Raw genomic sequence first — 57671 nt, forward strand, 5'->3', positions numbered from 1 at the left:
TCCTCCTAGTCATAACACGATGCTTTTTCCCGAAACGTTTCGGATTTAGGGGATAAACCGTCCTCTTTTGAGAGCTCACGGTTTATATCCGTCATCCCATTCTTACTTTTTTCCTGTTGTTTCCCGGATGGCGATTTCTGTATCCAGAATACAAGCACGGGATTGTGTTTTTTCCTCCAGCATATCAATCAAAAGATTGGCAGATTGATAGCCAAGCTGGTAAATGTTTTGGGCGACTGTGGTTAAAGCCGGATGCGTGTAGGACGCCAATAAAATATCATCATATCCCATCACTGAAAGCTCTGTCGGAATGTCAATGTCCAATTCCTTAGCTGCCTTCATGACTCCCAGCGCCATTAAGTCGCTCGCGCAGAAGATTGCTGAAATGTCAGGATGCTGAGTCAATAATTTGACCGCCTCTTCCTGTGCCTTTTCTTCAGAAAATCCTCCATCCACAATCCAATCCTTCTTCAATGGCAGTCCGGCTTCTGATAGTGCCTCCGCATACCCTTCTAGTCTCTTGATGCTGACATAGGCCCTGTCATGTCCATTCATCATGGCAATATTGGTATGTCCCTGATCGATTAAAAACTGGACGGCTTTTTTGGCTCCAAGGGCATTATCGGTTGAAACATAGCCGACGGTTTCCGTTTCTATCGGAATATCGATGAGCACACAGGGAATATCACTGTCGATGACTTCCTTTAAATAAGGATCGTCCATCTTAATTCCATGAAGAATCGCACCGTCCACACGGCGTTCCCTGCACAGCTGGGAATATGTCTTTTCACGCTGCTTGGTTGTGGTTGTACTGAATAAAACAAGATCATAATCACGTTCGGATATGACGTCATTCACTCCAGAGAGAACTTCCAGGGTGAAATTGTCCTTTCTGCTGGCTTCCGTCAATCCCGACACAATGATGCCAATCGACTTAGACCTCTTCATAACGAGTCCCCTGGCAAGCGTATTGGGGCTGTAATTCAGCTCCCTGGCAATATCCGAAATTTTCTTCCGCGTTTTTTCATTCACATCGGAATATCCATTCAACGCCCTGGAAACCGTTGTTACCGATACTCCGGCAGCCTTTGCAATATCCTTGATGGTGACCACAGGCATTTCCTCCGAAACGTTTTGGATAACTTAATAAATTCATAATAAAACAGAATGGAAACGATTGCAAATAAAATATTAACTCAATATTGTACTCCATCTGAATTAATGCTTCACATAAATAAGACTTAATCCCTCACTACTCTTTCAGCTTTCATCCACTTTTCCAAATGTAGTGCCATCGGTGTCCATAATGACGATGTTTTTCTGCACCCTTTTTAAGCCTATTATGATCACTGGATTTCTTTCTTCAGATTTGTTATAGAAGGTTTTGATCAACATCTTTGTTGTATCCCCTTCTTCTTTAACTCTTAATATTTCGATGTTATCCCCTGCCATCTTCCCTCCTAAGGATACTACTACTCCTGGGCGGCCCTCTGACATGGTAAATACTTTATATCCTTTGATAGAGGGATCATCTTGCAAGTGCTGAATATAGGAATCTACATCATGATCTTCATTAGTCTTTTCACCAACCATATAATCTACCTCATTGTACTTCTCATAGGCAGCCACACTAAGAACAAGTAATAGAATACCCGTAAACACGACTTTTTTCCACAAGGTGCTTTTCCCGAAGAATGCTAACAAAAGGGCAGTGGTCATCGCCCCCGCACCCACTACTCCAAAGGGCATTCCCTCAAATCCACCAATGACCGTGATACTCCAAATAATCATCAGGATGCTGATCAAAAAAACAGCTAACACCCTTTTAAAATTACTTGTCGATTTTGTAAAAAAATACGTTAATGCGTAAACGAGAAACCCTATAACCAAACCGATTAGATACATAGTGACAAACAAGATTTGAACCTCCTTGACCATCTTATTCACAAAGCGAATTATACCACTTATACCTATAAATGTAATATTATTACTTTATTTGGCAGTGATCGCAAACTTTAACAAGAATAATTCCCTTGATTTTTGTGCACAAAAAAAGGGGGTGTTTCAAAAGACTGCGCTTTTGAAACACCCTCATCTTATAAACTTCTTCTTGTTTTAACTTGCATTGTGCATCAGAGACTTCTGGATATCTCCCATTTTCGTATACTTATGGATAAGTACTTCTGGATCCAGCAGCGTGATTAAACCCGTTTCTGTCGAAGCGAAACCTTGTATGAAACGGGCCAGCAGGCTGATCATTCCAGAAGCTTTTTTGATTGCCTGCTGCTGAATGTCCAGTATTTCCGTAACTTCCTCTATCAGCAGTCCAATTACCTGATTGCGATAAGTGGTTATGATGAGTCTGCGGCTTTCTGTTCTTCTATTAAATCTATTATTGTATAGCAGGTTAGGGTTTCTTCTTTGTCAGCTGAAGCTGTTACAGGCTGATCTAGTCCATAGAGTGGATCTAATGTATAGGCTGCTTCGGCCTAGGTATTTCTCTTGGTTTCCCACATAGTTTGCTGCTACTGTATTGGCCTGTGTCCCGATGGCTACCGCATTCCAAGTGACCATGGAGCCATCCGGATAAGGATTGGCGGAAAGCTTTTTATTGATTTCCATTTCACCGCCGTACTGGCCGTTCCAGGCAGAAGGGATGGCAATCACATCTGCACGCTTCACAGCCAAAACTCCGGCTGATTCTGGATAAGCAGCAGCTTCTCCTATTAAAATACCAACTGTACCAAGTGAATCTGTCTTAAAAACTGGCAGTGAAGATCCTTCAGAAGCCCATGTCTTATCACTCTTGTTCAGGTGGGTCTTTTGATAGGTTCCAGCAATTTTTCCGTCTTCAGAAATCAATAGGGCTGTATTAAACAACAACAATCTTTATTCCCCTACTCCTTTACAAGTGAGGGTTCTTTGTTCACAAAAAAAGAAATGCAGACTCCATATAAGAGCCCGCCTTCCCTGTTTTGTAAAATTAAGCAGCTTTACGTACGGTTTGAAGCTTGAGGTCCACGCTTCTCCATTGCCTGCCCTACTACTTCCATATCATTTTCTAAGCTAAGCAAAATCCAATCGCTCCTAACAGCATTTACTGGTCCTCAACAATAACAATTTCCAATCATTTACATAGCTCCTTTTAGGGTAGTGCTATTAAAGGCCACCCTCCACTTAACATAGGTTTTATTAAGGGGAGACCGAATAGTGATGTTATAGTTCAGGTTTTGCCTGTACAGAGGCACGTTTTTTTGTTAAATGTTTAATCTCTTTAAAGCTGACAAAGTTTTTGTGCTGCTCGTCCCATAGGCGGAAACGGATTGACTTTAAGCTTGTTGCAAGAGTGATGGTAGGTACGTTTTTTAATGGCTCGGTTTTTTCATGCGCCTCTTCCAGTTTATAGTTAGGCACCCTTGGACTTAGATGGTGAACATGGTGGAAGCCAATATTCCCCGTAAGAAATTGCAGAACTTTTGGCAGCTTGTAAAATGAACTTCCTTCTACTGCTGCCTTTACATATTCCCATTTTTTATCTTCTTCAAAATAAGAATCCTCAAAGGTATGCTGTACATAAAATAGCCAGATGCCTGCTGCACCGGATATCCAGAATATCGAACCCTGTACTAGAAGGAACTCCTGCCATCCAACGACCCAGCTAATCAATCCTGCTAATAGAAGGATTAGAACATTCGTCAAGTATGTGTTCATGCGTTCTTTTTTTCTGGCTCCTTTTCGGTTAAATCTATTTTTAATAAGGATAACCCATATAGGACCTAATCCAAGCATAACTACTGGATTGCGATAAATATGATAAGCTATACGAAGCTTAAGCGGTGCTGCCAAGTACTCCTCTACCGTCAGCGTCCAGATATCGCCTGTACCCCTTTTATCCAGATTGCCGCTTGTAGCGTGATGAACGGAATGTTCATGCCCCCATTGATCAAACGGGAACAAAGTTAAAACACCCATAGCAGTACCAACCACTCTGTTGGCTTTACGATATTTAAAGAAAGAATGATGTGTACAGTCATGAAAAATAATAAAAACTCGTGTCAAAAATCCTGCTGCGATCACTGCGGGAACTAATGATAACCAAAAGGAAACGGACAGGCTTATATAAGCAAGGTACCATAAGATAATAAATGGCCCGATCGTATTAATAATCTGCCAGACACTTTCCTTCGTAGTTGATTTTTCAAAAGGAGCAACTTGTTTTTTTAATATTTTCGTATTTTCTGTAGTCACTAGTGAAATTCACTTCCTTGTGTGTTGATATACCGAGTATAGAGGAATAAAAATCATCGTGTAAGTTCTGTCATGGGCAGGGTTGACAATGTCAAATACAGCTTGTTTTCACACCCTTTTTTAAAATTTCTAAATGATTCCTGCTCTCTTATGACCTGATTATATATATGAATTACCCACTTTTTTTTAGTGCGATACCAGCTAATTTAATTTTTTTATATTTATTAAATTAAGAGTCGATTTATCTAGCATATCAAGTATAATCAAGCCTATTCAGATTATGGATATGATATTTCCAATAGAGAGTCCTATATATAAATCGGATAATACTAAAAAACGAGATCTAGTACATGAGTGAAAAAAGTCACTCTTTAGACTAAACCAATTGGTTCAAAATTCTCATCAGAAAATTTACTCTGCTAGGGTAAATTGATTACACTTTCAGGATTGGAGGCAAATAAAAGGGGATATAAGAAGAAGGAGGAAGAATTAGATTAACCAAGAAAAAGGGTGTAAGAACATGCCATTATATCACCTGTAGTATTAGCAGAAATTGAAACATTTCAGGCAAGGCCAAGATTTGACGGTATTAAAGGTTATTAATACATTCGAATGGGATATTTTGTTGAAAGGGAGTCTTATCATGCGAGTAAAAAAGACAAGTAAAAAGGATGGAAAATCAAAACACCTCTCATTTGAAATGGCAGTTAGGGAGCTTTATAATACTGGTACATGGGAAGGCGACCTTGATAAAATAGCAGAATTGCTTAATGAGCAAGGAAGGCTCATGACTCCATATGCAACCTTTGAAATAGAGGGAAGATATTCGCCAGAGGACTTCACACATTGAAGTCCTTTAATTTTTATCAACGATATTCTTCACATGCTGAAAGATATAAAGGCTTGGATAGCAATGAAATTCCAACGTCGTATTAAAGTTGCGAGCTATTTAACGCTATGTTACAACTAAGGTACCCCTTCAGAATAATACTTTTTAAGGAGTGTTTATAAAGTGAATAAAACAGAATTCGTTAATAAAGTAGCCAAAACTGCAGAACTCTCGCAGAAAGACGCATCCAAAGCAGTAGATGCCATTTTTGATAACATTTCAGAAGCTTTAAAAAATGGTGATAAAGTTCAATTGATCGGATTTGGTAATTTTGAGGTCCGTGAACGTGCAGCTCGTACGGGTAGAAATCCACAAACTGGAGAAGAAATTCAGATAGCAGCTGGAAAAGTTCCCGCTTTTAAGGCTGGTAAAGCACTTAAAGATGCAGTAGCTGGAAAGTAACTTTTACAAGTTGAGAACAAAATATCGATACTAAATAAGGGATTGGCATTTTGTTCTTTCTTGTAAAGCTATCGCACCGTTAGTTAGACTACAGTTATAAGAACTTAACTAATTTTTTTTACACATCAATACTTCGCTTTTCAGTTTTTTCTCTCCCCAACAACAATACATCTACCAAGTACTAGATTTTCCTTTGTAATTCTAATCCTGAAATTCCTGTAATAAGTTTTATTTAGCTTATACAATTGTAAATACGTGGAAATAGTGATAATCTTAATATACATATATTTTTATCCTATTTAAGGGAGATTCCACCTATGGTAAGTGAATTTGAACGCTTACTATTTATTAAGGAAATTGAACGCTTAGTAATGGAACATAATAACTGTAGCGTTAACCAAGTTTGGAATAACATCCGCAAAAATATTCTTTTACTTCGCAAAGCGTTAGTCAGTATGCCTGATTAATGCTTTTTACCCTACTATAACGTTCGAAGGAGGAATAATTTATGCTGAAAGTGTTAAATAAGGTTGGATTATTGAGAAACCTACACAATGCGAGTCGAGGTAATTTGTTTTCATTAGAGATTCCTAAGGCTACAAAAGATGATGGAAATAAGATTGAAGAATGGATTGGAGAATTACAAGTAGACGGAAAAATCAAATTAAGAGAATGCATTCAACGAGAATACTCCGTTTATTTAAATGGAATATTGAAGTATGCCTCCGAATAATGGGGTGCTTTTTCCATTTTGGTGGACCACTCAATGAGACTTGTGTAAGTTGGATTAAATGGAAACTTGAACACATGAATAAGGTATGTTTTCTTGGAAAAAAGCACTCCTGTTTAATCACATTTAAAGCCTCTTTCACTGGAAAATGGCTCTTTAATTCCTTTCTAACGATTGCAATTTCTTGAGTTTCCTGTTATGCTTAGAAAGAATTATTTTTGTTCGGTGTATACGAGTATCGACTTTTCATCTTGAGAGTCACTTTGGGCAGGGATAGTAACACATTGTGTGGGAACACACTAGGAGGCAACAAAAATGGAACAAGGTACAGTTAAATGGTTTAATGCAGAAAAAGGTTTCGGATTCATCGAGCGTGAAGCTGGAGAAGACGTATTCGTGCATTTCTCAGCGATCCAATCTGAAGGTTTCAAATCTTTAGACGAAGGTCAAAAAGTTACTTTTGACGTTGAGCAAGGTCAACGTGGACTACAAGCTTCTAACGTTCAAAAAACAGCTTAATTTCAGATGACTTATACAAACAGGTTCTTTCATTAGAGCCTGTTTTTTTATGTGTATCTGCTTAATAAAAAACCCTACTCAACGTTCGAATAGGGATGGAACAGGTAATATAAAAGGTTTAAGCTTAAAGGTTTGTTTAAAGTATAACATACTTATTACTTATATCCGGTTTGTTCACGGTTATTTATTTGCTCATTGGATCGAGGCAATTTTATTAATTGAAATGTTCTGGCTCAAAATTCTTTTTTTGTAATTTTGTTTCTCGCCTAGCTTTAAGATCTCATACGTATCTCCAACAGAGTTAACTATAACGCTGCTATTTATATCTTCTGTGTTGTGTTTATTGATGGAATAGAATAATTTTTCAATGTACTCTCCTTTTACGCTCTTATATTATATAAGTTTACCCCTTAATTATAAAAAAGAGCCCTTCTCACATAATAGGTCAAATACGACATAGAAGAACAACCTGCTGCTGAAAACTGTTTTTTAGATGGCTTTAAGTAAAGCATCTTTATTGTTTGACAACAGCTAAATCTGCCATTATCATCAACTCGAACTTATTTGTGGAGGAGATAAAGATGAAAATTTATGTTGATGCAGATGCTTGTCCGGTAAAAGATATTATTTCCTCTGAAGGCACGGATGCTAAAATTCCTGTTATCCTTGTTACTAGCTTTTCTCATTTTTCAAATGCGGAACAACCACCAGGAGTGGAAACCATTTACGTTGATTCTGGAGCAGATGCTGCGGATTATCGGATTATAAAGTTAGCAAAAAAGGGTGATATAATCGTTACTCAAGATTATGGTCTTGCTTCGCTAGGTTTAGCAAAAGAGTGTACGGTTCTTCACCATAATGGTTTTAGCTATACAAATGAAAACATTGACCAATTATTACAAACACGCTATTTGAGTGCAATGGCTCGAAAAAGCGGAAAGCGTACAAAGGGGCCAAAACCATTTACATTAGAAGATCAGGAGAAATTCAGGGAGCTTTTTAAAAGAGTGATTTTACGTTAAAAAGGAACGGTTCATTTTTAATAAGAACCTTTATCCATCTGTCAATTAAACTACCTCGTTATGAATCGCACAGATCAGCGATTCACCACAGAGAACGAAAATAGGCTGTGCAGACTATACTGTTTAATGCTGGAGAAGAAGGTCTTTGAACTGAACTATGGTGCCTAGAGCCCAGCCGTTAGTCTGACTCCAACGACCACGGAGTACCACCGACTGTCGCACCCTTCATGGGTAGCACTCATGGGAGATTAATCCTAATTCTGGTTGTTGCTCCAGCTGCACTTATTTTACTCCAACTAGAAAGGCCTGAATCCAAGCCATGTACCACCAATTTTATATCTTTTATAAGGCCCAGCCTCTTTTTAAACACTGGTTTTCTGGGTCTATTTTGTATGCCTTTTTTTAGTTTTTTATTTTCATGGGAGTTGAACAAGATTCTTAATTATTCAACTGGCACCCATATCTCCATTTCATATTCATCTGTTTCTTCTTTCCCAAACATATCAAATTCTACTATTTCGATTTCGTATTATTAGTTATTGCAGATGGTGATGGTGTAGTGGAATTTTTCGCTATTGGTTGTAAAGGTATCCAAAGAAAGTAGATTTCTTTACTTGAGCCGTATGTTGATAACACCAAAAAAGGGAACCCTATTGGTCCCCATATAATCATAATCCCTTCTCCTTAAACAATTAAATATATTTTAGTGCTTCATCATCCGCAATTAGTGTGATTATGATGTTTTTTAGTATAGACGCAGGGAAACTTTCGCTTATATCGGGTAATGATTATTTCAAGTATTCATAACTTGATAGGTTGTATTATTCGAATACAGAACCCATATTTTCTAACACTTGTTTTCTTTTTATAGAAAGGAATATTGTATAAATAATCCCCAGTAAGAACCAACCAACAATGACATAAGGAATATATGTCATCGGTGCCTTCCCACCACCTGCAGGGAGAGTGGACATAATGACACCTTTCATCGGCATATATAACAAGATAGTTGCAACAAGTGGCATGACTCCATGTTTAAACCAATGAAACTCACCAATTTTCCGATAGAAGGCAAAAAGACTTACATTGATGATGACATAGATGATGATCAAGACAAGGCCAAGAATTGTACCTGTCCAACCATATACTGTCATTGGATCCCATGTGTAGCCTAAAACAAGGGTCAAAATGATAGAGACAGCCATATACAAAATGGATGCGTTTACCGGGACCTGATGACTTTTGGAAACTTGTCCAAGAGCTTTTGGGAATACATTTTCTCTTCCCATGGCATATAAAATACGCGTCACTGCATTAAACCCGGATAACAAATTAACAAAAATCGAATTCAAAATTACCAGCATGACAATCACGGAAGCGCCTTTCCCCCAAAATGTTGTGAACAGAGGATCCCATGGATTGGTACCTTTTGCAATAGAAGCAACGACTTCACTTACATGGCTAGGGCCATACCCCACTACCGCCGAAAATGCACCAAGAAGGAAGAATAACCCGATACCAATCACGGAGTAAAATAGTGCTTTCGGAATATTCTTTGTAGCATCTTTCGTTTCTTCCCCTAAAGTGGCTGCGCTCTCAAAACCAACAAACATTAGGATTGACCATAAAACAGCGCTTCCAATTCCGTTCCAATCACCTGGTTTGAGCGTGTTACTTGGATTAAAGGCTGCAAATGTGATGCCCTCTGCTCCACCGTGCATTAAAATGGTCGCGAAAAAAATGACCATGACGACTACTTCAATGATTAACATGACGAGCGCAACGCGAATCGATTCGGATACTCCCGAACAGCTTAGGTACAAAATGGTTGCAGCAATAATAATTGCAAAAATCCCCCATGAAATATTCACATGAAAATACACTTTAAAGAATAGACTCAAAAAATAACTAATTGCCGACAAAAGCATAGGGGAAAGCATGGCATATCCCCCTACCAAAAGCCAGCCGGTTAAGAACCCAGCTTTAGAACCCAGGCCATTGACTGAAAACGTATAGGCGAATCCTGAACTGGGTAGTTTTTTTGCAAACTGCGCAATTACATATGCTACAAAAAGCATAGCAATCATAGCGACTAGGAAGGCAAAACCAAAAGCATTCCCTGCACTTTGAACTCCCATTCCAGTATTAAAATAGATCGAAGTAGCAGGCCCCATGAAGGCGCATGTTGCAGCAACAGCGCCTGTCAAGGTAATGGCCCCCTTTTTTAATCCACTCATTTCCCATCACCCCTTTGTATTGGAAGGCCATTCGCATCATAATATCCAAGTAGCTTTGGATTGTTGCTGTGAATTCCTTCCACGATTGCCACTTGTCCACGTGTGACGAAAATTTGTGGGCGGAAACCGAAGATAACAGGTTCTCCTTCTTTCACACCGCCATCAACATAACCATAGTAATCAATTCCGTCATCAGGGATTAATTCAACCTCTTTTTCTTCCAATTTTTTTCCTACCCGTGCCTTCAAACTATAACGTCCACGAACGCGGTCTACATACAAACCGCCTCCAAATACATGGCCTCTGCCGTTATAAAGGTGTGAGATTTCAGACAGGTATAGTACGGCAGGTATTTCTTGTGTATCTTGTACAGTTGCGAGTGGTGTTGTACCAGTAAAACCATTACCTGGTTCTACATGTGTTGCACCGTAACTAGCCATAATTTCAAATACGTCTGAGGAGGTAGTTCCCGGTGTATTTACTTGTTTCACATCAACGGCCAGTTCTTTCAATTTTTTTACTGCTCTTTGAATGGCCTGGAAATTCTTTGTAGGGCGAACGCTTTTTGCTTCTTCACTAAATAGCATCGCAGGAAAGCTCGTCACACCTATAATCTCAACATTGTTTAGCTTACGAATTTCTGCAACGACTGATTCCAATGAATCTACATGGAATCCGCCTTCATGACCTGGATAAAACGTACAATCCTCATCATATACTCGTAACAGAATTGGTTGGATACGGTTTAATTTTTTCGCAGATTCGTTGACTTGCTGTGCTTTAAATATCGAAAAAACCGTTACCACTTCAGGATTCATTGCCATGATTTGGTCTGTTGTGCCCTTTGGAAGTTGTACCAAATGACCAACATGGCCAATTTTATAGCCTTGATTATGCATCAGCCTAGCACCCATCCAGTCCACTGCAACAAACGACTCAATTCCTGCGTCCACTATTGCCTGATGTAAATGAGGGTTGTACCCAATCTGTTTGGTCATCCCATACACGTTAAGATTGTGTTTATCTGCATTTTTCTTAATAATCTGTGCATTTTCCCTAAATGTGTCCAAGTCAAATACAAACGTATTCGCTTCCAATATCCCCTGTTCGTGTAAAGAAAGTACAGATTCAATAAATCTTGGGTTTCGTTTTACTAAAGGTTTTAAAAACATGTCAAATCTCTCCTTAGTTTGCAGTTCTGTTTTCCTGTTCCATTGCTAGTTCAATTGCCCCATACAGCCCGGCGTCCCGATTAAAGTGTGCAATGGCAAGCTGAGGCGGAAACGGTACAAATTGCTTCGCGTATTTCTCGATAAAAGGCAAAATAACATCACTTGCGCCGATCAGACCACCGCCGAAAACAACTATTTCGGGATCCCAACTTATCATTAGATTGGTAATATGAAATGCGATTTCCTGTAAGATCTCCTCTAGAAATTTTCGGGCCGGCTCTTCTTTACGAGCACGAACAAACAAATCTTTTGCCGTCATTTCTGTTCCGAAATATGCACTAGACCGCTCCCCAATGGCTTTTCCGCCGGCAAACTCTTCGAAAGGTGCTACGTCTTCTTTAAAGCCCTGCTGCTCATCTTTTTTCCGCAGAAGGTATGCTATTTCACCAGCAGCCCCATTATGCCCTTGTAATACTCGGTTATCCATTGTAAACGCAGCAGATATACCTGTTCCGAAATTGACGAAAAGCCCGACCCTTTTTTCTTTCAATGCACCTCTGCGTAACTCGGCTAAAGCAGCTGCTTTTACATCATTGTCAATATGAATAGGAGTACCTGGAAATGCCTCTTTCATCTTCTGTTCGATTTTCAGATTTTCCCATCCAGAAATATTAGGTGCCATTGCAACCCTGTCCGTGAAGGTTACCCCTAGAGAAGCAATTCCGATCCTTTCCAGCATGCCGCCAAAACTTACTTTGGTTTTTTGAACAAGTTCCGCCCCTGCCTGAATTGCCCGGTTCAGTGCTGTTTCTCCGTCTCCACACTCAACTGTGCTCACTTCTATTCGCTCTATTATTTCACGAGAATAAGTAGCTGTTGCGATGGCCATTTTTGTGCCACCGAAGTCAAAGGCAAGAACAAATCCTTCCTGTTGATCATTTGAATAATTGTTATTTGACATTGTTTTATCCTTTCAAGCAAATTTACTAGCTAATTCCAAAAGTTCTTCAGATACTCGACTGAGTGCTATTTTTGTAGCACCATTCAACTGGATATCATCACCGAACTTTGAAATTTCAATAGTAGGTGGATCAATAAGCTGAGATATATGGCTTTTTAGGACTGGCATTAAAAATGATAAATTGCTGCCAATTCCTCCTCCAAGAATGATAGCTTCAGGATTTATGACACAATTAAATATTTCAATTAGATATAAAACTCGCTTTAACAACCAATTGATAAATAACCTATTTTCATTTATGTTTTCGGATACCACTTCAAAGACTGATTTCACATCGTGAAACAAATTTTCTCCATACGGAATAAACCGTTTAGCCGCTTGAACAATTCCATCACTGGATAATTCATATTCGATCGGAACATCATCTGTAAATCCGGGTCTAAGAAAACCAATTTCACCAGCTGAACCCGTGACACCTCTAAACAACTGTCCGTTTATTATAAAACCGCAGCCTAAACCTGAACCGATCCCAAGAAAAACAAAAGTTTTATATTTTGAACCAATTCCCTTCCAGTTTTCCGCTACCGCCGCAACATTGATATCATTTTCAATCCTTATCGACGTTTCGGGAAACAATTTATCTAAGTGATCTCTAAAATGAATACCTTCAAGCTGCGGAAGCGCCAATGTCCTTTTCAGAATACCTTGTTGATCAATAATCCCAGGGGCACTTACACAAACGGACAAGATTTGTTTTTGCTGAATATTTAATTTAGCCATGAGTTCAGTGGTACCAGATAAGATATGACCCATTAAATTTTCTAAGGTTTTAGATGTTGATATATTTCTAGATAGCTTGTTAAGTATTTCCCCATTTAGGTTGGATATAGAAAACCTCACCCAATAACGTCCGATGTCGATTGCAAGAACATAACCAAAAAATGCATTAAACGTAATTTCAACTGCGTTCCTCCCTGCTCCCGAAGAAGAGATAGATCCAGTTTCAAGCACAAGTTTTTCTTTCAAGAGTTCACTCACAAGGGTGGAAACTGTTGTTTTTGATAAATTGAGTTGTGATGCCAGCTTAGTCCGTGATAACGGTCCATTTAGGCTTAATGTTTTCAATATTGTTTTTTTATTAGTGATTTTCATGTCCTGAGCACTGACTGCTTCAGTTGATTTATTTTGAGATAAGGTCATCGCCGACCTCCCATACAATTAATTTATCCATTGGACAAATTAATTATAAGACAGCTTTTTAATGATGTAAACCTTTTCAAAGTACTCATAATCATTTTATTTTTAATCCACAAAGTTTTGATTGTACATATTGTATCTCCGATCAAAATCGGTTCTGCTCTGACACGTACACATAAAGAAAAAAACACCAGATTGATCCTAACAGACAACCTGATGTGTATAAACCTATAAAATATCTATACTTGGGTAAGCATTATTTGGAATATTGTACTTTAATGATTGAAACAGATGCTGCACCTACGACCAATAAAGTACCCGAAACCAAGATCATGGCAGGTATGGATGAACCAAGCACCGGGAACGAGGCGAAACTCAGGCAGGAAGCGATGATCTGCGGCAAGCAAATGCTGCTGTTAAACAGCCCAAGATATGTACCCATATTCTCACCTGACAGCGCATTGGTCAGCATGGTGAACGGGAGGTCATCATCGCTGCCCAGGCAATGCCAATTAATACAAAGGAAATCAGCAGTGCGCCCTGGCTGTGAATGAAGAATATCAATCCAAAGCCGATTCCGCCAAGTAATAAGCTAACTGCATAGCCAAGCTTGTGTCTGCCATTTGGTATGCGCGCGAGCCCTAGTGACCACAGTACAGCTGCGATGGATTGCACAGCGGATAGAATCCCAAACCAGTTGCCTGCTGCTTGATAGGCTGAACTGGATGGTTCAATCGTGTTCCAAACATTTTGAGCTACAGCGCCCGTTCCATACGTCCATAAATATTGAAAGCCCATCCAGCAGAATAATTGAACCAATGAAACGGTCCAGAATACCTTTGGCACTTTTCGGAGCAGTTCCATTTAAGCCAGCTCTTATTATAGCCAGCCACACTTTGGCTGCGAAAACTAAAAAAGTGATAAGCCCAAAACATAGGCTCATCACTTTTTAAAACCTTAATTCCCAGCCAGCGACCTGATCTTCCTCAAGGAAGGGAACAAATACATCCAAAGTCCGGCCACAATGATCGTACCCACTCCCCCAATGAGTGCGGCAGGAACGGCTCCTGTAAACCCGGCGACTGTACCGCTCTCAAATTCGCCCAGCTGATTGGATGTGCCGATAAACAGGGAGTTAACCGCATTGACCCGGCCGCGCATTTCATCTGGCGTTTGCAACTGAACGAGGGAGGAACGAATGACCACACTGATAACATCGGAGCCCCCGATGAGCAGCAAGGCAATGACTGAAACCACGAGATTCGTGGAAACCGCAAATAGCATGGTGGCTAATCCAAATACGGCAAGAGCAGCAAACAGCTTCATGCCAATTGCTTTTTTCAGCGGATAATAAGCTAAAATCAAGGAAACGATCAAGGCCCCGATGGCCGGTGCTGTCCGCAATAATCCTAAGCCCAACGGACCGGCATGCAAGATATCCTTTGCAAAAATCGGCAGCAGGGCCGTAGCTCCGCCCAGCAGCACCGCAAATAAATCAAGCGAAATCGTGCCCAATATGAGCGGATGCCGAATGACAAATTCCAGGCCCAGAAATACGGAACGCAGTGTAACGGGCTCTTTGCTCCGAACAGGCTGCTCCTTCAAGCGGATTAAATACGTCATCACTGCACCGATCAGCAATGCGGCGGATGCTGTTCCATAGACATACCCAGCACCGACGCCATACAATAAGCCCCCAACCATCGGCCCGAGGATTTGGGAGGTCTGGCCTGCGGTTGTACTGATGGAAATCGCCTGCTGCAATAGTTTCTTCTCGATCAGCTGAGGCAATAAGGAGGATGCGGATGTTCCTTCAAAGGAACGGGTCACGCCGAGAATGGCCGCCGCAGCCAGGATTTGTTCACGGCCAATCCATCCTTCTATACTCCCCCAAAGAAGCAGGCCCGCAACAAGGCTGTCAATAATTTGACAGATGTAGACAATCCTGCGCCGTTCGTAACGGTCCGCCACATGTCCTACCACAAAGGTTAGAAGTACCATGGGCAAAAACTGGGCCAGCCCCACCATTCCAAGACTGAACGCGTCCTTCGTCACCTCATACATCTGCCAGCCGATCGCCACCGATAGCATTTGGGAAGATGTAGAAGATAGAATTCGGGATGTCCAAAATTTCGTAAAAGATGACTGTTTAAATAGTGAATCTCCTGATTGACGCACGATGCAGCTCACTTTCCTTCTTAATAGATTACTAATTATTCGAAAGGCGAAGTAGTATTTTTTTTATTATACTATGTAACTGGGATTTGAGAATAGTTTGGGAAGGGATTTTAACAATTGTGTCAGACTAATAGTTAAAAGGAGAATCCATATGTTAGATAGCTTTGGAGTACCCGGGAGTATTATTACTGTCTCTTCTTGTTCAGAAAAATGTTTAATAAAATTAATCAACATTAAAAGAATCATCAACTTAATGTTGATGATTCTTTCGTTTTATTAAATCATTATGAAAGTTCTGCGTTGATTGGCAGTGGTGCATGTGGTGCTATCAGTTTTTGTTCACGCATTTCTTCCCAGAATGCTCTTGGAATAGACGTGTTCAATGCAGCTTTATCTTCAACAACACGCTCAGGACGGCTGGCTCCGGGAATGACGGCAGCCACTGCCGGATTAGCCAATGAAAATTGTAAAGCAGCAGCCTTAATGCTGATTTGGTGACGATCTGCAATGTTTTTGATTTTCTCTACTTTTGCCATGATTTCTGGTGATGCTTTTTGATATTCGAAGTGAGTACCTCCAGCAAGAACACCTGAACTGTAAGGACCACCGACAACAACGTCCATATTATGTTTTACTGCGGCAGGCATTACTCTTTGTAACGCACGCTCATGGTCTAATAGTGTATAACGTCCAGCCAGCAAGGATACATCTGGCTTTGCTTCTTCCAATTCCAGCATGAGTTCAATCGCTTCTACTCGGTTTACTCCGAGTCCCCAACCCTTAATGACTCCTTCTTCACGTAAACGTGTGAGCGCACGGAATGCCCCTGTTCGGGCAGATTCAAATTGCGATATCCACTCATCGCCATAAAAGTCTTGCGCTACGTCGTGAATATAAACAAAGTCTAGATAATCTGTTTTTAAACGTTTCAAGCTATCCTCTATAGAGCGAAGGGTTGCATCCGCGCTATAGTCATTGATGATTTTATTCTTTCGGCCGAATTCAAAGAGTCCCCCCTTTTCTCCCAAATCACGTACAGATGGTTCCTCCAATTCATCCGAAATAATCCGGCCTACTTTAGTACTTAAAATGTAATCTTCACGATTTCTTTTCGACAGTGCATCACCAAGACGAATCTCTGCTAAGCCGGAACCATAAAGCGGGGCAGTGTCAAAGTAACGAATGCCACTCTCCCAAGCTGCGTCCACTGTTGCGATTGCTTCTTCTTCTGGAATATTACGGTACATATTACCTAGTGGGGCCGTACCAAAACCAAGTTTACCCTTCAAAATGTTTCTCATTTGCATATTAATAACTCCTTTTTTAAAAACGATTGATAGTGTGCCTTAGGTGCTATTACTATTCTGATAATCAAGGTCAATACCTTAATACATTTTAACAATTTAATTGTTATTTAAACCATCAAACTGCCTCCCATGGTTTGGATAACCAAAAACCCTCAACATCGTTACAATTTCTATTTAGTCATTACGTGAAATGACGATATGATATTTAAGATAGTTTTACTGTTATGAGAGAATAAAAAACCTTGAAAGGCATACATAGCCAATCAAGGTCAAAGTTTAATGCATGCAGCTTACTGACGCACTTAAAACATTCGGGTTTTTCTCCAATTCTTTGATTTCAAAATCATGATAGATCTTCCTATTCATATAAATCCTCCGCCCACATGTATTACATCTATTGAAACACAAAGAACCCCGGATAGGGGCACTTTTTTATCAGTGTCCGCTATCCGGGGTATCAACAGACGAAGCCTCTTATATTTAGATGGGAAAGCTTGTTATATTTCTCCTATGGCCAGTTATTTCACCGCTTGAATTCCTCTATTTTGTTTAGCCATCCTGATTCGATACCGCTTGGACAGGAAGTATGAGGCAACAACAAATGCAGCAATCAACATTGTTAAATAAAACTGGGAACGCATGGAGTCAATAAATGCCATAGAAACAAGAATCCCAGCCATAGCAAGGATGGTGATGTAGGTTAAATAGGGGAAGAACCACATTTTCATTTTCAGGATTCCAGGGTTCTCTTTTTCAAATTTTCTTCTCAATCGCATATGGGAAACGGCTATAACGATATATACAAGCAGAGCAATCGCACCTGATGCATTCACAAGGAATAGGAATAGTTTGTCTGGTGACACAAAATGAAAGATAGCACAAACATAAGCAGCGATCGTGCTGAGCAATACAGCAGGTAAAGGCACTCCTCTTCTGCTCACCCGTAAAAGGATACCTGGTGCGTCGCCCCTTTTAGCAAGAGAGTGGAGCATTCGGGAGTTTGTATATAAGGCAGAATTCAAGCAGGATAGAACCGAGATGAGAACCACTACATTCATTATTTCTGCCGCACCCGGAATGCCGACCATTTCAAGCATGGACACGTAAGGACTTTTTAGCATATCTGCCTTATTCCACGGAAGGAGCAGTACAAGTATGGAAACAGATCCGATATAGAAGAGCAGGATCCGAATGACCACACTGTTTATAGCTTTTACGACGGATTTTTCTGGAGTGGATGACTCCCCTGCAGCAATAGCGGCGATTTCGGTACCAAAGAAAGAAAAGATGACGGTAATGATCCCAATCAAAATTGTACCGCCCCCTTTTGGCAGGAATCCTCCATATTGGGTAAGGTTGGAAATGCCTGGTGATGCATGTCCTGGGAAGAATCCCAGCAGGATCGCTGCGCCGATACACATGAACACCGAAATGGCGGCCACTTTTATCATGGAAAACCAATACTCAAATTCCCCGAATGACTTCACAGAATAAATGTTTGTTAAGGTCAGCAGACCCGTTAATATCAAACTGATAACCCATATCGGCAAAGATGGTACCCAGCCATGGACGATGGCAGCCCCAGCCGTGGCCTCGATAGCGATTACGATCACCCAAAAAAACCAGTAAAGCCATCCGATGGTATAACCCGCCCAAGGTCCAATAGCTTCTCTTGCATATGTTGAAAAAGAACCGCTGTCAGGGTTGACTATCGCCATTTCACCGAGCATCCGCATTAGCATGATCACAAGGAGGCCTGCAATTGCATACGAGAGGACAGCACCAGGACCTGTCGCATTAATCACCGATCCGCTTCCTACGAATAAACCTGCCCCTATAATCCCGCCGATTGAAATCATGGTGATATGTCTAGTTTTCAGTGTCTTCTGCAGCTCATTCTGCCTTTGATCCATAAACATTCCTCCTGATAATTATTAATGATTCAGTTGTCATTCCTAAACCAGAAGCATCATTCCCTAAGAAGGAGGTCTACCTAAAACAAGAGAGTTTCAATGGTTGTTAAACCTGGCCGATCGAAAGATATTTTGTCTCAAGATATGGTTCAATTCCCTCGGCCCCGCCTTCACGTCCAAGTCCGCTTTCTTTCATGCCGCCAAACGGGACATGGGCTCCGCTGGGGGCACCATCATTCCAGCCGTTAATGCCGAAGTCCAAGTGATCATGGAGGAAGGTACCCGTTCTGTAATCATTCGTGAAGAAATAGGCGGAGAGACTCCGATAGCGGTTTCCCGTTTTCAAGCGTCATCACTTTTGCTAATTCTTCCTATTGTTCCTTGATGAGATCCGACCATTGCTGCAATAATCTCGATCTTTCATGCGCATGGACCTTTCTCCACTTTTTAAAGCCCTCATGGCCATTTCTTAAAGCCTGTCTGATGTCTTCTTCTGTATGAAGCCGGACCCCTTGGATCAGGGTCCCTGTTGCCGGATTTTTAACCTGAAGTACATTCGCCATTCAAGATTCCCCTTTTTTACGAAAACGCCTTATCTAAAATAGACAGCCCTTTTTCCAATTCTTCGTCTGTGATCACTAATGGGGCTAAAAAGCGGACAACATTGCTCTTAATGCCGGCAGACAAGAGAAGGAGCCCGTTTTCATTCGCATATTTGAGAATTTCCGCTGTCTTGGCCTTATCTGGCTTTCTGGAAGCACGGTCTTCGACGATTTCACAGGCAACCATAGCTCCCAAGCGCCGGATATCCCCTACAAACTTGTGCCGCTCTGCGAATTTACGCAGCTCGGTCTCCATTCTGCTGCCCAATGTTTCAGCCTTTTCCAATAAGTCTTCCTCTTGAATGATGTCTATAACAGCTAATGCGGCAGCACAGGCAACTGGGTTTCCGGCATAGGTGCCTCCTAATTCCCCTGGTTCAGCGATATTCAGGATTTCCGTCCTTCCTACCACACCACTAAGCGGCAGCCCTGCGGCAAGGGACTTTGACACCGTCATTAGATCCGGCACCACATCAAAATGTTCAATGGCAAAGAATTTTCCCGTTCTTCCGAATCCTGTTTGAATTTCATCTGCCACAAAAACGATGCCGTGCTCCAGGCAGAAATCCCTGACCGCCTGTACGAATTTTTTGGGCGGGATGATAAACCCGCCTTCCCCCTGCACTGGTTCCATCACAACACAAGCAACCATTTCAGGGGCCACCGTTGTAAGAAAGAAGTCCTTGAAATCCTGGATAACCTGGTCGATATAAACTTCCTCTGTCATCCCGGCCGGTCTTTGGTAGAGATAAGGAAACGGCGCCTGGTAGATTTCCGGCGAAAAAGGACCGAATCCAAATTTATATGGTTTAACCTTGCTCGTCATTCCCATGGTCAAATTCGTTCTGCCATGATAGCCGCGGACAAAAGAAACCACGGCTGGCCTTCCCGTAAAACGGCGTGAGACTTTTATGGCATTTTCCACAGCTTCCGCACCGGAATTAAAAAAGATTGCTTGTTTATCAAAATCCCCCGGGATGAGGGCGCATAACCTTTCAGCAAGGGTGATGTACCCCTCATACATCATGACATTAAAGCCTGGATGCAGGAATTTATCGACTTGATTCTTAACGGCCTCGGTTACCTTGGGATGTGAATGCCCGACATTCAACGTGCCGATTGCCCCGGCAAAATCAATCCATGTATTGTTATCCGCGTCGACGATTGTTGCGCCTTTTGCATATTGGACGATGTTTAGATTGCCATTGCTTACCCCTTTAGGGACATACTTTTTTCTTTTGTCTTGAAGCTCAGATGTATGCGTTTTAAAGGCTGTATTCAATTTAGCCACCCTTTCTGAATTGGTATTTGATTAAATTATGCCAATATTCTGATACAATAAAAAGTACCAAAGGAGAAAAATAAAAGGTACCAGATTTGGGGGTAGATACTATGCTTTTGGCCATTGATAAAAAAAGAGACAACAATTTTCTTTATCAGCAGATCTACGAGGGTATCAAAAATAAGATTTTAGAGGGCAGGCTAAAAGCCGGGGAAAAGCTGCCTTCAAAGAGAACGCTGGCGGAACAATTGGATTTGAGCGTTAATTCTGTTTCCTATGCCTACGGCCAGCTGCTTGCCGAGGGGTATATCTATTCAAAGGAAAGAAAAGGGTATTTCGTGGAGAACATCACCAAATTCAATTCCCGGGGTTCAAACGAGAACAAATTTCCGGCGGAACTGAAAGAGGAACTCCTTAATAAAAGCGGCTGGCTCTCTCTCTCACACATGACTGCGGATATATCGAACTTTCCGTTCAAGGAATGGATGAAGTGTCAGCAAAAAGTAGTCCAAAACCATAAAGCGGAGCTAGCCGACATTGAACATCCACAAGGTCCATATATTTTAAGAGAAACCATTTGCCGGATGATATCCTTATCCAGAGGGGCAGTCTGCGAACCCGAACAGATCGTAATCAGTTCGGGAACCCAGCTATTGATTCAGCAGCTGATGGCCTTGCAGAACAAGGGTGCGGTTTTTGCGATGGAGAACCCGGGATATGCAAGAATCCGTAACTTAGTAAGCAGTATGCAATTTGAAGTGCGCCCGGTTTCCCTGGATCAGCACGGTATCGATATGAAAGAAATACACTCATCAAAGGCTGATATTGTGTATGTGACACCCTCCCACCAGTTCCCTACCGGAAAGATCATGCCTATCTCCAGACGAATCGATCTTTTGAATTGGGCGTCTCAATCACAAAACAGATACATCATTGAAGATGATTACGACAGCGAATTCAAATATGAAACAGATCATATCCCCTCCCTCCAAAGTCTAGACCGGAATCAACGGGTGATCTACATGGGGACTTTTTCAAAAACGATGCTTCCCGGATTAAGAATCAGCTATATGCTCCTGCCGCCAGCCTTGTTGAAAGAATATCGAAGGCGTTATTCCGATGCCATGCAAAATGGGAATTCCATCATGCTATTTGCCCTGCATTATTTTATAGAAAGCGGGGAATATGCGAGGCATGTAAAGAGGATGAATCACCGCTATGAAAGTAAAAGAAAACTCCTTATAAAGGAACTTCATAAGCGGATTAACGACAGGATCCATATAGAAAATGTACCTGCAGGCCTTCATTTTCTGGCTTCTGTAAAGACCAGCAAAAGCTATAACGAAATAGAAGAATCCTCTCTGCAAAACAAGCTTGAATTATATACTATGAGGCGATTTATGCTAAAACCGGACTGGAATAAACCTAAACAAATTGATTTGGTGATTGGATTTGCAAATATTATAGAAGAAAAAATACCTGAAGCGGCAGACCGATTTGCCAGAATATTCGTTTGACCGGCAAGAGTATACTGTTAGTTTTAAAAAAGCATCTAATTCATTGCCAAATCTCTTTTGAGTAATACAACGAGAATTTATTACAACTTGAAGAGTCAGTTCATCATTAAAGAGTAGGAAAAATGTAATAATGGACAAATGCCGAATAATAATATATAACCTACGATTATTATTTGGAGGCGGTATGTTTGTTTTATCATATAAAAGAACTGCAATACCATGCCAAACCAGAACGTCCAGACCCATTATTCGCCAGGTATTTACAAGAAAGAATAGGCGGTCAATTTGGAGAAATGTCCAATGCTATGCAATACCTTTTTCAAGGATTTAATGTTCGAGGCATTAAAGGGAAATATAAGGATTTATTAATGGACACTGGTACAGAGGAATTAGCCCATATTGAAATGTTAGCAACAATGATTGCCAGGTTATTGGATGGTGCCCCAGTGGGCGATTTGGAAACCGCTGCCAAAGATCCTGTTGTCGGAGCAATATTAGGCGGAATGAATCCTCAGCATGCAATCGTTTCAGGTCTTGGTGCTCTTCCAGCTGACAGCCAGGGCAGAAGGTGGAAAGCTGATTACATTATATCCAGTGGAAACCTGCTTGCTGATTTCCGGTCAAATCTACATTTAGAATCTCAAGGCAGGTTACAGGCTGTCCGTTTATTTGAAAGCTCTAATGACCAGGGTGTAAAGGATATGCTTTCCTTTTTAATCGCCCGGGATACCATGCACCAAAATCAATGGATAGCAGCCATTAAAGAATTGGAGGAAGAGGAAGGGGATATTGTTGTGCCTACAACGTTCCCTAAATCATTAGAAAAAAGGGAAGTATCCTATACTTTATTTAATTTTTCCGCTGGGAATAAAAGTGCCCAGGGACGCTGGGCGAATGGGCCAAGTATGGATGGGCAAGGTGTATTTCAATATGTCGAACATCCTGCCCCATTTGGCCCTAAACAAAAACTTCCTCCGGCTCCGCCATATATCCATGACACACCGCCAACGGTTGGGAAAGACGGAGGCGGTCACATCCCTCCTATATATTAAACTTTAAATTTAGCTTCTTTCTGTCTATTAGTAGTTACAATATTAATTAGTGTTCTTTCTTCAACAAAGTGGACATTGTGAAGAATTGTACTTATACAAACTGGTGCTGCTTTCCTTGAATACCTGGCTGCAGAAATGGCAGCCTTTTTCTTATAGGGCCCTTTTAAGCTTCAGATTAAGCTTTAATTCTATTAAACATGCAGGAGCATCAAAGGAGTAACGTTCCTGTGAACAAAAAAAGCTCTTCATAGATCGTTACTCCCAAAGAGCTTATTTGTAATATCACATCATTTGGTAGGATAAAGAAAGTTCCCTCACAAATATATAAAACCTCATTTATCTATCATAAATAGATTTTCTTATAGTTTTTTTATAAATTCTAAAATTTCAATCTCATCCTGATCCACTACTTTTTCATAGTAGTATTTATCTGTTCGTTCAAATCCATTTTGCTTTGCAAGTTCCGCATCAGTGGTGCCAAGTCTAAATTGTGATCCTGCTTTATTAAAACTTAAATTATATATATTTCCTTTGTACCTTGCCTTGTAATCAACTTCATACAATTCATCTAGCTCTGCCTTCTTTATTTCTTTAATATATAGCCTTGGTAAGTTAGCACTATCTTTATAGCTGCTAGGATAAATTTTTTCTTTGAACCCATTGTTCAAATCCGCTTGATTTTCACTAACTAATCTTATGCTATCTCCATCAATATTACTGACCCTAAAGATTTTACTTGTATATTTTGCGAAAGTCCCTTTTTCCATACATTCCCCCCCTTATTATTTGACTGGTATAAACGCTTTTAAATCACTATCAAATCTAGCTACTAGTTTGTCAACACCATCCGTTACTCTATATAATTCTGCTCCATCATTTGGAAAATATCTATTATCAAATTGCCATTCAGGAACTAATTCACTATTTCTTGATCCTGTAAAACCATTCAGTGTACATGGCGGACCATCAGTATTCGATCCTCCAAAGCGCTCTCCATAAGAGATCTCAATATTGTCTACCTTGTTAGTTGTAAATTTAATTTTTCCGTACACATTTCCACTTTCGGGGAATGGCCTACTTCCATTCCAAGAAGTGTAGTCAAGGCGGAAGGATTCAACCACATCACCATAGTTATTAATATGACCAACATCATCATACTTAGCAATATATCCACCAATTTCAGCATACTCTCCAGATAAATATTTTTCTATATCACTAGCTGGAATTGTTTTCTGTAACAGAGTATCTTTTGTAATAAGAGGTACCGAATCTCTTATTTCTTTCATGATACGAACTTCATCACTATTCAATTCTGTTACATGCCTTAGTTTCAATTCTTGGAATTCACTCAACGTTAAATTATGTCTTCTTAAAACTTCTCCTATTTGGGCTTTGAAACTATTTGCAGATACACCATCATAAAATATAGTTTTAACTTCACTAGCTTCATCACTAATTTTACCAGTACCCTTACTGCCACTCCCAAAATTCTCAAACCGCCAAACCGTCTCATCCCCAGCCCGCATAGCTCTAACTCCCCCCGGTGCTAACTGCGGCCCAGCCAAATCTCTCAAAAGGCTATTAAACTGCTCACTCGACCTCTGAAAAGCCTCCACACTTTGAGATTTAACGCGGTTAAACCATTGGGAAAGGGTGCCCATGGTGGAGAGGCTTTTTTCACCTTCACTTACTTTGTCGAGAACTCTTAACCCCTTACCGGCTTCGGCTACTTTGCCGAGCTTTGCCAGTTTCCACGGGGTGAACGCGATAATGGACCATCCGGCTGCTTCCAGCCATTCGGTGAAGCTTAGGTCGTGTCCGTCTCCGGGATCCTTAGCAGTAAAGACCCGATAGAGGTCATTAACTCCCAGGACTTCTCCTACCATCAGGGCGGCATCCCTTCCGGTGATTCCTTTTACATCCTCTGTCTGATTGACCGGGTGGATGGTCCGGATGTTCTGGATGAAGGCTGGGACCTGGTTCTGGCTGATGTACATCTGGATGGCCGAGACGGCGTCCTCGAAGGGATCCATGGGCGCTGTATTGATGGGCATACTGTGGAACTGCGGCATAATTTCTGTTACATATTTTTTAGCTTTTTCTTTAAGTACTCTCAGTTCTAATTCTACCGCCCCTAAGTCTTCCGGTGCAAGGGAGGCGGTGGTGTTTTCGGCAATGTCCCAGTACTGATTCAGGATTTCCTCCTGTTCCTTGTATCTCGTATAGTCTTGATCCAGCTGGCGGGAAACTCCATCTGTTTTAATGAATAACGTACTCACATCATCACTCCCATAGACTTCTAATCATAGTAGGAATCCGTCATATGGTCTTCCTTATACTTTTGAACCTTGTATTCCTGATAAGAATGCTTTTCCGGGCTGCTTCCGCCATACGAATCGGCCAGATTCAGGTCTGCATCCGTGAAGCTGGCGGTGATTTCGGAGGCATGATTCTGCAGGGCGGTCTGGCTCGATTCCATGATTTCCATCATGGAGATCAGGGAGTCGCAGTAAGAGACAATCAGCGATAGACTGCTTTCGCCCATCCCCTGCTCCTCCAGCACTCGTTTATAGGAAATCAGTTCCTGAATCATCCCTGTTGTATGAAGGGATTCCTTACGCAGGGTTTCATAAAGCTCCTGCCTCGTATTGGGATTGATTTTTATACTAGAGGCCATTCCTTCCCCTCCTTATACCTCTATGGAATTAAACAACTCTTCACTTCTTCGGTCCGCAGCGTTGATTAAAGTATCTGTAAGCTCCATCATTTTTAGAAAGAAATCGAGATATTCCTCTGCCATTCTGGAGGCCGATTCATATTCGGCAACAGCGCTCTGATAGCTTTCGATTGCCGCTCCTTCAAGCTCATCCAGGACGCCCACAAACTTGGCAAGAACCGCTTTATTGGATGCTTTATAGTCATTTAAGGCTTTCAGAACTGCTTCCGCACCATGTACGGTACTTGCGGAATCATAGGAAATCTTAACCCCGCCACCTCCGCCTTCACTTATATTCATACCATTTCTCCTCTCTTCTTTTACAGCATTGCCATAGAGGTGCTGCTGATATAGGCCGCTCTTTCCTTCGGATTCAATCCATTCAGCCTTATAAGATGCTCCCGGTATTCCGCCATTTTCAGCGTCCTCACCATGGCGAACTGCCCCTCAAGCGCCTGTATACAGTTCTCGGCCAGCTGCCCGGCCTCTGATAGAAAGGTCTCCATCCTGTCGATCCAGTCCTCATACGCATTCTTCGCCTTACTGTGTTCCCAATCTCTGCTGCTAGCCGTTTTATGAGGAGAAGCCGCAATTTTCGGCGCACTGGACAATGCATGGATCGTTGCTTCCAGCCTGCTGAAGCGGGTATCGTAATCCATATTCCTCACCCTTTGTAAAATAATGTCATATTTCGAGTTTATAAATTTTATAGAAATGGAGGCAAGTTATATTAGGCAATAATTCACAAATGATAAGAAAGAACCAGGTCTATATGACTAGAAGTAAATATGGTTCCCCTTTCCTTTCCAGTTTTCGTGAGTTTCCAAAGGTAAGGCGATAATGGACCATCCGCTGTTCGGTGAACCTTAGGTTGTGGTTGTCTCCTAGATCCTTAGCGTAATAACGAATTATAGGTCATATTTCTAAATCATCCACATGTACCCGACCAACCAGGTCGTGGATGGAAAATCAAACACAGGAAGAAGCAATTAACTTTTCCTACGGATGTTTCTTTTTACACAAAATAAAAACCTTAAAAGGCATCTAGCCAATTAAGGTCTTATGCAGAATTTTATATTCCCAAAAGTTCTTGAATGGTTTTATATAAATAATTACATTCCTCTTCCTCTGATTCAAATTTCTTTAATTGAGATTTCACTCCACGTTCACTATAATAAACTTCCCACTTATTTTTGACCTTATTTAAACAATTAGTATTTCCATTCCGGTCGCTCCGTTATTATTCAAACTATTAAACCAATCCTCTCTCTATCTTTAATTGGTTTTATACTCATTCGAATAATTTTATGGTTAAAAGAAAGAAGACTGACCATATCGGTAGTCTTCGGATAATATTTTATACTTTAAATTTACTAATTAATCCTTTTAAGTCCTCTGCCAAATTCGATAATGCTGAAGCAGATGCAGCGATTTCTTCCATAGATGCGAGTTGCTCCTCTGCTGAAGCCGCTACAGTCTGAGAATGCATGGATGTTTGTCCAGATATGTTTATTATTCCAGAGACAGTTTTTGAAACTCCCTGTGTACTTACAGATATTTGTTCAGATGTTGCTGCCATATCATTCGTTTGTCCTGTCAGCTTCTCCATGAAGTCAAGGATTTCATGGAAGTTATCTTTCGTTTGGTTCACAACTGCTAATCCCTCTGATACATCCAAAGAAACTTGTTCTATGGACTGATTAGATCGACTCATGTCTTCTTGTATGGTCTTAATGAGTGCGGAAATCTGTGAAGATGATTGCTGCGATTGTTCAGCCAGCTTTCTAACTTCATCTGCAACAACCGCAAATCCCTTTCCATGTTCGCCAGCTCTTGCTGCTTCAATGGCAGCATTTAAAGCTAACAAATTAGTTTGATTAGCAATATCAGTTATCACATTTGAAATATTTTCTATTTCTCGTGAGCGATGCCCAAGTGTTTTTATGACTTCACCACTTGCTATAACAGAAAGATTAATGTCATTTATCTTATTTACGGTATTATCTACAAACAGACCGCCCTCTTTTGCCTTTTCGGCAGCCTGCATACTTACCTCGGAAACAACTAAAGCACTATCTGCAATGGACTGGACCCCTTTTGTGACTTCCTCAAGAGCTTGTGCACTCTCTTGAACACTCGTTGTAGATTGTTCCGCTCCACCTGCTACTTGCAGAATCGATTCCGTAATGGTTTCTGTCGCGATACTGGTTTGTTCCGAACTTGCTGTTAGTTGTTCTGAAGAAGCAGCCAGTTGTTCAGAAGTAAAAACAACCTCGTTCATCATCGTTTTAAGGCGTTCGGACATTTGATTATAGCTCTTGGATAAAGTACCCAGTTCATCTGTTGATTTGTCACTAACCTTTGTAGTAAAATCACCTGACCCTGCCATTTCAAGTGCATGTGTTAGATTTGTAAGTCTCTTTTTCATTTTCTGAGTGAACCCATACACAGCCGCAGAAGCGAGTACGATCATTATGATTAAAACAATAAGAAACTTGGTTAAAACTGAAGATACTATATGATTAATAATCTCTTGTGAAGCACCTACATACATAATCCCTATAACTTGGCCTGAAGAACTTTTTAACGGCATATAAGCCGTTTGATATATATTTCCTGCTACATTTGCTTCACCATAATAGTAAGCCCCATTTTTAAGAACCTTATTAACTACTTCTGCTGAAGCCTGCGTTCCAATTGCACGTTTTCCATTTACCATCACATTAGTGGCTATACGAGTATCTCCCAGGAAAATTGTAACCGTATCTCCCGTATCTTTTCCTATCTTATCTACTACTTGTTCATTGTCATTTATGATTGTTGTACCTTTAAACAGTTTATTATCTCTAACTTCCCAATCACCAGAATACTTGTTATCAACATACCTATAAGCAAGCCTTAAATCCCCCTTGGCTTTCTCTGTTGCGAACTCTTTTATCCCCTTGGTAATCTCTTGGTTTATCACAAATCCAATAGCTGCAGATAGCAAAACTATAATGGCTATGACAATCAAATTGATCTTAGTTCCTAATTTTATTTTCAATGCCGATCATTGCTCCCCTTTGTTTATACTCGCTAGTAGTATGTTACTCTCCAATAAATCCTCAGAAAACATAATATAACTATTAGTTTTATCGTATGATGCTACATAATGTTTAATTAATTTTTAAAAATACTGAAATTATCTTATCGGAGAAGCAATAGAGCGGCTAGAGGTTGCTATTCAACATGGAAATGCCTAATTTGAGCTAATTTTATCTTCCGGATGCAGGATTGGTGCAAAAGCACATAGATTTTATAGAGGACTTGTTAGAGGGCATCCTCCGTCTGGTTCACCGGGTGGATGGTACGGATGTTCGGAATGAAAGGTGGGACCTGATTTTGGCTGATATACATCTGGATCGCCAAGACGGCGTCCTCGAAGGGGTCCTTGGGTTCAGTGTTAGTGGGCATACTGTGGAGCTTTTTCTCACTATTATAATTATTTAAAGTACTTTCTCATCGCTTTGTCTCCTCGTAACCTTTCGATAAAATCAATTAAAGCCTTACTTTCTTCTTTGTAAATTTTCTCTCCTGTTTTTGTTTCCCTTTCATCATTAGTGTATACTTTCCACTCATAATCTTCTTTTTCTATAACTACCACACCTTCAATAGAAATCTCGTTACAATAAAGACAATAATTTTCTAATTCTTCATTTTGAATTATCTTCTTTGCATCATCTATGTTCATACTACCCCTCCTAGCTTAGAATAAAATTTTTATCATGCCCAAATCTTCTAAAAGTTTTACTGGTAATGGCAATTGATATTGAATTCCTCCACCAACTGAACCGAAACCTGGAGCAATATCCCCTTTTTGTACAATCTTCCAAAACCATATTTATCCCATACTTCCATCAGTTCTGCAGGAAGTTTATCTTTATATCTTAAAGTAATTCTTTCATCAACTGTATCGTGTTTAATAAGGTTCTTAAAGGTATTCACTGAGAATCCTCCCTTTTTTATTGGGTCAACTTTACATTCAAGTAAGTATTCTTTATTTCGTCTCCTAAACCACCAATAACATCTGCCCTTCTATGTCACTGCAACCAATCTCGTAAGCTTGCTAACCATCATGAGTTTAAGCTCTTAAAGTCAAAAAACCTTGAAGGCATATTAAGCCAATCAAGGTTTTAAGTGTTTCTCTGAATTAACTTTTATTCGACCATAATTAACAATTAAAATATGCCTTCAGGAAATCAAAAAACGATGACCAACTTTCCTTTAACTCACCTTTAATAAGTAGTTCATCTCCACCCTCAAAATTAACTATATAAACTTTATCTGTTACAGTATCCAGTACTAATACAGCATTTGCTGACATTTCACTTAAAACCAGAAATTGCTTCGGAAAGCCATGTTCTTTTCTAGAAATGAGTGTGTATGATTCAATATTGTTTTCTTCATCTGCTATATCTAGTAATTCAAAGGGTACATGCTCTTCCCAAAAAGGTCCTGCATACTGGATATAAAATTCTTGGAAAGTATCCGATGCGTTTACACCTAGCCTTATTAAAGCATCCTGTACTAGATTGCTATCTTCACGTTTATATATTTCTTCTCCTAGAACTTCATCTAGTCTCTCAGGCAATATGCTCATATTATCTTCCTCCTAAAGCCTCTTCTCCTCGTATTTTCCAATAATTAATAGAATCTACTTTTTGAAACGCTCCTCTAGTTGTCTCATCCATTGGATAAAATGGGTTTAACTTTCCTTTATAAGGATGTAGTGGAGCTCTTTTAGCATTAGCGATATTATGGTACCTTGTTGAAGCTTCATATAAGGGTCCAACACCTTTTTGTTGCGAATGATGCAATGTTGCAACACTACCTGCTTCATCAAGAATAGGGGCAAGTCCGTATTTCGCAGATGCTTCGGCATTTGTTAGCCCGCGACCTTTTTTAGCACCTTTTGTTCGGACCATATCCCAATTAATATCTCCTCTTTGATATACTTTATAAGTAAATCCTGTGCCATCTTTACCTGCATTATACTCTACACTTCTAGTAAAATATTTATTATTTTTATAGTCCTTTAGATGTTGATAAGTTTCTTTACCCGTACCCTTAGTAACACTCCTTATATCATCAGCATCCTTACCGACACTCCCAACCTTCTCAACCTGCGAAACCGCCCCGCCTTCCATCCTTATCGCCCCAACCCCATCTACTGAATACTGGGGCCCAACTAGATTCCTCAGTAGGTCATTAAACTGCCCACTCGTCCTCTGAACAGCCTCCACGCTCTGAGATTTGACACAGTTAAACCACTGAGAAAGGGTGCCCATGGTGGAGAGGCTTTTTTCACCTTCACTTACTTTGTCGAGAACTCTTAACCCATTACCGGCTTCGGCTACTTTGCCGAGCTTTGCCAGTTTCCACGGCGTGAACGCAATAATGGACCATCCGGCCGCCTCCAGCCACTCGGTGAAGCCCAGGTCATGGCCGTCTCCTGGATCCTTTGCCGTGAAGACCCGATAGAGGTCATTGACTCCCAGAACTTCTCCTACCATCAGGGCAGCATCCCTTCCGGTGATTCCTTTTACATCCCCTGTTTGATTGACCGGGTGGATGCTGCGGATATTCTGGATGAAGGCTGGAACCTGGTTCTGGCTGATGTACATCTGAATGGCCGAGACGGCGTCCTCGAAGGGATCCATGGGTGCTGTATGGATGGGCATACTGTGGAGCTGCGGCATAATTTCTTCTATATATTTTTCAGCTTTTATTTTCAGTACTCTCAATTCTAATTCTACCGCCCCTAAGTCTTCCAGCGCAAGGGAGGAGGCGGTGCTTTCCGCAATGTGTAAGTATTGCCTCAGGATCTCTTCCTGTTCCTTGTATCTCGTATAGTCTTGATCCAGCTGGCGGGATACTCCGTCCGTTTTAATGAATAAGGTGCTCACATCATCACTCCCATCACATTCTAATCATAGTAGGAATCCGTCATATGCTCTTCCTTATATTTTTGATCCTTGTATTCCTGATACGACTGCTTTGCCGGGCTGCTTCCGCCATACGAATCGGCCAGGTTCAGGTCTGCGTGCATAAAGCTGGCGGTGATTTCGGAGGCGTGATTCTGCAGGGCGGTCTGACTCGATTCCATGACTTCCATCATGGAGATCAAGGAATCGCAATAAGAGACAATCAGCGATAGACTGCTTTCACTTATCCCCTGCTCCTCCAGCACTCGTTTATAGGAAATCAGCGCCTGAATCATGCCTGTTGTATGAAGGGATCCCTTACGCAGTGTTTCATAGAGATCCTGCATCGTATTTGGATTGATTTTTATACTAGAGGCCATTTCTTCCCCTCCTTATACCTCAATTGAGTTAAACAGCTCTTCACTTCTGCGGTCCGCTGCGTTGATTAGAGTGTCCGTAAGCTCCATCAGTTTTAGAAAGAGATCGAGATACTCCTCTGCCATTCTGGAGGCCGATTCATATTCTGCAACGGCGCTCTGATAGCTTTCGATTGCCGCTCCTTCCAGTTCTTCAAGGACGCTCGCAAACTTGGCAAGGACTGCTTTATTGGATGCTTTATAGTCATTTAAGGCTTTCAGAACTGCTTCAGCACCATGGACGGTACTTGCGGAATCATAGGAAATCTTAACCTCGCCTCCTCCGCCTTCACTTATATTCATACTGTTTCTCCTCTCTTCTTTAATACAGCATAGCCCTGACACTCGGATCCATAGAGGTGCTGCTTATATAAGCTGCTCTTTCTTTCGCATCCAATCCGCTCAGTCTTATAAGATGCTCCCGGTATTCCGCCATCTTCAGCGTCCTCACCATAGCCAGCTGCCTTTCCAGCGCCTGTATACAGTTTTCGGCCAGCTGCCCGGCCTCTGATAGAAAGGTCTCCATCCTATTAATCCAGTCTTCGTATGCATTCTTCGCCTTACTGTATTCCCAGTCTCCGCTGCTGGCCGTTTTGTGAGCGGAAGCCGCAATTTTCGGCGCACTGGACAATGCATGGATCGCTGCTTCCAGCCTGCTGATACGGGTATCGTAATCCATATTCCTCACCCTTTGTAAAATAATGTAATAATTTTAGTTTATAAATTTTATAGAAAGAGAAGCAAGTTATAGCAGGGGATTTTTCACAAATGATAGGAAGGACCCAGGTCTATATCACCAGATGATGATCGAATCAATGATGAGCCTGTTTATTGATGTTGATATAAAACGGGGTAATCCTAAGGTAATAAAATCAGGGGGTGACTTTTGAAATGGATTTTGCTGTTTTACACCTAAAGGGATGTTGATTACGTGACCAATTTTTTATTTATGGGTCCATTCTTTGTAGCTTTAGCTGCAGGGCGCTGCTAATTTTTATTTAATCAAACGTTTAATTAAAAATGGAAAGTCCTCTTAATCATCCAGTATAAAATCCTCACCTCTCAGCCTATTTGGTTCACTAATAGGTTTGCACAAATAACGTCTTTCCAAAACAAAAAAATCCAGAAATAAGCAAATGCTTATTTCTGGATTTACTATCTTCGAACTCAGGACATCCTTCGTCTTTCTGTAATCACTATGGTGGGTGGACAGTGTCTTCGGCCATTCTATCAATGTAGTAAACCTATATTGTTTCTCATTTATTGTTAGAACCATAAATGCAAGTAAAAATAACACTTTCCTTAGATGCCATATGTAAAGTGCATCTTCTTTCGAAAAGAATAATGGCTTGTCTGCAATACGACAACTTTTACATGAAGGATGGATATACTATGCATAAAAACAGGCTGGAGGAATGAATTAATTATGAAAACGGCAACTTTTCTAAAGGTTTTATGCTGGTTCCCTTTTAAGCATTCCATTATGGTTTTCTGTTTTTGGCTGGATTGGAACTGCTTCTTCATTTATAGCGTTTCTCAAATCGGTAATAGGCTGATGTATATATAATTATACTTAGGACAATCCCTAGCAGGTCAAAGGAAAAGACATCGATGAGATGACCGGTCCTGCCCTTGATAAAGCTTTGATGATATTCATCCGTACAAGCAAATGCCAGGGCAATAACGAATGAAAGCAAGACCCGGGCTATAAGCTTTAATCTTGTAAACTGGAGACTTAAAAGCAAAAGCGATGTAAGAATAAAATATTCAGAGATATGCCCCGCTTTTCTAATAAAAAACTCTATAAAATCGTAAGGCTGACTGGAGGTTACAAGAGCACCTCCATAATCGAAATTCATGCTGGGCAGCGAATTCTCATCAAGAGTTATGTATTTTTGCAGAGTCGGCCTTAAATCCTGCTTCTGATAGGGAGTGTTTGAGGATTGGAACATCACAATCACACACACTGCTAATAAAAGGAGTACTATTATTTTGGTTACATTCTTCATGGAGCTCACAGCTTTCGTATTTTAATATTTATTATACTTTACTATTATATAGGCTACATAATTCACCTTAAGCTTTCCTTAATTAGGCGACTGGGGCGTGGTTGTGGGTCAGGCATATCATTATAATAACTCTGTAATCCATATATCCCTTAAAGTTCTACATACTGATTGTTTCACAAGGATCGTATTATAAATAATGTATGGTGATTGATCGCTGGCCAATAATCAATAAAGGAGAATTGCCGGAACGAGCTTCTGCCCCTGAATTTCAGCCTTGCTTTTATCAGATCGTCGACAGCCATGGCTTGAAAAATACTCCTAAGGAACCTTAGATTATTAGAACCTTCATAGATACATTTGATGATACTACAAACTTACAATTGGGACTATTTTAAATGGCAGCTTTGCAAGATTCCTATATCCCTGCTCATTCCTAAATCTTCAAAATAATACTTACAGTTAGAAAGTAGACTTTTTAACTCTAAGAACCCAAAGGCATGTTAATTGTAAATACCCCAATAAGGCTTAGTTGCCGGCAAGGCTGAAAGATAGATATTTGGTGAACCCCTACCTGCTTGGAATTCATCCGGGATAAGATATGCTCTGGTGTTCCACGCTTTAAAGGAAGAAGAGAAATAGCAGCCATGGCGATAAAACTTAACTACACTCCTGACCCTTGCATTAGAAGCTGCTGAATAACAACAGCACCCTTGGCATATCACATAGTCAAAATCTAGTCTCCTCTCCATTTAGAGACCACTTTTGGGAAAGTTAATGACATGTCGTATAAGTCAATTTCATCTGCTCCGATCACAGCCTCCATGGCTTGCTCTTCGATACACCCCCGATTTCATCTCTAATGTTATACGAGTTGTTTCTTTGTATTTCCCTACCATGGCCCAAGGAATTTTCGGAAGGAGAGCACTGATAGAGTTTTGTTCTTCCCAAGATAAGCTTGAATGTTATTCTGATTACTATATACCCAGGACTAAAGAATTATGATATATTAAAATAGAAAATTTTACTAATTGGAGGATATTATGAAAAAATTAATTGTGCTTCTCTTTGCTGCATTATTGTTTACCTGTATTTCTATAAGTCATACTGTTAATGCTGCAACCGAATATGAGAATAATGATTCATTTGCAACTGCTACCAATCTCGTATTCACAAAAAATAACAGCACCAGTAATGTATATAACACTTCTGTAAATGGCACATTAAAAGACTGGGACGATAATGATTACTACCGTTTCAATTTAAGCAGTGCAGGAAAAGTTTCCATAAAAATCAATAGAAAAACTGGAACAAGATACAGAGTTGATTTATATAATGTAACCCAAGACAGAATGGAAGATTATTATACGGATTATAGTAATGAATCTGGAGTTATTGAGTTGTTTTCTCAAGGTCTGGATAAAGGGACTTATTATGTGCTTGTCCATTACTATGATGGTGATGACGAGAACATTCCCTATACCTTGCAAGTAGACTATACAGAGAGCAATGTTTATGAAAAAGAAAACAATGATAATCAGTCAGAAGCAAACTGGATTAATTTAAATACTAGGTACTATGGATTTGCGGATGATTCTTATGAAGATTACTATGGTTTTAAAATCACTGCTCCGGGAGAGCTAAATATAGACTTAAGTTTAAGCCCAAAAACCCGCTATAGAGTACAGTTGATGGATAAAAACGGTGAAAATCTAGAGACATGGTATACCTATTATGGAGATAATTATAATCCAGCTACCGTTATACATACCGGTTTAACTCCTGGTAATTATTATTTAAATATAACTACCTATGATGGGGATAGAAGTAATATCCCGTATAATTTTAAGATAGGATATACAGTGAATGCCAATTTTGAGCAGGAGGGCAATGACTACAGCTCCAGTGCAAATCAAATTTTGCTAGATAAGACTTTTAAGGGAGTTATTAGCTCTAGCGGCGATATTGATTATTACCGTGTTAACTTAACGAAAAACAGTGCATTATCTCTAAATTTAACCCGGCCAAAAGATACCAAATTCAGGGTCAGGGTATTTAATCAAAATGATTCAGTGAATCAGTATTTCTATACAGATTATGGTTCTAATGCAATAAGTAAAATCGCTAATTTAAATTTAAGAGCAGGCATCTATTATGTTGAGATTAGTTATTATGACGGAGAAGATGAACTAGTACCTTATTCCTTGATACTCGCCCAAAGGGATACGACTCCACCCGCTGCTCCAAAGGTAAATGCAGTAAGCGATAAAACCACAATTTTGTCCGGAACGGCTGAAGCCAATTCTGCGATCCTTGTGAAAGTCGGCGGTAAAACTGTAAAAACTGGCACCACAAGCAGTTCAGGGAAGTTTAGTATAACTATACCTAAGTATAAGAGCGGAACGTACATCAGCGTTACGGCGAAGGATAAGGAGGGAAATGAAAGCAAAGCAACAACGGTAAAAGTAAAAGATACAACACCACCAAGTGCCCCAAGCGTCAACTCTGTTACTACTAAATCAACTTATATAACAGGCAGAGCTGAGGCTAAAGCAAAAATCCTGGTTAAATCGGGTTCTAAGGTTATTTCATCCGGATATGTCGATTCAAAAGGGAATTTTAAATTTAAACTATCCAAGCAGAAAAAGAATGCTAAGTTGATGGTTTATGCAGTGGATGCATCTAATAATTCAAGCGCGGGAAAGACGATTTATGTAAAGTAATTCAAGTTAAAGCTGACTCTGAAGATTATTTTGATCTTCAGGAAGTCAGCTTTTCCTCTTTAGAATATCTCTATATGCCCCTGAGTAACTTTTTATTCCCCATATTATAAATAATACTCAAATAATCAACAGAGATATTTTTATAATGCCATAACGATATTATGTATGAGAAACAATCAATTCACATTCCCCATCTATTTCAAATTCGCCAAATCCAAACGGCAGGATGAAATGAGTGCCCTTCTTTATGGGATATTCACCGCCATGGTGAAAAAGTATTCCATTACCTTTAATTACACTGAGAAGTAGATAGTTTTCTCCAGTATTAAAAGATGCTATTCCGCGTACTTGCCATTTATAAACTGAGAAGAAACCAGACTCTAAAAAAGAGGTTAAGACAGAGGTTTCATTTTTATTTATTACTGAAGTACTTTTAGGATTTTGATAAGGAATTGTTATAACATCAATGGCTTTTTCCAAATGAAGGTCTCTCAAGTTTCCATCACTATCCCGGCGCTCATAATCATATATCCGATAGGTAGTGTCTGAGCTTTGCTGGGTCTCTAGGATCAAAGTCCCTTCACATATGGCATGAATGGTTCCGCTTGGTACATAGAAGAAGTCACCAGGTTTAACTTTTACTCTCCGCAGCAAATCACTCCATCGCCCTTCCTTAATCTGCTGCATGAATTCTTCTTTAGAACGAGCATGATGCCCGAGGATGATATCGGCATCTTCTTTACAGTCAATGATATACCAGCACTCTGTTTTGCCTTGTTCTCCATTCTCATGAACTCTGGCATAGGCATCATCCGGATGTACCTGAACAGATAAATCCTGATTAGCATCCAAAATTTTAGTTAACATAGGAAAAACCTTTTCCTTTGAATTTCCGAATAGTTCAGGATGTTCACTCCACAAGCTGTCTAAAGCCATACCAGCGTACATGCCATTTTCAATTAAAGAAGGTCCATTAGGGTGAGCAGAAATGGCCCAGCATTCTCCTGTATGGGCATTAGAAATCTCATAACCGAATTCCTCTTTTAATGCGGTCCCTCCCCAGATTCTTTGCTTAAAGACTGGTTTAAAAAATAGAGGTTCCATATAATTCTCACTCATTTACTATTACACCTACTGTTTTTTGGTATTTTATGTATTTTAAAAGAATCTTGCTAAAAACAAGCACATCAAAAAGGCTGATCCTGCAAAGGATCAGCCTTTTTGATTTATTTTAATTCTAGTTGGGCTTTCATCTCATTCTGTACCTTCTGTTTCTCTTCATCGCTGACAAGCCCGTAATATATTCCATCAATCTTTGTACCAGTTTCTTTAATCGTCATCTGATCGATTGATTTGCTGGCACTCTTATAATTTTTTTGAATATCCTTCATTTCATCAAATGTCAGGTTTGTTTTAACATTTTTACTTAAGGCATTAAAAATATCACCATAGTTGGCTAATGTCGATACACTTGCTCCTTCATTAATGACCTGCTGGATGATTTGGCGCTGTCTAAGCTGGCGTCCAAAGTCACCGCGAGGGTCCTGCTTCCTCATTCGAGAATATTTTAAAGCTTTCTCTCCATTTAAAGTTATATTTCCTTTAGCAAAGTGGACTCCATCATACGTGAAATCCAAGTCATTATTAACTGTAACTCCACCCACCGCGTCTACGATATCCTTGAACCCTTCCATATTAATCTTCATATAATAATCAATTGGAATATCCAAGAAATTTTCGACAGTCGCCATAGCCATTTCGACACCGCCAAATGCATAGGCGTGGTTAATTTTGTCCACAGTATTATGACCTACAATTTCAGTACGTGTATCTCTAGGAATGCTCAGCATTTTTACAGAATTAGTATTCGGATTTACGCTCAAGACAATCATTGTATCCGAACGCCCTCTATCCCCTTTTCGCTCATCTACCCCCAGCATTAATACAGAGAAAGGCTCTTTCTTAGAAAGCGTCACTTCTTTTTCACGTTTATCTGATTTTTGCCGGTCAATAGGTGCATGCATGGTATTAACGGCTTTTGTAAGAGAATGATAAACGGAGTAAGCATAAGCACCTGCCCCCACTATTAATAACAATACTATTATCCCTAGAATTTGGGGCCATTTTCTTTTTTTCTTTTTATCTGTTCTCATCATGTATTCCTTTCCCACATAGCAAATTTATCATTGGAAGCTTTTGTATACTAGCAATATTATATAAAAACAAACAGAAGATAGATAGCTATTTTTTCAAAACTATTACATTTTTCATCCTTTTAATCCATAAAATTGCATTAAATTACTATCTGAACTAAATTGGGTAGAAAATCCCAGTTTTTATAACGACGATTAGGGGAAATTTATTTAGCAGACGATTTAACTACTGCAATTTACGTAGATAATTAAAGACAAATATTTTGTATACTTCCCTTAAACGACAACCTTTCTAGCGAGTTCTTACTATACTATGTTTAAAAGCAGGCTGGAGGGATGAAGATGAATATTGAAGCCAGTAACTTTTCAAAAGGTTTTTTGTTTGGTTCACTTATCAGCATTCCATTATGGCTCTCCGTGTTTGGGTGGATAAAAATCATTTTAAATATATGAGTTTTCTCATTTAGTAGTATTTTATTACTGGATATAAAAAAATGCTAAGCATCTTTCCGATCAAATCATAAATATCAATAAAATGAACAGTCCTTTGTTATTTTAAGAACGGCTTTAGATCTTGCTGTTTGTATGGTGTATTAGAGTATTTAACATTACTAATGCAGCCAAAATTATAATTTTTGTTACACTTACCTTCACGAGTATCACAACTTTCAAATAGGACATTCTTAGAATGTCTTATTATTTTTTCTATTTATAGTCTGGTTAACAAATGGCCAGAGTTTTAACAGCTGTGATATCCTTTTCTGCCTTGAAGAAACTTTAATATAAAACAAAGGTTATTTTTGTCCAGTTATAAACACTACACAGGTTTCCCACAAAGTAGAAAGAATCCTCTAAAATTTTTTAATGATTCACCACCAAACCACTTATCAGCCATTAGTGCTTTCAACGTACTATTCTATAAGAAGTTATTTGCGATGATAGCTTATCTAACTTTCACTCTCTAAAATATTTATTATATCATCGGCCATTTTCTCTTGATAATTAATTTTATTGTTTTCTTTATCAATACATGATTTTAGACAATTCATTAGAGAATCTGTTATTGTCAGGTTTTTTAATTCTTCCCATGTAACTGTATGACATAGCCTGTGCTTCTTTAAGAAGGTTATAGTATTATGATCTTCCCTCATCGTCTGCCTATCTATAATTAATAAAGGAGTATGGGCCGCAACTGCTTCTCCCACTGTTCCCCAGCCGGCCTTTGTTATTACAAGATCAGCAGCTGCAATATAATTATGCGAATGTATATAGTCTTTAGGAATCTTCGTAATATTAGGTCGTTGTATACTTGTGTTAGAAGAGACAATAAACTTGCAATTAGGGCTCTCCCATATTTTCAGCTTGCTTAAGTCCTGCATATTCATTTTCATTCCTAGTCCAAAAAAGATAATATGATGATCATTAATAGGGTTAACAGCCTTACGTATCCGTTTTACTTCCCAATCATCTATCTCCCTAGATATAAATCCATATTCATATTCCTGACTAATACCCCAAGCAGGTTCCCTGCTCGCAGCAAGACGGAAATGAATGGACATTTTTTCATATGCCAGCCTAAATGGCTCCAGCTTTAATGAGTCTATCAATCCATCATAGGCTGTATGCCAAGTGAAATTGGATATACCACCAGAGGGAACTCCAGCCTGATATGCTGCTTCAAAGGCGATTGGTGATATATCAGACAAAACTAGATCGACTTCTTCTTCCTTTAAAAATCTCCACTCTTCTTTAATAAGTGCGGGCCAGCTTTTTATATATTGATCATATTCTTTATTCAGTCTCTTAGCATCAGGTTCAATTGAATCCTCTTGTAAAAAATACCCTACATCGGTCTTTATACACCGGAACTTTATTCGATCGTCAGGTAACAGCTTCTCCAAATATTCCACTGCATAGGAATTACATATAATAATGGAAATATCTCGATCTTGCTTGAGCAGCTCTTGTATAATGGCAGCACTTCTCGTTGCATGGCCAAACCCGTAGTCAGAGATATAGTAAGCAATTCGTTTCATTGGGAACTCTCCCTTTGTGTTAAACAAAAAATGAAGGAGCTTCCATCCAGTTCACTCCCTAGCCTTCCCTTAAATGATAACTTTCGCTTTGGACTGCTGGAAGTGATTGATGACATCTCTCCAGTCAAAATATAACCGGGTAAAGTCGGCATCACTAATACCCATACCAGTCTGAACTTCGATAAACTCTAGGTCTGTAAATGCCTTAATTCCATGCTTTTTGCCTGCCGGCAGATGAATGATGTCCCCTGCTTTGATCCGGGTGATAGATTCATCCAGCGCTAGTTCTCCTTCTCCCTTAACAATGGTCCAAACCTCGTCCCGTAAGTTGTGGTAATGATAGCTTGAATTTTTACCCTCCAGGATACAGATCCGCTTAGTGACCATTTCCTTTCCATCATTATACTTTGCATAGTCGAGGGTCCGAGACCAGCCCCAGATCCGCTCCTCATACATCGGGGGCTGCTCAAAGCCGCCGATAAGCTCTTTAATTCTAGGACTCGAAGCTTTATCCGCAACCAAAATACCATCCGGACTTGCGGCAACGACAACATCCTTTACACCCAGTACTGTAACAGGAATATCCAGCTCGTTAATAAGATGGGTATTCACGGTTTCTTCACTGACGATCCCTTTTCCAATCTGGATCTGGGCCATTTCTTCCGTTAACGTATTCCATGTTCCAAGGTCCTTCCAATAACCATCATAAGGAACGGCAACAATATGATCTGCCTTTTCCACCACTTCATAATCAAAGCTGATCTTAGGAAGTTCTTTATAATGTAGTTCCAATTGATTGAAAGATACCGGCAGCCCTTTTTCATCCAAAATTTCGAGTAAATAGCTCAATTTGAACGCAAATACCCCGCAGTTCCATAAAGCCTTCATATCCATAAGGGTTTGTGCCTTTTCTTCGCTTGGCTTTTCTGTAAAATGGTTAACTGTAAAATAAGAATCAGCTTCTCCGTCTTCTTTCGGTACAATGTATCCATATTTTGAAGATGGATAGGTAGGCTTAACCCCTACGAGTGCCAGTTCTGCGTTTGATTTTAGTAAAACAGTCTCTAATTCTTTTACCTTCTCAAAAAAACCATCCTCAACATAAGGATCGACCGGCAAAACAACCACTACTTCATCCTCCGAAACATTTTGGATTGAATAAAGATAGGATGCAGCCAAAGCAATAGCCGGAAAGGTATCACGGCGCTCAGGCTCAATGATCAGTGGAATATTCATTCCTATCTGGCTGTGGATCATATCCCTTTGCATCTTTGAAGTGGCAATAACCGAGGAATCAGCAAGACCAACCGATTCTAACTGTCCCCATACCCGCTGCACCATAGACTCCTTTTCATTATCATTGCTTTCTAGCACTTTTAAAAATTGCTTGGATCTCGTGTCATTTGATAGGGGCCAAAGGCGTTTTCCTGAACCGCCTGATAATAAAACCAGCTTCATTACAATCCTCCTATAAAAATAGAACGGACAACAATTGTCCGCTCTCTAGTATTGTGTGACTAATTCTCTTTCATAATTATAGACAGATGATCGACCAATAGAGTGGTATTCAATAGGATATTGTTTCACTACTTCTAAGTTATAACAATTCCGCCCATCAAATAAAATTGGATGTTTCATCAAGTTTACATAAACCTCTAAATTAATATCTTTTATTTCTTCCCAATCTGTTAATATAAAAACCATCTCGACATCCTTTAAGGATTCTTCAATAGATGATACATACTTAACTTCTTTTGGAAGAACCTTTTTGGCATTATCAATTGCAATAGGATCGTATGCAATAAGCTCTGCTCCTTCATCAATTAACTCTTTTGAAAGAACAATAGCTGCTGCTTCTCTCATATCGTCAGTATTCGGCTTAAACGCTAAACCAAGTAGGGCAATCTTTTTCTTTGCTAGTGTTCCATAACGTTGTTTAGCACGATCAATTAGAACCTTATGTTGATTGTTGTTCACTCTTATAACCGCTTTTAACAGTTCAAAATTATGATCAATATTAGCAGCAATCTGTGTTAAGGCCTTGGTATCTTTTGGAAAGCAAGACCCCCCATAGCCGATTCCAGCATTTAAAAACATAGAACCGATACGCTTGTCCATCCCCATGCCTTGAGAAACACATTCCACATCGGCACCAACCTTTTCGCAAATATTTGCAATCTCGTTAATAAAGCTTATTTTTGTAGCTAGGAAAGCATTAGAGGCATATTTAATCATTTCTGCACTTTTTATATCAGTTTTATAAATAGGAATACCAAAAGGTTTATTTATTTCTTCTATCAGAGTAGCAGCTTTTTTACTATCCGCTCCAATTACAATACGATCACCATTAAAGGTATCATATACAGAAGATCCCTCACGAAGAAATTCCGGATTTGAAACAACATCTACGTTAATACCAACTTTAACTGAGGAATCTAATAGCTGTTTAATATAGTGATTCGTCCCAACTGGGACCGTACTTTTTGTAACCACTACAGTATCCTTAATAATACTCTGAGCAATATCTTTTACTACTTGCTCTATATACATTAAATTTGCTGATCCATCCTCTCTTTCCGGAGTCCCTACAGCAATATAAATGACATCGACATTTTTAAAACCTTCATGATGATTAAAAGTAAAAAATAAACGCCCTTCATTAATACTTTGAACCATTAATTCTTCCAGTCCTGGTTCATAGATAGGAGAAATACCTTTCTGCATTTTCTCTACTTTCTGTTGGTCAATATCAATGCAAGTAACAGAATGACCAATATGTGATAAAGCAACACCTGTCACTAGTCCGACATAGCCTGTGCCTACAACTGATATTCTCACTTTATTATCCCCTTTTATAACTTCATTAGTAAATCTCGATATTTGTTAATTGATGTTTTTCTTTGTAAATTCTCTTCTAAGTAGTTTCTTCCCTTAATACCCATTTCTCTTCTCTTTTTTTGATTTAAATTGAAAAGGTAATTTATAGCTTCAATAATTCCCTTATAATTCTTTGGTTCTACAACTATACCCGACTGACTTTTTTCAATAATTAACTGAGCTTCACTACCTTTCTCCAGTACTCCAAGAATGGGTTTACCTGCAGCCATGACACCGTAAATTTTACTTGGTACCGACACACCTTTAATTCCCTTTTGATTTACAACTAGATGGACATCTGCAGCATTTAATGAGTATTTAATAAATTCTTTAGGCTGATAAGGTAAAAAGAGGGCATTGTTAACATCATTACTTTCCACAAAATCCTTCATTTTCTGTTTAACTGCCCCCTCACCTATAAACAAAAAAACTATATCCCTATGAGCCTTAAATGCTCCTGTTATTTTAATAATGTTTTCAAGATCATAGTATAGTCCTAAGTTTCCTGAGTACATCACAATGAATTTATCCTTTAAATTATGAGCCTGTAAAAAACCATCTACTTTTGGATTAGTTTTAGCTTGGGGTGTAATTTCATCTTCATTTGTCCAGTTGTTGATTACTGAATGCTTGGGAATGTAAGTATAATTGAATCTCTTTTTTAATGTTTCGGCCATATCATTTCCTACTAAAATAATATGGTCTGCATATCGACAATTTAACTTATCAATAGATCTAGCAACATTGAAGACAAACTTCTTATTCGTATAGCTGATAGCTTCTGCTTGCTCTGGATTAAAATCTTGGATATTGTAGACGTGCTTTGTACGTTTTAAAAATTTGCCTATAGTTCCAATTAAGCCCCCTAATACTGGTGGCTGCGAAATTGTATATATAACATCTATATTCTTTTCCTTTAATAGAGCCATATTAGCAAGCATAAAATAAGAGAATATATATTTTAGCCTGCTAATCTTTGAAGATTTATCTACTTCAGGAAGACGAATTCGTACTACTTTTATATTCTCTAGATAATCTATTTCAAATGTTTTGTTAGTATTTGTTTCCTCACCAGCATATCCAGGTTGAGCAGCGATAACGGTAATCTCAAAATCACTTTGTAAATCCATACACAGTTCAGTCATAAGCTGACCGGTAGAGGCTAAATCTGGATAAAAGTAGTTTATAACGAATGCGATTTTTTTTTTCATTTAACTAATCCTTATCTTTTTTAGTTACTATATCTTGTCTTATATCTCATTAAATATCTTTTCTATACGCTTTATATAATCTATCTCTTTAAAATTTGCCAATGTGTATTCTCTATTATAATAACCCGTTTTCTTTAGCAAGGTTTTGTCCGAAATTATATCTTCTATTGCTCGGTCAATGTCGGTAATACTTTGAGGTTGCAAAAGATACCCATTTTTACTTGTCACTATATCAGGAATCCCAGCGTGTTTTGTTGTAATAACGGTTAGCCCATTTGCCATTGCCTCAATTAATGATATTGGTTGTCCTTCTACATGGTAATATGTCGGCAAAATAAAAACATCGCTTTTTTTAATTAATTCCTTTTTTATATCACCATCTACAACTCCATAATAATTAACATTATTTAGGTGATTTCCGATGATGTAATTCTTAAATTCTATTTCTTCTTTTTTAGAAAAAAACTTGCCAGCAAAGTGAAATCTAACAGCTTTGCCTCTGTAAATCTCTGCCACTTTTAGAACCTCAATATATCCTTTAGACTTAATAAAATTACTTAAATAAAGTATATCTAGGTCTTTTTTACCTTTAATATGCTCAAGTTTACTAATTAATTCATTATCAGATAATAAGGCTTTATCTTCTACATAATTTTCACATATTTTAATTCTACTTTCGTTAACAATATGGTTAAAGAGGGAACGTAATCCTTTACTTAGCACTACTATATTGTCTACTTTATTTAATAACAACCTATTAATTCTCTTTTGTATAAAGTTCATTTCATTATATAGGTCTCTGAAATATCCACCATGATAATGGATGATTGTTTTTTTCTTTTTTCTTATTAATTGATTCAGAATTATTAAATCTCTTATATTACCGAGTTTAGAATGCGAAATTGTAAAATAATAAATATCTGATTCATTTTTTCTTATATTTCTTAAATGCGCTAAAAAATTTTTGTTGTTTGTTATGTCAACATGCGTAAATTTAAATCGTTCTTTTAAATATTTAGATTCTTTTATAGTTTCTAAGGCTTTTGATAATCCGTGTATTGGTGGAGGGAATTGGCCAATAAGACAAACTTTTTTCATTAATAACATCCTGTTCTAGATTCTTTATACATTTGTTAATTTGTTTTTTACTTTTTCGATTCTATTTATTCCTAGAAGGATAATAGCCAAACATTTAAGGGCTTCTTTATCTATGATCTTCTTATTTTTCATTAATTTTATAAGGTATTTGTATGCTTCAATTCGATGTTTTTTTGTATGCATAAATGCCCTTATAATGTTAATATAGTGCGCATTATCAACTTCTTTTTTTTCTTTTTTAGTTAATTTATTGTAAAAGCTAGCAACAAAATTATGCAACAATATAGCACCCTCAGCTTTTCTCCTACCTGTAGAGATTCTATTCCCATCATGATGATATATATTTACTACTGGTTCATTTACATAATAATATAGAGGATTCTCGTTAAAGATTTTTATAAATAAAGTATGCTCCTGTGACGATGGAACATTAGTAAACCCACCTGCTTTTATAAAAACCTTTTTATTTATCATTGCAATACTTGTTGTGCACACATTTTTACCAAGTTGGAACTTAAAAACATCTCCGGACACTTCATTCCTTTCAACTCTTTTTAAATTTCCTTTACCATCCAAAATATTTGCATATCCACCAATCACTGAAGGTCTACAGTCAAATTCAAAGTACTTTTCTATTTGTAATTCTATCTTGTTTGGTAGAAACTCATCATCATCATCTAAAAAACAAATTAACTCCCCAGTACAAATTTCCACGCCTTTATTTCTCGCAATTGCTCCACCGCTATTTTTATCAAGATGTAAATACCTTATTCTCTCTTCATCTATATACTTTTTAAGTACCGATCCTGTTTCATCTCTTTCTTGTGTTCCAGGGTTGTTATCGTCCACAATAATTATTTCAATATTTTTATAAGATTGGTTCAAAACACTATTAATTGCTCTTAACAATAATTTTGGACGTCCAAAGGTTGGGATTATTACGCTTACCATTGTTTTACTACTATCAATCATTTTTTTCTCCTTTATTAAAATGATAAAAAAACTATTACCTTTTATAAGTTATTCTAAATCTTCAGGTAATGGCTTTAACTTTTATTCCATTTTTAATAACCCCTGTACTTTTATTAATAACAAAGTATATTTATCTACACTAAAGTTTAGTCAGTTAACTAGTCATACTTACTCAATATCAATCGAGGTATGTGGAAATGATAATTGGTATAACTGTTAAATGACATATTTAAATCACTTTGGGGAAGAAAAAAATAATGAAAGATTATTAAATCAATCTTTCATTATTGGAATCTATTTGAAAAGCCACTTTATTATCTATATTACATAAAGGAAATTTATAAAGGTTTATATACTCATTTTCTAATAATGCCATAAAAATCACCAAGTATATTAATGTATTATCAACATTAAGCGTTATTGTAAACGCACTTGTTAAGCATAAATAAAGACAAAAACTTAGGTAAAATACGCTTATTCCTTGATTTATAATAAATAATTTATAGCTATAAAAAATAATTCTTATTAACATCCATACATATAATAGAAGGCCTATATACCCGTATTGGAATACAAATCCTATGATACCCACATCTTGAGCAAAGTACTTATTTATACTCCCAGTAATATATTGACCTTCAAAAAAATTATTATTGTACAAACCATAACCGAATATTGGTTTTTCCTTTATTTTTTCTTCTATAAATTGTTTAGCTTGTGATCTTATAGCTGCTGTGCCTTCAGTCCTATTTATATCATAAAGTACACTATCAAAAATGTTTAATACATATGGAGCAAGAAATATAATACCAGCAATTAAAACTATTCCCACTTTAAAAAAACTAGCTACATTATTTAACTTTAGTTTTAATAGTAAAAGTATTATTATAATTAATAATATTGGTATTATGGCATTTCTAGTTTGGGCAACAAAAATTATATAAATTATTTGTAATAAAAAAGCAAAATAATACTTAATATTATTAATTAAACCTTTATTTTTAAATATAAATGATATAGTTAAAAATAAACCTAATGTAATAAAAAAAGCACCATCAAAAAACCTAGTAAAATTAAATCTATCAGCATAACTCACCTTTAGAAAAATTACTTTGGGATATAAAAGCGCTTGTATAATATAAATGAGTGATAAGCAGCTTGTAATCTTAACTATTAATTTTTTAATACTTTCAGTTCCTATTTTACCTATCATTAAAGTGATTGGGATATAGAGAAGTACCACAAAAACATACTTATAACGAGAAATTGCTAATAGCAGGGGCTGGCCAAATTGTAAATTTGTTGTTATTAAGCTAATTATATTGATTATTATGTATAAAGTTATAACTTCCTTAAACATAAATTTTCTTGTTAAAAATTGTTTTGAATTAAGTAGAAATGCTACAAATGTAATTATCAGCAACAAAGTAACATGTAAAGAATTGTTAATATCATTAAAATAAAACATACGTTCATTTAAAAAAATAATAATTAGAAAAATAAATGTTATTAGTGTACTCTTTTTTATTTGCATAATACCTCATTTGTTTCAAAACTTAATTTATAAGTCTTGATATTGTCCTTCCTAAGCGTAGCTTAAAGTATCTAATTATATATTCTTTTCTATTAATAAATTGATATTCATATCTTAACTTTAATGCCTCTACTACTGATTTAAACGTGTTCCCTGCCCCGCCGTCATAAAAGTTCGCTATTACTTTATCTATTAATTTAAATTTTCCGCCATTCTTTCTAATTCTACATAATAATTCATAATCGGCCACATACTTGTATTTACAATTAAATACCCCGTATTGTTTGTATGTCTCCTTCTTTAAAAAGCAAGTTGGGTGTTCAATCATATGTCTAGGCAGAACATCACTTACAGCCCCTTTTATCATTGATAACTTTCCTGAATCATGATATTTTAATAAGCCATGGTAAACATCATATGAGTTATCTTTTGAATACTCTTGCGCAATAATCCGCAAAGCAGATTCTTCATAATAATCATCGCTATTAATAATACCTATTAATTCACCTTGTGCGCTAGCTATTCCCTTATTCATTGCATCATAAATTCCGTTATCGGGTTCAGAAATCCATTTGTAAGTAATACCGTTATTTTCAAATACCTCTTGATATTGTTTTACTAGTCCAGCGGTACCATCTGTGGAATTCCCATCTATTACAATATACTCTAGATTTCGATAACTTTGATTAAGTATCGATTTAAAAGTTCTTTCAATGGTAAGTTTACTGTTATAGCAAACAGTAATGATCGATATAAGTGGTTCCTGATTCATCCTGTAACTCCTTATTTTACTTTTATCTTAAACTCAACATATGTTCCCAATCATCCATTATCATATCCACATCATATTTACTTGATTTCTTTTTAGCGTTTGCTCCCATTTCCACTCGTAAATTAGAGTCTTGGATAAGAATTTTTATCTTATTTGATAGCTCTTCTATATTAAAAGTCCCGACTAAAAACCCATCTACCCCTTCTGTAATAATTTCCTGAGGACCAATTTTACAATTAAAGCTAATACATGGTAATCCACACTCCATAGCTTCAATGATTACCATAGAAAAACTTTCACTTCTTGAACTACAAATGAAAATAGAAGCATCTAAATATTTTTCTTTAATGTTTGGAGTAAACGGCCTTATAAACACCTTATTTTCAAGATTATATTGACTAATTTTATGAGATAACACATCATATTCTTTTCCCTCTCCATAAATCTCCAATATCCAATCTCCCATTTGGTCCTTGATTAAATTTATAGCTTCTATCAACATATCAAACCCTTTTTCGTACCCTAGTCTACCTACAGAAATGATTTTATGGTTTGTATAATTAGAGACTTGTTTAGATTTAAATGATTTAAAATTAGGAATTACTGAAACCTGACCTAAATAGTTTTTGAATATATCCCGATCATGTTTACTTAATGTGATTATATGATCTAAGAAAGGATAAGAAATTTTTCTTAATCTCTTGGTTAAAGGAGATGTATTATCATATTGGCTATGCTCCCAAGCAATAATTTTCGTGGAATTATTTCCAAGGACTTTTGTGATTAGTGCAAGAAGTGAAATAGAAACACTACAACATAACATGAAATTATAGTTTTCTTTCTTGAATTTAAAAAACTGGCGAATAACCTTAATATTTTTTAAGTTTTTATTTCCCAAATGAATTACTTTTATCTCTCTTTTCAAATCATAAAATATTTCTGAATCATTATTGCTAAATAAACTTATTATATGGATTTCACACTTGTATTTTTCATATAACTGATTACAAAAGTTTGTAACAACCCGCTCTACTCCACCAATACCTGCTATGTTATTTAGGACGATTGATAGTTTCAATATAATTCCTCTTTATAATTTATATTTATTTATTTATTATTTAAGTTTCCTATAATATGCTCTAAACTCTTTCTAGAATTTTGAAATGTCCAGGCATTTGCTATCTCTCTTGATTTCTTAGAAAATGTGCTTCTATTATTCAAAAACATTATATTCTCTATATACTTTGCGATCTCTTTAATATTCAATGGGTCCACAATATAACCATTTTGGTTATGATGTACTAAATCATAGACACATCCACAATATTTCGATACAATTACAGGCATCCCAGCTGCCAGTGCTTCATTAACAACTAAGCCCCACGGTTCCACGATGGAAGGCAGTATTAAAACATCTCCGACAAAGTAATGTTTAAATACATCTTCTTGATTTGATAAAAAACCAGTAATAATTACTTTTACATTTAATTCTTCTGCAATCTTCTTCAAGTCTGCCTCTAATTTACCTCCGCCAACTATTAGAAAAGATATGCTTTCTGTTTTAATTGTTGATATTGCTCTAATTACTGTTTCAACATTCTTTATATCTATTAATCGCCCCGAGTATAACAAAACCTTTTCATTCGGTCTTATTCCTAACTGATCTCTTAAATGGGTCCTATAGTATTCTTTATCCTTATATAGTTTTTTTATTTTTTCTGTATCTACGGTTAAATACTGATTATATATTTTTGTTTCTGGGTATGAAAATACTTCACTAAAGTACTTACTGCTAACTTGACCGTTTCCCATTATATATTCTGCATTTTTGACGACTAAATTTTTTATATACCACTTATATAAACTCTCTCTCTCTTGAAGCCTATTTGCACTAATTCCATCAAAAAGTAATATATAGGGTTTTTTATATTGCTTACACAGTAAACTTAAAGCAATATATGTGGGTTTCTCATATCCTCCCAATATTAAGATATCATGCGTCTTTACAATATCAACTAAACCCTTATTAATGTAACCGAATCTTCTTAATATCTTTATTCCAATTAAGTCTACCTCTCTATACCCTACGGGTTTATTTACTTCCCAAACTCTATTTTCTTTAGGCTTATCAGTATAAAAAACAGTCAAGGAGAGATTTTTGATTCTACTAAATTCATTTAGTTGCAATGTTCTGTAGGGTGCTCTTAAGTTTGTAATAAAAGCTATTTTCATTCTTGTTCTCCCATTTTATTATTATTTTCTTTATTTATTAGCAGCATTTATAACTTTGTAAGTACTTATAGGACCAAGTACTGAAAATGGGATTAAACAGATCACTGTTGCAAGTACTACACCTACACTACCTAAATGTTGACCTAACAATATAGACATAGGAATATTTGCTATTGCTCCAATTCCAACTGTAAGTAATTGACCATTTATCTTATTAACTCCGTTTAAAAAATATGCAAAAATATTACTCCATATATTAATAACCACATACAGGGCGACAATAAAAATCAATGTTTTAGACGCACTAATACTGTTTCCCACCCATATTTTTAATACTGGATTTACCAAAAAAGAAAATAGAGTAACACCAATTACTAAAGGAATAACCAATAATAAAATTTTATTTATAATTTTTCTAATCCATTGGATATCACCTTTACTATATGCGTGAGTAAATGCTGACCAAAGTGGTACCATAATGGTGCTAGAAGCTATCATAAATACACTAAATAACTTCATAACTAGTTGATATATTGCAACTTCTGCCGTTCCAACTAAATGAGTAATAATTATACTATCAGTAGCAAATATAATTACTGCTGCAATTTCCAAGAAGAAAAATTTCACTCCATTTCCCATTAATTCTTGCACGTATTTCCGATTAAAGTATTTTATATTTGGCTTTATATCTGAATATTTAGCGGAAAAAAGATAAATATTTGCTAATAATAAAACAATTATGATGGATGAACTATAAGTGATACCCAGAATAACCAACCCACCATTACCAAAAAAACTTAGAATATAAAGACTTATCACATATGAAGCATTGGAAATAAAAGTGAAAAGAGAAGGCAAGGTTGAGCGATTAAAAGCAAAGCATATTGCATTGATTGTTGATAATGTCAATTGAACAAAATAAGAAATAACTACTACAGAAAATAATGTTGTGAATTGGATTTTTGATATATAATCTGCTCCAAATAGCCTCCTCCAATCAACTAAGAAATTGATAATAAAATATATTATTATACAACCTACCGTTATAAAGCTAATAAATACATAACTTGTTGAAACATAGACTTTAGCATCTTTATTATTACCGGTCGCCAATGCTTGGGATAACTTATTCCTCAAACCATTTCCCATTCCAGCATTGAGTAATCCTAGCCAACTAATTACTGATAGTATTGTTAACCAAAGCCCATATATTTTTTGTGATCCTGTAAAATCAAAAGCAACTTTTACACTCCAAAAACTTAAAAATACTGATAGAACCTTTAATACCAAAGAAAATATTGCATTTTTTTTAACCAAAGTTGTTAATGAATCGTTTTTATTAATTTTAATTTTCGAGCTTATTAAATTTATCATAAAAAGTAGTAACATCCTCTAAATAATTTTTATTACTTGAAATCCACTCTTCACCTTTATCCCACCACTTAAATCTTAATAAGAATTGCCGTTCTTTTTCTTGAAAGCGATATTTAATTTTTCTAGCCGGAACTCCTACATTAATACTGTATGGCTCTGTATCTTTAGTAACAATCGCACCTGATCCTATGACCGAGCCATCAGCGATTGTTACTCCCTCCATTATTAATACATTCTGCCCAATCCATGTATCATTACCTATAACTACAGACTTATTTAGATTATTTACATACCTATGCTCTTCAAATAGGTCCCTACTCACATAAGTAAAACCTGCTTGTAACTTTGTAGAATAAAAAGCCGGATGGGTACTAACAAATTTTTTAGTCGGATGTTGTCCAAATATAATTTTAGTATTTTCTCCAATACTACAAAATTTCCCTACAACTGAGTTTGGAAGCCTACAATTATGAGATAAATATGTTCCGTATCCAACAATTGTATTATTAATCTGACAACCGCTGTATATTATATTATTACCTTCAAGTTGGGTATTTCTGTTAAAGTTCACATTCTCTTTTATTACTACATTTTTTCTTCTATTTAATTGGTTAAATAATTTTATTTTAATCTTTCTCTTTATATTTATCATAATATCACCATTAGAAGTTTATTTTTATTAGCTTAGGCAACCCTTTATTCAAAAAGTTGCCTAAGCTAATAAAAATACTTATCAGTATAATTCTGATAAGTATTTTTATTTTTGTTGTTTTTTAATATGTAAGATCATTCGAAAAGTATCATTAAAGGTAATAACTCGTTAATCAAACATTCTCTTAACATTTTCCTCTTTGCTAATCTTAATACAATCTGATTGAACCATTATTCGTACTAAATTCTCAAAGGAAGTTTTCGTCGGATTCCAACCTAACAGCGTTCTTGCTTTTGTCGGATCCCCTAATAATTGATCAACCTCAGCCGGTCGGAAGAATTTAGGATCAACATCAACAATAACCTCGCCAGTTGCTTTGTTAATTCCTTTTTCTTCAACTCCATTACCATTCCACTCAATTTCTATCCCCACATGTTTAAATGCAAGTTCGACAAATTCACGTACAGTATGCATTTCACCAGTAGCAATGACAAAGTCTTCGGGCTTGTCGTGCTGCAGAATCAGCCACATACATTCTACATAATCCTTCGCATATCCCCAGTCACGCAATGAATCTAAATTACCAAGTGATAATTTTTTTTGTTTCTCTTGAGCAATACGAGCTGCCGCAAGTGTAATTTTCCGAGTAACAAAAGTTTCACCACGGCGTTCTGATTCATGGTTAAAGAGAATTCCGTTAACTGCAAACATATTATAAGATTCGCGATAGTTCTTTGTGATCCAGAAACCATAGATTTTAGCCACTCCATATGGAGATCGCGGGTAAAAAGGTGTTGTTTCTTTCTGAGGGATTTCTTGAACTTTCCCAAACAGTTCAGAAGTAGAAGCCTGGTAAACACGGGTTTTTTCCATTAATCCTACTATACGCACGGCTTCAAGTATATTTAAAGTACCCTTCGCATCAACATCTAGCGTGTATCCTGGCATATCAAAAGAAACACGAACGTGTGATTGTGCAGCAAGATTGTAAATTTCATCCGGTCGAATCTCGCCGATTAAGCGAGTCACATTAAGTGCATCCGTTACATCTCCATAATGAAGATGAAAGTTTTTATGGTTATAAAGGGAAGCAGCCTCTTCTTCTGTAAGGAGGTCTTCCAGGCGCTCCTGGTTATATGAGGAACTGCGTCGGATCATGCCGTGCACCTCATATCCCTTCTCTAGTAAAAACTCCGCTAAATAAGATCCGTCCTGACCCGTAACACCGGTTATTAATGCTTTTTTCATAATACCCTCCATACCCAGTACATTATAGATTTATAGTTTTACAGTTTCATTTTCTAAAAACCATTGATAAGCTTTTACTAATCCGTCTTCTAGGGAAGTCTGTGCTTTCCATCCAAGTGAATTTATCTTAGTTACATCCACAAGTTTTCTTGGCGTTCCATCAGGTTTGGTTGTATCAAATTTAATTTCACCTTGGAAACCAACAACTTCTTTTATTTTCTCAGCAACTTCTTTAATGGCTAGATCTTCTCCAACACCAATATTTACAATTTCATTTCCTTCATAATGATTCATTAAGAAAATGCAGCCGTCTGCTAAATCATCAGAATATAGAAATTCGCGTTTTGGTGTTCCCGTTCCCCATACTTCCACATAATCGGCATTACTTTCCTTTGCTTCATGAAACTTGCGGATTAAAGCCGGCAGTACATGTGAAGTGTGAAGGTCGAAATTATCATTCTCACCATAAAGATTGGTCGGCATTGCAGAAATATATTTTGTTCCGTATTGACGGTTGTAAGATTCACACATTTTAATCCCTGCGATTTTCGCCAGTGCATATGGTTCATTCGTTGGCTCTAATTGGCCAGTCAATAGATACTCTTCTTTTAATGGCTGTGGAGCCATTTTTGGATAGATACAGGTACTTCCTAGGAAAAGGAGTTTTTTAACATCATTTCTGTAGGCAGCATCAATCACATTGGTCTGGATTAACAAGTTGTCGCGGATAAAGTCTGCCGGAAATTCATTGTTAGCCACAATACCCCCAACCTTAGCTGCAGCTAAAAAGACATATTCAGGCCTCTCATTTGCAAAGAAGGTATCTACTTGATTTTTATCCCTTAAATCTAACTCGCTTGAAGTCCTATAAATCAAATTGTTGTACCCATCTTTTTGTAATGCCCGTAAAATCGCTGATCCAACAAGACCTCTATGTCCAGCCACATATATTTTAGAATCTCTATTCATTCGTATTATTCCTTTCTTTAAAAGGCTTTCTGTGAGCCAAATAATACAAGCACTGTTTTGAGTATAATCTTTACATCGAACAATAAGGTTCTTTTCTTTATATAAGTAAGATCCAATTCTACCATTTCGTCAAATCCTACATTATTGCGTTCAGTTACCTGCCATAATCCAGTACATCCAGGAGTAACCAGGAGACGCTGTTTGTCATATTCGGTATATTGCTCTACTTCTCTTGGTAAAGGCGGGCGCGGACCGACCAGGCTCATATTCCCTTTTATCACATTGATAAGCTGCGGCAGTTCATCTATACTTGTCTTCCGAATAAATCTGCCAATTTTAGTGATACGAGGATCATCCTTCATTTTAAACATCGCGCCGCTGACCTCATTATATTTGAGCAGCTCACTCAGCTTTTCTTCAGCATTTGAGACCATAGAGCGAAACTTGAACATTTTAAATTCTCTGCCGTTTAAGCCCACTCTTTTTTGACAGAAGAATACACTACCCCTCGGGTCTTCCAGCTTAATCAATAGTGCAATAATGATGAACAATAAACTTAATAGAATGATTCCACATGCAGCAAAGGATAGATCCATCGCTCGTTTGGTTATTAAATAACTTTTTCGGTCATTGACGTTAATGATGCCTTTATTCCTCTGTTCTACTAAAACAGCTTCCTGATTTGCATAATTCGCCACTTACACCCCTGCCTTTTCCTAAACTTCACTATCCACTTTATTAGCAGTAAGGATTTCCTTTAGATATTCAAGAATTTCCTCTTGAAGATCCTGATGCCGAAGTGCAAATTCAATCGTGGTTTTAACAAAACCAATTTTTTCACCTACATCATACCTTTTTCCTTCAAAATCGTAAGCGAACACTCGTTGAATCTGGTTTAGCCTTTGGATCGCATCCGTTAATTGAATTTCCCCGCCCGCGCCTTTTTCCTGCTGCTCTAAAAACATAAAAATTTCCGGTGTTAAGATATAGCGGCCCATAATTGCCAAATTAGAAGGAGCGGTTCCAGGCTTTGGCTTTTCCACAAAGTTATTAACCTGATATCTCCTTCCATCCTGGAAAGCCGGATCGATGATTCCATAGCGCTGTGTCTCTTCATTAGGAACGGTTTGGACTCCTATAACTGAGGATAGGGTGTCTTCATATTGATTAATGAGTTGCTTAAGACAGGGGGTTTCACTTTGAACAATGTCATCCCCCAATAAAACGGCAAATGGCTCGTCTCCTATGAAGCTTCTAGCGCACCAGACCGCATGTCCCAGTCCCTTTGGCTCTTTTTGTCTTATATAGTGAATGTCTGCAAGATTTGTAGAATAACGGACCTTTTCCAAAATATCCATTTTATCTTTTTCGATTAAATTTTGTTCGAGTTCATGTGCAAAATCAAAATGATCTTCTATCGCACGCTTCCCTTTTCCTGTGACAATGATAATATCTTCAATCCCTGAGGCAACCGCTTCTTCCACGATGTAC

At 37.8% G+C, this 57671-nt stretch carries 56 protein-coding genes and 1 pseudogene (1 of these 57 only partly in view); 8 read left to right on the forward strand and 49 right to left on the reverse strand.

The genetic code is table 11. The features are described from left to right. Nucleotides 1-102: 102 nt before the first annotated feature. From H539_RS0105805 to desA, 5 genes are all read right to left on the reverse strand, one after another. Nucleotides 103-1113: a LacI family DNA-binding transcriptional regulator gene (locus tag H539_RS0105805; protein WP_026692754.1), complete on the reverse strand. Its 1011-nt coding sequence runs from the start codon at nucleotides 1111-1113 to the stop codon at nucleotides 103-105. A gap of 147 nt (nucleotides 1114-1260) precedes the next feature. Continuing rightward, entirely contained in the window at nucleotides 1261-1917 is a 657-nt protein-coding gene (locus tag H539_RS0105810) for a YesK family protein (RefSeq protein ID WP_051348457.1), read from the reverse strand. A 198-nt stretch (nucleotides 1918-2115) separates the two neighbouring features. Further along, a complete protein-coding gene (locus tag H539_RS30620; protein ID WP_081415795.1) occupies nucleotides 2116-2406 on the reverse strand; it encodes a chemotaxis protein CheW in 291 nt (96 codons plus the stop codon). An 18-nt stretch (nucleotides 2407-2424) separates the two neighbouring features. Beyond that, nucleotides 2425-2886, reverse strand: a complete 462-nt coding sequence (locus tag H539_RS0105820; protein WP_026692756.1) for a carbon-nitrogen hydrolase family protein — start codon at nucleotides 2884-2886, stop codon at nucleotides 2425-2427. Between the two features lie 330 nt (nucleotides 2887-3216). Further along, on the reverse strand, nucleotides 3217-4248 hold the full coding sequence (gene desA, locus H539_RS0105825; RefSeq protein ID WP_026692757.1) for a Delta(5) desaturase DesA: 1032 nt from the start codon (nucleotides 4246-4248) through the stop codon (nucleotides 3217-3219). A gap of 643 nt (nucleotides 4249-4891) precedes the next feature. On the opposite strand from desA, the gene H539_RS0105830 reads away from it, so the two are divergent. The 5 genes from H539_RS0105830 to H539_RS0105855 all read left to right on the forward strand — a co-directional run bounded on the left by H539_RS0105830 (nucleotide 4892) and on the right by H539_RS0105855 (nucleotide 7810). Beyond that, complete coding sequence (locus tag H539_RS0105830) at nucleotides 4892-5098, forward strand: hypothetical protein (RefSeq protein WP_026692758.1); 207 nt, start codon at nucleotides 4892-4894, stop codon at nucleotides 5096-5098. A gap of 162 nt (nucleotides 5099-5260) precedes the next feature. Beyond that, nucleotides 5261-5539, forward strand: coding sequence for an HU family DNA-binding protein (locus H539_RS0105835; protein ID WP_026692759.1), 279 nt, complete (start codon nucleotides 5261-5263; stop codon nucleotides 5537-5539). A gap of 508 nt (nucleotides 5540-6047) precedes the next feature. Further along, nucleotides 6048-6272, forward strand: coding sequence for a hypothetical protein (locus tag H539_RS0105845; protein ID WP_026692760.1), 225 nt, complete (start codon nucleotides 6048-6050; stop codon nucleotides 6270-6272). Between the two features lie 312 nt (nucleotides 6273-6584). Further along, the gene (locus H539_RS0105850) at nucleotides 6585-6788 is read left to right on the forward strand and encodes a cold-shock protein (protein WP_026692761.1); all 204 of its coding nucleotides are present in this window, start codon (nucleotides 6585-6587) and stop codon (nucleotides 6786-6788) included. Between the two features lie 581 nt (nucleotides 6789-7369). Continuing rightward, a complete protein-coding gene (locus H539_RS0105855; protein ID WP_026692762.1) occupies nucleotides 7370-7810 on the forward strand; it encodes a YaiI/YqxD family protein in 441 nt (146 codons plus the stop codon). A gap of 821 nt (nucleotides 7811-8631) precedes the next feature. On the opposite strand, the gene H539_RS27850 is transcribed toward H539_RS0105855, so the two are convergent. The 12 genes and pseudogenes from H539_RS27850 to gabT form a co-directional block, all read right to left on the reverse strand. Next, nucleotides 8632-10047 (reverse strand): APC family permease, encoded by a 1416-nt coding sequence (locus H539_RS27850; protein ID WP_051348458.1) that lies wholly within the window; start codon nucleotides 10045-10047, stop codon nucleotides 8632-8634. Beyond that, a complete protein-coding gene (locus H539_RS0105865) occupies nucleotides 10044-11219 on the reverse strand; it encodes an alanine racemase (protein WP_026692763.1) in 1176 nt (391 codons plus the stop codon). The genes H539_RS27850 and H539_RS0105865 overlap by 4 nt, the downstream gene beginning before the upstream one ends. Before the next feature lie 13 nt (nucleotides 11220-11232). Continuing rightward, the gene (locus tag H539_RS0105870; protein WP_026692764.1) at nucleotides 11233-12180 is read right to left on the reverse strand and encodes an ROK family protein; all 948 of its coding nucleotides are present in this window, start codon (nucleotides 12178-12180) and stop codon (nucleotides 11233-11235) included. Between the two features lie 12 nt (nucleotides 12181-12192). Further along, nucleotides 12193-13380 carry an ROK family transcriptional regulator gene (locus H539_RS0105875; RefSeq protein WP_026692765.1) on the reverse strand — a complete coding sequence of 396 codons (1188 nt, stop codon included), beginning with the start codon at nucleotides 13378-13380 and terminating at the stop codon, nucleotides 12193-12195. Nucleotides 13381-13633: 253 nt separating this feature from the next. Further along, a complete protein-coding gene (locus tag H539_RS32740) occupies nucleotides 13634-13819 on the reverse strand; it encodes a hypothetical protein (RefSeq protein WP_245602134.1) in 186 nt (61 codons plus the stop codon). Between the two features lie 23 nt (nucleotides 13820-13842). Next, nucleotides 13843-14241: an MFS transporter gene (locus H539_RS32745; protein WP_026692766.1), complete on the reverse strand. Its 399-nt coding sequence runs from the start codon at nucleotides 14239-14241 to the stop codon at nucleotides 13843-13845. 93 nt (nucleotides 14242-14334) lie between these two features. Next, a complete protein-coding gene (locus H539_RS0105885) occupies nucleotides 14335-15555 on the reverse strand; it encodes an MFS transporter (protein ID WP_218970911.1) in 1221 nt (406 codons plus the stop codon). A gap of 284 nt (nucleotides 15556-15839) precedes the next feature. Beyond that, nucleotides 15840-16856, reverse strand: a complete 1017-nt coding sequence (locus tag H539_RS0105890; protein ID WP_026692768.1) for an aldo/keto reductase — start codon at nucleotides 16854-16856, stop codon at nucleotides 15840-15842. Between the two features lie 524 nt (nucleotides 16857-17380). Further along, nucleotides 17381-18775 carry an amino acid permease gene (locus H539_RS0105900; RefSeq protein WP_026692769.1) on the reverse strand — a complete coding sequence of 465 codons (1395 nt, stop codon included), beginning with the start codon at nucleotides 18773-18775 and terminating at the stop codon, nucleotides 17381-17383. Between the two features lie 106 nt (nucleotides 18776-18881). Continuing rightward, nucleotides 18882-19094, reverse strand: a pseudogene (locus H539_RS0105905) (aldehyde dehydrogenase family protein); the annotation flags it as partial. A 52-nt stretch (nucleotides 19095-19146) separates the two neighbouring features. After that, nucleotides 19147-19338 (reverse strand): aldehyde dehydrogenase family protein, encoded by a 192-nt coding sequence (locus H539_RS0105910; RefSeq protein ID WP_026692771.1) that lies wholly within the window; start codon nucleotides 19336-19338, stop codon nucleotides 19147-19149. 16 nt (nucleotides 19339-19354) lie between these two features. Then, complete coding sequence (gene gabT / locus H539_RS0105915; protein WP_035321982.1) at nucleotides 19355-20659, reverse strand: 4-aminobutyrate--2-oxoglutarate transaminase; 1305 nt, start codon at nucleotides 20657-20659, stop codon at nucleotides 19355-19357. A 110-nt stretch (nucleotides 20660-20769) separates the two neighbouring features. Here gabT and gabR point away from each other — a divergent pair, with 110 nt between their 5' ends. Together gabR and H539_RS0105925 are read left to right on the forward strand one after the other, a co-directional pair. After that, nucleotides 20770-22176 (forward strand): MocR-like transcriptional regulator GabR, encoded by a 1407-nt coding sequence (gene gabR, locus H539_RS0105920; RefSeq protein ID WP_026692773.1) that lies wholly within the window; start codon nucleotides 20770-20772, stop codon nucleotides 22174-22176. Between the two features lie 188 nt (nucleotides 22177-22364). Next, on the forward strand, nucleotides 22365-23228 hold the full coding sequence (locus tag H539_RS0105925) for a manganese catalase (RefSeq protein ID WP_026692774.1): 864 nt from the start codon (nucleotides 22365-22367) through the stop codon (nucleotides 23226-23228). A 359-nt stretch (nucleotides 23229-23587) separates the two neighbouring features. Here H539_RS0105925 and H539_RS0105935 read toward each other — a convergent pair whose 3' ends face one another. The 14 genes from H539_RS0105935 to H539_RS0106015 all read right to left on the reverse strand — a co-directional run bounded on the left by H539_RS0105935 (nucleotide 23588) and on the right by H539_RS0106015 (nucleotide 34332). Continuing rightward, nucleotides 23588-23995: a hypothetical protein gene (locus H539_RS0105935; RefSeq protein WP_026692775.1), complete on the reverse strand. Its 408-nt coding sequence runs from the start codon at nucleotides 23993-23995 to the stop codon at nucleotides 23588-23590. Nucleotides 23996-24010: 15 nt separating this feature from the next. Beyond that, a complete protein-coding gene (locus tag H539_RS30000; protein ID WP_051348459.1) occupies nucleotides 24011-25507 on the reverse strand; it encodes a pre-toxin TG domain-containing protein in 1497 nt (498 codons plus the stop codon). Nucleotides 25508-25527: 20 nt separating this feature from the next. Beyond that, nucleotides 25528-25905 carry a hypothetical protein gene (locus tag H539_RS0105945; RefSeq protein ID WP_026692776.1) on the reverse strand — a complete coding sequence of 126 codons (378 nt, stop codon included), beginning with the start codon at nucleotides 25903-25905 and terminating at the stop codon, nucleotides 25528-25530. A gap of 12 nt (nucleotides 25906-25917) precedes the next feature. Further along, nucleotides 25918-26244, reverse strand: a complete 327-nt coding sequence (locus H539_RS0105950; RefSeq protein ID WP_026692777.1) for a hypothetical protein — start codon at nucleotides 26242-26244, stop codon at nucleotides 25918-25920. A 20-nt stretch (nucleotides 26245-26264) separates the two neighbouring features. After that, nucleotides 26265-26603: a hypothetical protein gene (locus tag H539_RS0105955; RefSeq protein WP_026692778.1), complete on the reverse strand. Its 339-nt coding sequence runs from the start codon at nucleotides 26601-26603 to the stop codon at nucleotides 26265-26267. Between the two features lie 698 nt (nucleotides 26604-27301). Further along, nucleotides 27302-28987, reverse strand: coding sequence for a methyl-accepting chemotaxis protein (locus tag H539_RS0105960; RefSeq protein WP_026692779.1), 1686 nt, complete (start codon nucleotides 28985-28987; stop codon nucleotides 27302-27304). Nucleotides 28988-29425: 438 nt separating this feature from the next. Beyond that, nucleotides 29426-29674 carry a hypothetical protein gene (locus H539_RS0105970; RefSeq protein WP_026692781.1) on the reverse strand — a complete coding sequence of 83 codons (249 nt, stop codon included), beginning with the start codon at nucleotides 29672-29674 and terminating at the stop codon, nucleotides 29426-29428. Between the two features lie 56 nt (nucleotides 29675-29730). Then, on the reverse strand, nucleotides 29731-29928 hold the full coding sequence (locus H539_RS32750; RefSeq protein WP_026692782.1) for a GAD-like domain-containing protein: 198 nt from the start codon (nucleotides 29926-29928) through the stop codon (nucleotides 29731-29733). A 226-nt stretch (nucleotides 29929-30154) separates the two neighbouring features. Beyond that, nucleotides 30155-30583: an SMI1/KNR4 family protein gene (locus tag H539_RS0105980; protein ID WP_026692783.1), complete on the reverse strand. Its 429-nt coding sequence runs from the start codon at nucleotides 30581-30583 to the stop codon at nucleotides 30155-30157. A gap of 1 nt (nucleotide 30584) precedes the next feature. Continuing rightward, nucleotides 30585-31889 (reverse strand): HNH/ENDO VII family nuclease, encoded by a 1305-nt coding sequence (locus H539_RS32755; RefSeq protein WP_155889951.1) that lies wholly within the window; start codon nucleotides 31887-31889, stop codon nucleotides 30585-30587. Nucleotides 31890-31909: 20 nt separating this feature from the next. Then, a complete protein-coding gene (locus H539_RS0105995; protein WP_026692785.1) occupies nucleotides 31910-32287 on the reverse strand; it encodes a hypothetical protein in 378 nt (125 codons plus the stop codon). Nucleotides 32288-32299: 12 nt separating this feature from the next. Continuing rightward, complete coding sequence (locus H539_RS0106000; RefSeq protein WP_026692786.1) at nucleotides 32300-32626, reverse strand: hypothetical protein; 327 nt, start codon at nucleotides 32624-32626, stop codon at nucleotides 32300-32302. Nucleotides 32627-32645: 19 nt separating this feature from the next. Further along, nucleotides 32646-33002 (reverse strand): hypothetical protein, encoded by a 357-nt coding sequence (locus tag H539_RS0106005; protein WP_026692787.1) that lies wholly within the window; start codon nucleotides 33000-33002, stop codon nucleotides 32646-32648. An 841-nt stretch (nucleotides 33003-33843) separates the two neighbouring features. Then, on the reverse strand, nucleotides 33844-34332 hold the full coding sequence (locus tag H539_RS0106015; RefSeq protein ID WP_026692789.1) for a VanZ family protein: 489 nt from the start codon (nucleotides 34330-34332) through the stop codon (nucleotides 33844-33846). Between the two features lie 1040 nt (nucleotides 34333-35372). On the opposite strand from H539_RS0106015, the gene H539_RS0106020 reads away from it, so the two are divergent. Beyond that, entirely contained in the window at nucleotides 35373-37052 is a 1680-nt protein-coding gene (locus tag H539_RS0106020; protein ID WP_026692790.1) for an Ig-like domain-containing protein, read from the forward strand. Nucleotides 37053-37211: 159 nt separating this feature from the next. On the opposite strand, the gene manA is transcribed toward H539_RS0106020, so the two are convergent. The 18 genes from manA to galU form a co-directional block, all read right to left on the reverse strand. Next, a complete protein-coding gene (gene manA, locus H539_RS0106025) occupies nucleotides 37212-38156 on the reverse strand; it encodes a mannose-6-phosphate isomerase, class I (RefSeq protein WP_026692791.1) in 945 nt (314 codons plus the stop codon). A gap of 122 nt (nucleotides 38157-38278) precedes the next feature. Beyond that, a complete protein-coding gene (gene tagU / locus H539_RS0106030; RefSeq protein ID WP_026692792.1) occupies nucleotides 38279-39205 on the reverse strand; it encodes a polyisoprenyl-teichoic acid--peptidoglycan teichoic acid transferase TagU in 927 nt (308 codons plus the stop codon). Nucleotides 39206-40152: 947 nt separating this feature from the next. Continuing rightward, nucleotides 40153-41241, reverse strand: a complete 1089-nt coding sequence (locus tag H539_RS0106040; RefSeq protein WP_026692793.1) for a glycosyltransferase — start codon at nucleotides 41239-41241, stop codon at nucleotides 40153-40155. 69 nt (nucleotides 41242-41310) lie between these two features. Continuing rightward, nucleotides 41311-42699 (reverse strand): sugar phosphate nucleotidyltransferase, encoded by a 1389-nt coding sequence (locus tag H539_RS0106045; RefSeq protein WP_026692794.1) that lies wholly within the window; start codon nucleotides 42697-42699, stop codon nucleotides 41311-41313. Between the two features lie 45 nt (nucleotides 42700-42744). Continuing rightward, complete coding sequence (locus H539_RS0106050; protein WP_026692795.1) at nucleotides 42745-44079, reverse strand: UDP-glucose dehydrogenase family protein; 1335 nt, start codon at nucleotides 44077-44079, stop codon at nucleotides 42745-42747. A 14-nt stretch (nucleotides 44080-44093) separates the two neighbouring features. Beyond that, the gene (locus tag H539_RS0106055) at nucleotides 44094-45329 is read right to left on the reverse strand and encodes a glycosyltransferase family 4 protein (RefSeq protein WP_026692796.1); all 1236 of its coding nucleotides are present in this window, start codon (nucleotides 45327-45329) and stop codon (nucleotides 44094-44096) included. A 39-nt stretch (nucleotides 45330-45368) separates the two neighbouring features. Further along, entirely contained in the window at nucleotides 45369-46427 is a 1059-nt protein-coding gene (locus H539_RS0106060) for a glycosyltransferase family 4 protein (RefSeq protein WP_035321985.1), read from the reverse strand. A gap of 24 nt (nucleotides 46428-46451) precedes the next feature. Then, nucleotides 46452-47399, reverse strand: coding sequence for a glycosyltransferase family 2 protein (locus H539_RS30005; protein ID WP_051348460.1), 948 nt, complete (start codon nucleotides 47397-47399; stop codon nucleotides 46452-46454). A gap of 268 nt (nucleotides 47400-47667) precedes the next feature. Further along, nucleotides 47668-48933 (reverse strand): O-antigen ligase family protein, encoded by a 1266-nt coding sequence (locus H539_RS0106070; protein ID WP_026692798.1) that lies wholly within the window; start codon nucleotides 48931-48933, stop codon nucleotides 47668-47670. 22 nt (nucleotides 48934-48955) lie between these two features. Beyond that, on the reverse strand, nucleotides 48956-49705 hold the full coding sequence (locus H539_RS27875; protein ID WP_035321987.1) for a glycosyltransferase family 2 protein: 750 nt from the start codon (nucleotides 49703-49705) through the stop codon (nucleotides 48956-48958). A 22-nt stretch (nucleotides 49706-49727) separates the two neighbouring features. Beyond that, nucleotides 49728-50783 carry a glycosyltransferase family 4 protein gene (locus H539_RS0106080; RefSeq protein WP_026692799.1) on the reverse strand — a complete coding sequence of 352 codons (1056 nt, stop codon included), beginning with the start codon at nucleotides 50781-50783 and terminating at the stop codon, nucleotides 49728-49730. Between the two features lie 29 nt (nucleotides 50784-50812). Continuing rightward, on the reverse strand, nucleotides 50813-51937 hold the full coding sequence (locus H539_RS0106085; RefSeq protein WP_026692800.1) for a glycosyltransferase family 4 protein: 1125 nt from the start codon (nucleotides 51935-51937) through the stop codon (nucleotides 50813-50815). 30 nt (nucleotides 51938-51967) lie between these two features. Next, the gene (locus tag H539_RS0106090) at nucleotides 51968-53311 is read right to left on the reverse strand and encodes an MATE family efflux transporter (protein ID WP_026692801.1); all 1344 of its coding nucleotides are present in this window, start codon (nucleotides 53309-53311) and stop codon (nucleotides 51968-51970) included. Next, nucleotides 53283-53963, reverse strand: coding sequence for a CatB-related O-acetyltransferase (locus tag H539_RS0106095; protein WP_035321988.1), 681 nt, complete (start codon nucleotides 53961-53963; stop codon nucleotides 53283-53285). Before H539_RS0106095 ends, H539_RS0106090 begins: the two co-directional genes overlap by 29 nt. 168 nt (nucleotides 53964-54131) lie before the next feature. After that, nucleotides 54132-55211, reverse strand: coding sequence for a GDP-mannose 4,6-dehydratase (gmd, locus tag H539_RS0106100; RefSeq protein ID WP_026692803.1), 1080 nt, complete (start codon nucleotides 55209-55211; stop codon nucleotides 54132-54134). Nucleotides 55212-55241: 30 nt separating this feature from the next. Beyond that, nucleotides 55242-56180: a GDP-L-fucose synthase gene (gene fcl / locus H539_RS0106105; RefSeq protein ID WP_026692804.1), complete on the reverse strand. Its 939-nt coding sequence runs from the start codon at nucleotides 56178-56180 to the stop codon at nucleotides 55242-55244. A gap of 17 nt (nucleotides 56181-56197) precedes the next feature. Beyond that, entirely contained in the window at nucleotides 56198-56824 is a 627-nt protein-coding gene (locus H539_RS0106110) for a sugar transferase (protein ID WP_051348467.1), read from the reverse strand. A gap of 72 nt (nucleotides 56825-56896) precedes the next feature. After that, nucleotides 56897-57671: the 3' portion of a UTP--glucose-1-phosphate uridylyltransferase GalU gene (gene galU / locus H539_RS0106115; RefSeq protein WP_026692806.1), read on the reverse strand. The gene runs 116 nt beyond the window's last position; the window shows 775 of its 891 coding nt (coding positions 117-891); its start codon lies off the right edge, out of view; the stop codon is at nucleotides 56897-56899.

The sequence above is a fragment of the Peribacillus kribbensis DSM 17871 genome (assembly GCF_000430765.1).
GTDB classification, from domain to species: Bacteria; Bacillota; Bacilli; order Bacillales; family DSM-1321; genus Paraperibacillus; species Paraperibacillus kribbensis.

Excerpts from the sequence above, each read along its gene's own strand:
- H539_RS0105830 (WP_026692758.1), top strand. The coding sequence starts at position 4,892 with ATGCGAGTAAAAAAGACAAGTAAAAAGGATGGAAAATCAAAACACCTC.
- H539_RS0105845 (WP_026692760.1), top strand. The coding sequence starts at position 6,048 with ATGCTGAAAGTGTTAAATAAGGTTGGATTATTGAGAAACCTACACAAT.
- H539_RS0105850 (WP_026692761.1), top strand. The coding sequence starts at position 6,585 with ATGGAACAAGGTACAGTTAAATGGTTTAATGCAGAAAAAGGTTTCGGA.
- H539_RS0105855 (WP_026692762.1), top strand. The coding sequence starts at position 7,370 with ATGAAAATTTATGTTGATGCAGATGCTTGTCCGGTAAAAGATATTATT.
- H539_RS27850 (WP_051348458.1), bottom strand. The coding sequence starts at position 10,047 with ATGAGTGGATTAAAAAAGGGGGCCATTACCTTGACAGGCGCTGTTGCT.
- H539_RS0105865 (WP_026692763.1), bottom strand. The coding sequence starts at position 11,219 with ATGTTTTTAAAACCTTTAGTAAAACGAAACCCAAGATTTATTGAATCT.
- H539_RS0105870 (WP_026692764.1), bottom strand. The coding sequence starts at position 12,180 with ATGTCAAATAACAATTATTCAAATGATCAACAGGAAGGATTTGTTCTT.
- H539_RS0105875 (WP_026692765.1), bottom strand. The coding sequence starts at position 13,380 with ATGACCTTATCTCAAAATAAATCAACTGAAGCAGTCAGTGCTCAGGAC.
- H539_RS32740 (WP_245602134.1), bottom strand. The coding sequence starts at position 13,819 with ATGGGTACATATCTTGGGCTGTTTAACAGCAGCATTTGCTTGCCGCAG.
- H539_RS32745 (WP_026692766.1), bottom strand. The coding sequence starts at position 14,241 with ATGGAACTGCTCCGAAAAGTGCCAAAGGTATTCTGGACCGTTTCATTG.
- H539_RS0105890 (WP_026692768.1), bottom strand. The coding sequence starts at position 16,856 with ATGAGAAACATTTTGAAGGGTAAACTTGGTTTTGGTACGGCCCCACTA.
- H539_RS0105900 (WP_026692769.1), bottom strand. The coding sequence starts at position 18,775 with ATGGATCAAAGGCAGAATGAGCTGCAGAAGACACTGAAAACTAGACAT.
- H539_RS0105910 (WP_026692771.1), bottom strand. The coding sequence starts at position 19,338 with ATGGCGAATGTACTTCAGGTTAAAAATCCGGCAACAGGGACCCTGATC.
- gabR (WP_026692773.1), top strand. The coding sequence starts at position 20,770 with ATGCTTTTGGCCATTGATAAAAAAAGAGACAACAATTTTCTTTATCAG.
- H539_RS0105935 (WP_026692775.1), bottom strand. The coding sequence starts at position 23,995 with ATGGAAAAAGGGACTTTCGCAAAATATACAAGTAAAATCTTTAGGGTC.
- H539_RS0105945 (WP_026692776.1), bottom strand. The coding sequence starts at position 25,905 with ATGGCCTCTAGTATAAAAATCAATCCCAATACGAGGCAGGAGCTTTAT.
- H539_RS0105950 (WP_026692777.1), bottom strand. The coding sequence starts at position 26,244 with ATGAATATAAGTGAAGGCGGAGGTGGCGGGGTTAAGATTTCCTATGAT.
- H539_RS0105955 (WP_026692778.1), bottom strand. The coding sequence starts at position 26,603 with ATGGATTACGATACCCGCTTCAGCAGGCTGGAAGCAACGATCCATGCA.
- H539_RS0105970 (WP_026692781.1), bottom strand. The coding sequence starts at position 29,674 with ATGAACATAGATGATGCAAAGAAGATAATTCAAAATGAAGAATTAGAA.
- H539_RS0105980 (WP_026692783.1), bottom strand. The coding sequence starts at position 30,583 with ATGAGCATATTGCCTGAGAGACTAGATGAAGTTCTAGGAGAAGAAATA.
- H539_RS0105995 (WP_026692785.1), bottom strand. The coding sequence starts at position 32,287 with ATGGCCTCTAGTATAAAAATCAATCCAAATACGATGCAGGATCTCTAT.
- H539_RS0106000 (WP_026692786.1), bottom strand. The coding sequence starts at position 32,626 with ATGAATATAAGTGAAGGCGGAGGAGGCGAGGTTAAGATTTCCTATGAT.
- H539_RS0106005 (WP_026692787.1), bottom strand. The coding sequence starts at position 33,002 with ATGGATTACGATACCCGTATCAGCAGGCTGGAAGCAGCGATCCATGCA.
- H539_RS0106015 (WP_026692789.1), bottom strand. The coding sequence starts at position 34,332 with ATGAAGAATGTAACCAAAATAATAGTACTCCTTTTATTAGCAGTGTGT.
- H539_RS0106020 (WP_026692790.1), top strand. The coding sequence starts at position 35,373 with ATGAAAAAATTAATTGTGCTTCTCTTTGCTGCATTATTGTTTACCTGT.
- manA (WP_026692791.1), bottom strand. The coding sequence starts at position 38,156 with ATGGAACCTCTATTTTTTAAACCAGTCTTTAAGCAAAGAATCTGGGGA.
- tagU (WP_026692792.1), bottom strand. The coding sequence starts at position 39,205 with ATGAGAACAGATAAAAAGAAAAAAAGAAAATGGCCCCAAATTCTAGGG.
- H539_RS0106040 (WP_026692793.1), bottom strand. The coding sequence starts at position 41,241 with ATGAAACGAATTGCTTACTATATCTCTGACTACGGGTTTGGCCATGCA.
- H539_RS0106045 (WP_026692794.1), bottom strand. The coding sequence starts at position 42,699 with ATGAAGCTGGTTTTATTATCAGGCGGTTCAGGAAAACGCCTTTGGCCC.
- H539_RS0106055 (WP_026692796.1), bottom strand. The coding sequence starts at position 45,329 with ATGAAAAAAAAAATCGCATTCGTTATAAACTACTTTTATCCAGATTTA.
- H539_RS0106060 (WP_035321985.1), bottom strand. The coding sequence starts at position 46,427 with ATGAAAAAAGTTTGTCTTATTGGCCAATTCCCTCCACCAATACACGGA.
- H539_RS30005 (WP_051348460.1), bottom strand. The coding sequence starts at position 47,399 with ATGATTGATAGTAGTAAAACAATGGTAAGCGTAATAATCCCAACCTTT.
- H539_RS0106070 (WP_026692798.1), bottom strand. The coding sequence starts at position 48,933 with ATGCAAATAAAAAAGAGTACACTAATAACATTTATTTTTCTAATTATT.
- H539_RS27875 (WP_035321987.1), bottom strand. The coding sequence starts at position 49,705 with ATGAATCAGGAACCACTTATATCGATCATTACTGTTTGCTATAACAGT.
- H539_RS0106085 (WP_026692800.1), bottom strand. The coding sequence starts at position 51,937 with ATGAAAATAGCTTTTATTACAAACTTAAGAGCACCCTACAGAACATTG.
- H539_RS0106090 (WP_026692801.1), bottom strand. The coding sequence starts at position 53,311 with ATGATAAATTTAATAAGCTCGAAAATTAAAATTAATAAAAACGATTCA.
- H539_RS0106095 (WP_035321988.1), bottom strand. The coding sequence starts at position 53,963 with ATGATAAATATAAAGAGAAAGATTAAAATAAAATTATTTAACCAATTA.
- gmd (WP_026692803.1), bottom strand. The coding sequence starts at position 55,211 with ATGAAAAAAGCATTAATAACCGGTGTTACGGGTCAGGACGGATCTTAT.
- fcl (WP_026692804.1), bottom strand. The coding sequence starts at position 56,180 with ATGAATAGAGATTCTAAAATATATGTGGCTGGACATAGAGGTCTTGTT.